Annotated in this window: 50 protein-coding genes; 34 read left to right on the top strand and 16 right to left on the bottom strand. The window is 53.9% G+C overall.

The genetic code is table 11. The features are described from left to right. Positions 1 to 48 precede the first annotated feature (48 nt). Positions 49 to 7,227 (top strand): FG-GAP-like repeat-containing protein, encoded by a 7,179-nt coding sequence (locus ACXJJW_RS08130; protein WP_456475239.1) that lies wholly within the window; start codon positions 49 to 51, stop codon positions 7,225 to 7,227. A gap of 37 nt (positions 7,228 to 7,264) precedes the next feature. Next, a complete protein-coding gene (locus ACXJJW_RS08125) occupies positions 7,265 to 8,470 on the top strand; it encodes a TIGR04053 family radical SAM/SPASM domain-containing protein (protein ID WP_456475238.1) in 1,206 nt (401 codons plus the stop codon). 95 nt (positions 8,471 to 8,565) lie between these two features. On the opposite strand, the gene ACXJJW_RS08120 is transcribed toward ACXJJW_RS08125, so the two are convergent. From ACXJJW_RS08120 to ACXJJW_RS08100, 5 genes are all read right to left on the bottom strand, one after another. Continuing rightward, on the bottom strand, positions 8,566 to 9,384 hold the full coding sequence (locus tag ACXJJW_RS08120; protein ID WP_456475237.1) for a hypothetical protein: 819 nt from the start codon (positions 9,382 to 9,384) through the stop codon (positions 8,566 to 8,568). A 240-nt stretch (positions 9,385 to 9,624) separates the two neighbouring features. Further along, a complete protein-coding gene (locus ACXJJW_RS08115; protein ID WP_456475236.1) occupies positions 9,625 to 9,822 on the bottom strand; it encodes a hypothetical protein in 198 nt (65 codons plus the stop codon). 1 nt (position 9,823) lies between these two features. After that, positions 9,824 to 10,021 (bottom strand): hypothetical protein, encoded by a 198-nt coding sequence (locus tag ACXJJW_RS08110; protein ID WP_456475235.1) that lies wholly within the window; start codon positions 10,019 to 10,021, stop codon positions 9,824 to 9,826. Between the two features lie 3 nt (positions 10,022 to 10,024). Next, entirely contained in the window at positions 10,025 to 11,002 is a 978-nt protein-coding gene (locus ACXJJW_RS08105; protein WP_456475234.1) for a glutamyl-tRNA reductase, read from the bottom strand. After that, complete coding sequence (locus tag ACXJJW_RS08100; protein ID WP_456475233.1) at positions 10,999 to 11,541, bottom strand: hypothetical protein; 543 nt, start codon at positions 11,539 to 11,541, stop codon at positions 10,999 to 11,001. The genes ACXJJW_RS08105 and ACXJJW_RS08100 overlap by 4 nt, the downstream gene beginning before the upstream one ends. A gap of 162 nt (positions 11,542 to 11,703) precedes the next feature. Between ACXJJW_RS08100 and dsrA the strand changes: the two genes are divergently transcribed. Both dsrA and dsrB read left to right on the top strand, forming a co-directional pair. Further along, positions 11,704 to 12,867: a dissimilatory-type sulfite reductase subunit alpha gene (gene dsrA, locus ACXJJW_RS08095; RefSeq protein WP_456475232.1), complete on the top strand. Its 1,164-nt coding sequence runs from the start codon at positions 11,704 to 11,706 to the stop codon at positions 12,865 to 12,867. Between the two features lie 12 nt (positions 12,868 to 12,879). Continuing rightward, on the top strand, positions 12,880 to 13,992 hold the full coding sequence (gene dsrB / locus ACXJJW_RS08090) for a dissimilatory-type sulfite reductase subunit beta (protein ID WP_456475231.1): 1,113 nt from the start codon (positions 12,880 to 12,882) through the stop codon (positions 13,990 to 13,992). Positions 13,993 to 14,060: 68 nt separating this feature from the next. Here dsrB and ACXJJW_RS08085 read toward each other — a convergent pair whose 3' ends face one another. Next, the gene (locus tag ACXJJW_RS08085) at positions 14,061 to 14,267 is read right to left on the bottom strand and encodes a ferredoxin (RefSeq protein WP_456475230.1); all 207 of its coding nucleotides are present in this window, start codon (positions 14,265 to 14,267) and stop codon (positions 14,061 to 14,063) included. Between the two features lie 134 nt (positions 14,268 to 14,401). On the opposite strand from ACXJJW_RS08085, the gene ACXJJW_RS08080 reads away from it, so the two are divergent. The 9 genes from ACXJJW_RS08080 (at position 14,402) to ACXJJW_RS08040 (ending at position 21,347) form a co-directional block, all read left to right on the top strand. Beyond that, entirely contained in the window at positions 14,402 to 14,629 is a 228-nt protein-coding gene (locus tag ACXJJW_RS08080; protein WP_456475241.1) for a 4Fe-4S dicluster domain-containing protein, read from the top strand. Positions 14,630 to 14,736: 107 nt separating this feature from the next. Further along, complete coding sequence (thrC, locus tag ACXJJW_RS08075; protein WP_456475229.1) at positions 14,737 to 15,984, top strand: threonine synthase; 1,248 nt, start codon at positions 14,737 to 14,739, stop codon at positions 15,982 to 15,984. Then, positions 15,978 to 16,247 (top strand): MoaD family protein, encoded by a 270-nt coding sequence (locus ACXJJW_RS08070; RefSeq protein WP_456475228.1) that lies wholly within the window; start codon positions 15,978 to 15,980, stop codon positions 16,245 to 16,247. Before thrC ends, ACXJJW_RS08070 begins: the two co-directional genes overlap by 7 nt. Before the next feature lie 3 nt (positions 16,248 to 16,250). Next, positions 16,251 to 16,721, top strand: a complete 471-nt coding sequence (locus tag ACXJJW_RS08065; RefSeq protein ID WP_456475227.1) for a hypothetical protein — start codon at positions 16,251 to 16,253, stop codon at positions 16,719 to 16,721. Then, entirely contained in the window at positions 16,708 to 17,532 is an 825-nt protein-coding gene (locus ACXJJW_RS08060) for a HesA/MoeB/ThiF family protein (protein WP_456475226.1), read from the top strand. The genes ACXJJW_RS08065 and ACXJJW_RS08060 overlap by 14 nt, the downstream gene beginning before the upstream one ends. Then, positions 17,532 to 17,777 carry a sulfurtransferase TusA family protein gene (locus ACXJJW_RS08055; protein WP_456475225.1) on the top strand — a complete coding sequence of 82 codons (246 nt, stop codon included), beginning with the start codon at positions 17,532 to 17,534 and terminating at the stop codon, positions 17,775 to 17,777. The genes ACXJJW_RS08060 and ACXJJW_RS08055 overlap by 1 nt, the downstream gene beginning before the upstream one ends. 2 nt (positions 17,778 to 17,779) lie before the next feature. Next, entirely contained in the window at positions 17,780 to 18,703 is a 924-nt protein-coding gene (locus ACXJJW_RS08050; RefSeq protein WP_456475224.1) for a DUF169 domain-containing protein, read from the top strand. 184 nt (positions 18,704 to 18,887) lie between these two features. Next, on the top strand, positions 18,888 to 20,915 hold the full coding sequence (locus ACXJJW_RS08045; protein ID WP_456475223.1) for a 4Fe-4S binding protein: 2,028 nt from the start codon (positions 18,888 to 18,890) through the stop codon (positions 20,913 to 20,915). A gap of 9 nt (positions 20,916 to 20,924) precedes the next feature. Then, positions 20,925 to 21,347 carry a hydrogenase iron-sulfur subunit gene (locus tag ACXJJW_RS08040; protein WP_456475222.1) on the top strand — a complete coding sequence of 141 codons (423 nt, stop codon included), beginning with the start codon at positions 20,925 to 20,927 and terminating at the stop codon, positions 21,345 to 21,347. Positions 21,348 to 21,369: 22 nt separating this feature from the next. Here the strand turns inward: ACXJJW_RS08040 and ACXJJW_RS08035 are convergent, their stop codons facing one another. After that, a complete protein-coding gene (locus tag ACXJJW_RS08035; protein WP_456475221.1) occupies positions 21,370 to 21,714 on the bottom strand; it encodes a hypothetical protein in 345 nt (114 codons plus the stop codon). A gap of 157 nt (positions 21,715 to 21,871) precedes the next feature. On the opposite strand from ACXJJW_RS08035, the gene ACXJJW_RS08030 reads away from it, so the two are divergent. The 6 genes from ACXJJW_RS08030 to ACXJJW_RS08005 are packed head-to-tail and all read left to right on the top strand — an operon-like array spanning position 21,872 to position 29,525. After that, complete coding sequence (locus ACXJJW_RS08030; protein ID WP_456475220.1) at positions 21,872 to 22,912, top strand: (Fe-S)-binding protein; 1,041 nt, start codon at positions 21,872 to 21,874, stop codon at positions 22,910 to 22,912. Further along, positions 22,909 to 24,153: a RuBisCO large subunit C-terminal-like domain-containing protein gene (locus ACXJJW_RS08025; protein ID WP_456475219.1), complete on the top strand. Its 1,245-nt coding sequence runs from the start codon at positions 22,909 to 22,911 to the stop codon at positions 24,151 to 24,153. Before ACXJJW_RS08030 ends, ACXJJW_RS08025 begins: the two co-directional genes overlap by 4 nt. A 35-nt stretch (positions 24,154 to 24,188) precedes the next feature. Further along, positions 24,189 to 24,986: an undecaprenyl-diphosphate phosphatase gene (locus ACXJJW_RS08020; RefSeq protein WP_456475218.1), complete on the top strand. Its 798-nt coding sequence runs from the start codon at positions 24,189 to 24,191 to the stop codon at positions 24,984 to 24,986. 54 nt (positions 24,987 to 25,040) lie between these two features. Continuing rightward, positions 25,041 to 26,090: a mechanosensitive ion channel family protein gene (locus tag ACXJJW_RS08015; protein ID WP_456475217.1), complete on the top strand. Its 1,050-nt coding sequence runs from the start codon at positions 25,041 to 25,043 to the stop codon at positions 26,088 to 26,090. Positions 26,091 to 26,120: 30 nt separating this feature from the next. Further along, on the top strand, positions 26,121 to 27,479 hold the full coding sequence (gene cca / locus ACXJJW_RS08010) for a CCA tRNA nucleotidyltransferase (protein WP_456475216.1): 1,359 nt from the start codon (positions 26,121 to 26,123) through the stop codon (positions 27,477 to 27,479). Between the two features lie 3 nt (positions 27,480 to 27,482). After that, complete coding sequence (locus ACXJJW_RS08005) at positions 27,483 to 29,525, top strand: MutS-related protein (protein ID WP_456475215.1); 2,043 nt, start codon at positions 27,483 to 27,485, stop codon at positions 29,523 to 29,525. Here ACXJJW_RS08005 and ACXJJW_RS08000 read toward each other — a convergent pair. After that, on the bottom strand, positions 29,509 to 29,862 hold the full coding sequence (locus ACXJJW_RS08000; protein WP_456475214.1) for a DUF192 domain-containing protein: 354 nt from the start codon (positions 29,860 to 29,862) through the stop codon (positions 29,509 to 29,511). The genes ACXJJW_RS08005 and ACXJJW_RS08000 overlap by 17 nt on opposite strands. Before the next feature lie 63 nt (positions 29,863 to 29,925). Here ACXJJW_RS08000 and ACXJJW_RS07995 point away from each other — a divergent pair, with 63 nt between their 5' ends. Together ACXJJW_RS07995 and ACXJJW_RS07990 are read left to right on the top strand one after the other, a co-directional pair. Beyond that, entirely contained in the window at positions 29,926 to 30,714 is a 789-nt protein-coding gene (locus ACXJJW_RS07995) for a TPD domain-containing protein (RefSeq protein WP_456475213.1), read from the top strand. After that, a complete protein-coding gene (locus tag ACXJJW_RS07990) occupies positions 30,711 to 31,136 on the top strand; it encodes a DUF488 domain-containing protein (RefSeq protein ID WP_456475212.1) in 426 nt (141 codons plus the stop codon). Before ACXJJW_RS07995 ends, ACXJJW_RS07990 begins: the two co-directional genes overlap by 4 nt. A gap of 8 nt (positions 31,137 to 31,144) precedes the next feature. Here the strand turns inward: ACXJJW_RS07990 and ACXJJW_RS07985 are convergent, their stop codons facing one another. From ACXJJW_RS07985 to ACXJJW_RS07965, 5 genes are all read right to left on the bottom strand, one after another. After that, entirely contained in the window at positions 31,145 to 31,909 is a 765-nt protein-coding gene (locus tag ACXJJW_RS07985) for an ABC transporter ATP-binding protein (RefSeq protein WP_456475211.1), read from the bottom strand. Beyond that, positions 31,906 to 32,835, bottom strand: coding sequence for a FecCD family ABC transporter permease (locus tag ACXJJW_RS07980; protein WP_456475210.1), 930 nt, complete (start codon positions 32,833 to 32,835; stop codon positions 31,906 to 31,908). Before ACXJJW_RS07980 ends, ACXJJW_RS07985 begins: the two co-directional genes overlap by 4 nt. 28 nt (positions 32,836 to 32,863) lie before the next feature. Then, on the bottom strand, positions 32,864 to 35,074 hold the full coding sequence (locus tag ACXJJW_RS07975) for a helical backbone metal receptor (RefSeq protein WP_456475240.1): 2,211 nt from the start codon (positions 35,072 to 35,074) through the stop codon (positions 32,864 to 32,866). A 136-nt stretch (positions 35,075 to 35,210) separates the two neighbouring features. Then, positions 35,211 to 35,762, bottom strand: a complete 552-nt coding sequence (locus tag ACXJJW_RS07970; protein ID WP_456475209.1) for an adenosylcobinamide amidohydrolase — start codon at positions 35,760 to 35,762, stop codon at positions 35,211 to 35,213. A gap of 10 nt (positions 35,763 to 35,772) precedes the next feature. After that, positions 35,773 to 36,369 carry a zinc-ribbon domain-containing protein gene (locus ACXJJW_RS07965; RefSeq protein ID WP_456475208.1) on the bottom strand — a complete coding sequence of 199 codons (597 nt, stop codon included), beginning with the start codon at positions 36,367 to 36,369 and terminating at the stop codon, positions 35,773 to 35,775. Positions 36,370 to 36,510: 141 nt separating this feature from the next. On the opposite strand from ACXJJW_RS07965, the gene ACXJJW_RS07960 reads away from it, so the two are divergent. The 3 genes from ACXJJW_RS07960 to ACXJJW_RS07950 all read left to right on the top strand — a co-directional run bounded on the left by ACXJJW_RS07960 (position 36,511) and on the right by ACXJJW_RS07950 (position 39,208). After that, a complete protein-coding gene (locus tag ACXJJW_RS07960) occupies positions 36,511 to 38,547 on the top strand; it encodes a (Fe-S)-binding protein (protein ID WP_456475207.1) in 2,037 nt (678 codons plus the stop codon). Positions 38,548 to 38,615: 68 nt separating this feature from the next. Continuing rightward, on the top strand, positions 38,616 to 38,879 hold the full coding sequence (locus ACXJJW_RS07955) for a hypothetical protein (RefSeq protein WP_456475206.1): 264 nt from the start codon (positions 38,616 to 38,618) through the stop codon (positions 38,877 to 38,879). After that, on the top strand, positions 38,876 to 39,208 hold the full coding sequence (locus ACXJJW_RS07950) for a hypothetical protein (RefSeq protein ID WP_456475205.1): 333 nt from the start codon (positions 38,876 to 38,878) through the stop codon (positions 39,206 to 39,208). Before ACXJJW_RS07955 ends, ACXJJW_RS07950 begins: the two co-directional genes overlap by 4 nt. A gap of 66 nt (positions 39,209 to 39,274) precedes the next feature. Here ACXJJW_RS07950 and ACXJJW_RS07945 read toward each other — a convergent pair whose 3' ends face one another. Continuing rightward, the gene (locus ACXJJW_RS07945) at positions 39,275 to 39,454 is read right to left on the bottom strand and encodes an AbrB/MazE/SpoVT family DNA-binding domain-containing protein (RefSeq protein ID WP_456475204.1); all 180 of its coding nucleotides are present in this window, start codon (positions 39,452 to 39,454) and stop codon (positions 39,275 to 39,277) included. Between the two features lie 188 nt (positions 39,455 to 39,642). Here ACXJJW_RS07945 and ACXJJW_RS07940 point away from each other — a divergent pair, with 188 nt between their 5' ends. The 8 genes from ACXJJW_RS07940 to ACXJJW_RS07905 all read left to right on the top strand — a co-directional run bounded on the left by ACXJJW_RS07940 (position 39,643) and on the right by ACXJJW_RS07905 (position 48,361). Continuing rightward, the gene (locus tag ACXJJW_RS07940) at positions 39,643 to 40,047 is read left to right on the top strand and encodes a response regulator (RefSeq protein ID WP_456475203.1); all 405 of its coding nucleotides are present in this window, start codon (positions 39,643 to 39,645) and stop codon (positions 40,045 to 40,047) included. Positions 40,048 to 40,108: 61 nt separating this feature from the next. After that, entirely contained in the window at positions 40,109 to 40,969 is an 861-nt protein-coding gene (locus ACXJJW_RS07935) for a (Fe-S)-binding protein (RefSeq protein ID WP_456475202.1), read from the top strand. A gap of 95 nt (positions 40,970 to 41,064) precedes the next feature. Next, a complete protein-coding gene (hisI, locus tag ACXJJW_RS07930) occupies positions 41,065 to 41,466 on the top strand; it encodes a phosphoribosyl-AMP cyclohydrolase (RefSeq protein ID WP_456475201.1) in 402 nt (133 codons plus the stop codon). Then, a complete protein-coding gene (locus ACXJJW_RS07925) occupies positions 41,463 to 43,271 on the top strand; it encodes a PINc/VapC family ATPase (protein ID WP_456475200.1) in 1,809 nt (602 codons plus the stop codon). Before hisI ends, ACXJJW_RS07925 begins: the two co-directional genes overlap by 4 nt. A gap of 68 nt (positions 43,272 to 43,339) precedes the next feature. Next, on the top strand, positions 43,340 to 44,719 hold the full coding sequence (locus ACXJJW_RS07920; RefSeq protein WP_456475199.1) for a cobyrinic acid a,c-diamide synthase CobB: 1,380 nt from the start codon (positions 43,340 to 43,342) through the stop codon (positions 44,717 to 44,719). Positions 44,720 to 44,763: 44 nt separating this feature from the next. Continuing rightward, entirely contained in the window at positions 44,764 to 46,836 is a 2,073-nt protein-coding gene (locus ACXJJW_RS07915; protein ID WP_456475198.1) for a V-type ATP synthase subunit I, read from the top strand. A 40-nt stretch (positions 46,837 to 46,876) separates the two neighbouring features. Next, entirely contained in the window at positions 46,877 to 47,209 is a 333-nt protein-coding gene (locus ACXJJW_RS07910; protein ID WP_456475197.1) for an ATP synthase subunit C, read from the top strand. Between the two features lie 36 nt (positions 47,210 to 47,245). Beyond that, positions 47,246 to 48,361, top strand: coding sequence for a V-type ATPase subunit (locus tag ACXJJW_RS07905; protein WP_456475196.1), 1,116 nt, complete (start codon positions 47,246 to 47,248; stop codon positions 48,359 to 48,361). Here ACXJJW_RS07905 and ACXJJW_RS07900 read toward each other — a convergent pair whose 3' ends face one another. Together ACXJJW_RS07900 and ACXJJW_RS07895 are read right to left on the bottom strand one after the other, a co-directional pair. Continuing rightward, on the bottom strand, positions 48,362 to 48,781 hold the full coding sequence (locus ACXJJW_RS07900; RefSeq protein ID WP_456475195.1) for a CBS domain-containing protein: 420 nt from the start codon (positions 48,779 to 48,781) through the stop codon (positions 48,362 to 48,364). Between the two features lie 52 nt (positions 48,782 to 48,833). Then, a complete protein-coding gene (locus ACXJJW_RS07895) occupies positions 48,834 to 49,019 on the bottom strand; it encodes a 4Fe-4S binding protein (RefSeq protein ID WP_456475194.1) in 186 nt (61 codons plus the stop codon). A gap of 163 nt (positions 49,020 to 49,182) precedes the next feature. Between ACXJJW_RS07895 and ACXJJW_RS07890 the strand changes: the two genes are divergently transcribed. Further along, complete coding sequence (locus tag ACXJJW_RS07890) at positions 49,183 to 50,817, top strand: 2-oxoacid:acceptor oxidoreductase subunit alpha (RefSeq protein WP_456475193.1); 1,635 nt, start codon at positions 49,183 to 49,185, stop codon at positions 50,815 to 50,817. Continuing rightward, the gene (locus ACXJJW_RS07885) at positions 50,814 to 51,620 is read left to right on the top strand and encodes a thiamine pyrophosphate-dependent enzyme (RefSeq protein WP_456475192.1); all 807 of its coding nucleotides are present in this window, start codon (positions 50,814 to 50,816) and stop codon (positions 51,618 to 51,620) included. The genes ACXJJW_RS07890 and ACXJJW_RS07885 overlap by 4 nt, the downstream gene beginning before the upstream one ends. The last annotated feature ends 111 nt before the right edge of the window (positions 51,621 to 51,731 follow it).

Here is a 51,731-nt window from a genome sequence, read left to right as displayed (position 1 = left end):
TCCCAGGAGGAGCTCATCAAAGCCTGGGAGCGAGCCTTCGACGGCTGGGTGCTGCGTAATGGCTACTATGTCAACACCATCAAGCTCCTTGAGAACTTAAGGGAGTACTACCCGGATGTGGGCGCAGGCGATTTAGACTCACCGGAGTACATGAAGGCGTTGGTCATCCCCACTGGCGGATTGTACGGTTTAGACAGCGACGAGATATTCAAAGCCAAGCTCGAGAAGTTCGTCGCCGAGGGTGGTGTGCTCATCGTCTTCGCCCAGCAGCGTGGGTATGAATACAGAGCCTTACCCGGGGGCGAGCTGAGTGGCTACGGCTGGGCGGAGGACATAAGCTGCACCTGGGGTACTGTGGAGATAAGCCATCACCACCCTGCCTTTGCGGGACAGAGTTCGCTCAGGGTCGGGGCGAACATCGACGGCTACTTTACCTCCTGGCCCGAGAATGCCAGGATACTCATGACCAAGCGCGACACCAGGTGGCCTGTAATGATAGAGTACCGCTACGGCAGGGGCAGGGTTGTAGCCACAACCATGTACTCCGACTGGGCCTTCGCCAATGGCCAGGCGGCTCGGAGCGAGGTGGCCCTCGTGAGGGACCTCCTCGCCTGGGCGAAGAGCCCTGAGGTACTTCCCGAGTATGCTCCCGGCGACATCGCGAGGATTCCGGTTAATGTGACCAACAGGGGCAACGTCTCCGCTCGCGAGGTGGTGTTCACCCTCGTCAACCCTGAGAAGAGCATCCTCGCCAACGTGAGCATGGACCTCAGTCTTGCTCCTGGCGAGAGCAGGAGCGTGGAGTTCGAGTACCTGCTGCCAGAGGAGACGGGAATCTACTGGGTGGACTACGCGCTGGTCGACGCCTCCGGCAACGTAACGCAGGTAACCTACGAGAGTGCGAGGTTTGCTGTTAGCTCCATCGGCTACCTCTACAGGGACAGGGTCCTCGTTGAACCTCAGGCAGAGAGCTACGTTAGGGGCAGCGTTGCGCGCTTCAACATCACCATCGAAAATTCCCGGGATGTTCCGCGGGAGGTGGAGGTTGCCTACGGCTTTGTGCACAACCTGCCCAGGTTTACCGAAAATCCGCAGAGGATAAACGTTACCCTGCCTGCGAAGGGCAACTACACCATACCCGTAGCCTACGAGGTAACTAATGGTGCCTACTCTGGGTGGTTTGGAGGATACAGGGATGTCCTCAGGGTGCGGGTATATGAGAACTACACCACCGTGGGTGGAAGGGATAGCTGGATCACCGTATATCCTCCCGCCCTCTCAGTTTACGTCGAAACTGACAGGAGCTGGTACGACCGCTTGGAGAACGTTACCATAAGCGTAACCGTCCGTAACTTGAGGAATGCCAGGCTGGACAGCGCTGAGCTGAACGTTACAGTGGTCAACCCCCTGGGCGAGGTGGTGCTGAGGCGGAATCTCAGCCTCTCCTTCAGCAGGGCAGAGGCAAAAAGCGAAGTTTTCAATTACACTATGCCCCAGATGCCTGTTCCCGGCAGGTACATGGTGGAGGTCGAAACTCCGGTGCTGGTGAACGGCTACACCTACTCCACTGCAACACCGCGCACCTCCTTTGAGTTTCCGCTCAGTATGGCGGTTGAAAACATCACAATACCTGTGCTCAAAATAGGCAACAACACCATAGCCTTTGACCTGAACAACATCGGCAGGGTGGCTGTGAGGAACGCCACCTTAAGCGCGGAGCTGCTCGACTCTGGCAATGCACTCGTGTGGTATGGGGAGGAGATTTTCGACATCGTTGTCAACGGCACCAGGGCGGTGAATCTGACCGCATCTATTTCAGAACTCAAATTCGGCGCCTACTGGCTGCGGTACAATCTGAGTTATGGAGGAAACACCTCGGGTGTGATTTTTATCCCCAACCGCAACACCCTCATGCTGAGCCTGGAGAAGCCCGGCTACCGCGTGCGCGAGGCTGTTAATCTGAACGTTGCCACTTTCAACACCGGCAGGTTCCTTCAGGAGCTCAACCTCACGCTGGCCATGCCAGAGCTGAACCTCTCCTACTCGCTGCCTCTCAACTTAACTCCTGGAGAGAGCTATGTGTGGAATCTCAGCGTCCCCCTGCCAGTAGAAGCCGAGCCCGGCTACTACGAAGTTGTTGCCACCGCCGCACTGAGAGGTGGAAGCAGTGTCACAAAGGTTGCTCCCTTCCACATCCCTGAATCGAGGCTCAGCTTTGCGCTTGCGGAAAGCAACCTCTCCGCCGGCGGCAGCGTTGTGCTCAACCTGAGCAACACCGGTGGCGTGGATGCCGGCTATGCACTTGCTGTGAGGCTCTTTGGTCCCTATGGCAAAGTGCTTGCGGAGGCTGGCTATGAGGGCACGCTGAGAGCGGGAAGCACGGTGCTGCACGCCCTTGCGATACCCAGTGGCGCCGTAAATGGAAGCTACGTGCTGCACGCCTTCCTGAAAAACCTGCGCACAAACGAGAGCACCGCTCTGGAAGAGGTCCTGTGGATACGCGGGCTCAACGCAAGCATCGACTCTGTTACGGATAAGCCAGCGTACTTCCTGGATGAGGCACCGCTGATAAACACCAGCGTGGTGAACCTCGACGGAGCCATAGAGAATGCAACCCTCAACCTTAAGATAGTCAGAGCCGGTGTACCCGGCGCAGGGGAGAGTTGGCCCATGTTCCGCCACGACGTGCAGAGAAGCGGGAGCACGCGCGCTATAGGAGAGATGAGGAGCGCCGCGGTGAAGTGGAGCTTCAACGTGGGTGGGCCCATATACTCCTCGCCAGCAATTGCAGATGTAGACGGTGATGGTAAAGCGGAGGTGGTATTCACCACCTGGATGGGCATCTACGTGCTGAACCACAATGGAAGTATTCTCTGGAACACAAGCTTATGCAACTTTATTTCATCCCCGGTCATAGCAGATGTGGATAGGGATAGCAGGATGGAGATTGTAACTCACGGCTGTGCGGGGGTGTATGTCATCGACGCACTCAATGGCACATTAAAATGGTTTTCCGTAGCACTCTTTGGCGCAGCCTCTACCGCGGTTGCAGATTTAGAAGGCGATGGCAAGCTTGAGGTAGTGGCCCAAGGCAATGATGCGCTCTACGTGCTCAGCGGCGAGGACGGGAGCCAGAGATGGAACAACTCCAATATCGGTGGATTTTTATATCAGGCGGCTCCTGCGTTAGCCGATATAGACGGCGATGGTGAACTTGAAATAATTGCCGTCTCCAATTTCAGACAGCCCAGAATCTACGTCCTCAAAAACAATGGCTCGCTACTGTGGAATCATTCCTTTGCCGGTCAGATTCTGATTTCAACGCCTGCTGTTGTTGACATAGATGGAGACGAGATGCTCGAGGTGGTCTTTGGAACCGCCAAAGGAGTTTACGCTTTCAACCACGACGGCACTCCCCTCTGGAATCTCAGGATTAGGACCACATCCTCGCCGGCCGTGGCTGACGTAGATGGTGATGGCGAGGTGGAGGTGGTCATTGGAGGCGTAGAAGCGGGTTTACCTGAGACCGGCTTGGGCAGTGACATAATCCTTTCAATTGACGGAGCCATAGGCATGGTGGAATGGAGCTTCCCCACGCTTGGTGAGGTTATATCCTCGCCTGCGATAGCCGACATCGACGGTGACGGCAGAGCCGAGGTAATTGTGATGGACGCCGGAGGGTCAAAGCGCTCTGCTGAAACCGTCTACGCCATCAACGGCGAGGATGGGAGCGCGCTGTGGTCGCTGCCCATTTTCGGCGTATCCTCGCCAGCTATAGCCGACGTTGACAGTGATGGCATGGTAGAGGTGGTAGTGGGTTCAGAAGACGGTATGCTCTACCTTCTGGATTATGCCGAGGAGATACCTCCTGGTGGAGTGGTGTGGGAGAAGAACCTCACCGTCAGCATAGCGGAAAGTGCAGAGTTTCTGAGTAGGGCGGGGGCGATGAACTTCACGGGCAAATACTATCTGATATCTTCGCTCTACTCCAACACCTCTCAGCTCATCACCAAAAATTTGGACTCCTTCTATGTGGTTGGCAAGAGGCTCTACACCACTCTTGAGACTGACAAGCGGCTCTACAAGCCTGGTGAGGAGGTGAACATCTCGGGCGAAGTGGTCAACCTCGCAGCCATATCCGCTGAAAATATGACCTTAATTATTAAGAGGGATGGAGAACCGATTTACGAGGAGAGCTTTCCTCTGGCTCCGAATGAGACACGCGGCTATTCTATATCCATCATCGCGGGTGAGTCCTTCACCCTCGAAGCGAGCGTTGACGGCACAGCTGTGGCGCAGCTTGTGGAGGTAAAGAAGCCGAATGTTAATGCTGAGCTCTTCGCCCCAGAGAGTGTGAGTGACGAGAGCTTCAATGTAAGCATTCTGCTAGAGAACATCGGAGAGGTGGATGCGGACCTGATCATCAGCATAGAGAACCGCAGCCGTACCCTGCTTCTGCCCGCAGGACATGCTACCCAGGTAACCGAGCAGCTCACGATAAACAGGAGCACAACCATAGACGTGCTCATTTCCGGCGACGTGAGTGCACATCTTCAAAAGGATGTGCTCTACCTGAGCAAAAATGCCAGTGTGAAAGTCGTCGCTGCGAAGGTGTACCAGGAAGGAATGGTAGAGGTCCCCTTCTATGTAGTGAATACTGGCGAGGTTCCTCTCGACCTGCAGGTGAATTTCACTCTCAGCAACGTCAGCACAACGCGCCTTTTACATCTTCCGGTCAACACCAGCGGCAACGCCAGTGTTGCTTTCAACCTCCCCGCGGGTGAGCACCTGCTGCGCTACTCCACGCCCTTTGAGGAGGGCGGCCTCCTGCTCAAGGTTGCGGAGCCGGAGAGCATAAGCCTGAACGTGAGCCACTCCGCAGAGGCTAGGGGCGTGCTGCACCTGAACACCAGCGTCCTGAATTCAGGCGCATATCCCTTCCATGGCGAGCTCAGGATGAGCACGCGCTTCTACTCGCAGTCTTTCGCCCTCAACCTCTCCCCGCTGAAGGAGCGCCTCCTTGCCCTGAGCATACCCGTGAGGCACGTGCCGGCTGGCAACCACTCGCTTAGAGTTGAGGTGCTCAGGGGCGGAAAGGTTGTGGAGAGCTATGATGGCGAATTTGCTGTACCCCCAGCTGTGCGTGAGGTGCTCTCGGTAGCGCTGGACAGGGGCAGCTACTCCGCAGGTGAGAACCTCACGCTCAGCATTGCGGTGCGCAACGCCGGGGGCACGGGTGAGGAGTTCAACCTGACAGCGGAGCTTCCTGGCGTCGCTCAGGCGAGCACCCTGGCGTGGGTTGAGCCCATGGAGGAAAAGAACCTCACCTTAAGCATTCTCCTGCCGGAAGACCTCCCGGCTGGAGAGTACGTCCTCACCTGGCGCCTGCACAACGCAAGCGGAGAGCTGCCCTTCTCCGTGGTGGGCGCAAACATAAGCGTGGGCGTGGTGCTGAACAGGACAGGCTACCTGCCCAACGAGAGCGTACTCGCCACCTTCCGGGTGGAGAACCTCGCCCCCAGAGCACTCACCGGCGCCTGGCTAAGGGCGAGGCTCGGCGAAGCGGAAGAGACTGTCCGCTTCAACCTCAGCGCCGGCGAGCAGCGGAACATCACCATCACTTTCACGGCACCTGAGCGGAGCGATAGGCTCTTCTACGGAATCTACCAGGAGAGCGGCAGGGCTCTCCTCCTGGGGGCGGTGCAGGTGAGAGTTAGGAGCGAGGCTATCTTTCTTCGCCCGGAGAGAGACCTCTACCGCCCGGGAGAGAACGTCACCCTTCTGGCCGAATTCTCACGCCCGGGCAGAGTGGTGCTGCGCTCGCCCTTTATTGTCCTGGAAGAAAACGTCACCGCCGGTGAGAGGAACTACACCTTTAATCTGCCGCTCAACCTGAGCACCGGCAGCTACAGCGTTGAGTACGAGTTCACCTCTGGTAACTTCACAGAACTTGGAAGCGTCGCCTTCGACGTGCTCGGCTACTCCACCAGGATACTGGAAGCTAGACTCAGCGGGGCAACCTTTTCCCCAGGAGAGGAGGGCACGCTGGTGCTTGAGGTTGAGAATAACGGCGCCCTCCCAATAGATGGGAATTTGAGTGGCTACGCCTTCGACGGCGCCTACGCCTTAGCTTCCATCGCCTCAGCTCCGCTTACTCTGACTCCCGGAGAGAGGAAGGAAGTGTCCCTAAACTTTACCGCAGGCGACGTGTCTGGGGTTGGCGTCATGGTCTACGCCATAAACACGCGCACCGCCTGTGATACCTGCGCTCCTCTGACGCTGATGTCGGCAGTGGAGTTCTTCCATATCGCCGGAGGGGCGGTGCTTCAGGTGGGCACCTCGAAGACGGCATACGTTGAGGGTGAGGCTTTGGAGGTTCTCGCGGAGGTGTTCTCAGCACCCGGAGAAACGCTCATCGTGGAGGTATATAACGCCACTGGTGAGAGAGTGTTCTTTTCTAGCAGAGAGCTGAATTACTCGGGACTGGGTATGGAGAGATTCATCTTTACCGGTGCGGCGAAGGGCACTTACAGGGTGGCTGCTGCAATAGGCGGGTCAAGAGTGGAGCAGGTCTTTTATGTCATGCCCGCACCATACGCGCCACCCTCCTTTGTCAGTGTGAAGTACCCCACGCTGGTGGGCGACTATATGCAGTTTGAGTTGCGCTCTATGGTAAGCGGCGACATTGCTGGGGTACACCTGCACTTGGAGAACCTCACTCTATCCATGAACCTCACCGACGGCTACGCCACCGCATGTGTGGGACCCTTTGAGCCTGGAGAGCTCAACCTCTCCCTGCATGCCTTTGGCGCAGGAGGCGAGGCATGGAACAATTTCTCGCTAGCGGTTGCGAGGGGTGAGGTGAAGATTAAGGCTAAAGCTGAGAAGGCGGAAGAGGATGAGAAGCATAGTAAGAACCGGCATATGCACCGCAAGCGTGGAGACATAAAATTTGAGCTGGAGGCGAAGTGGAAGAAGGGCAGGGCTAAGGGCGAGTTTGTGCTTAAGGAGAAGGGAAACAAGCCGATTAAGGGCAAGATAGACACGTTATATAGGGACTGTGACGGCGCCTTCTATATAGCAGGAGATGCCTGGGTGAAGCACAGGAAGAAATCGGAAGTGCCCTTCAACGGCAGCATTCATCAGAATGAGGTCAGGCTATGGATCAGCGGTGTGGAGTATGCCATACCTACAAGGACAAAAATAAAAGAGAAGCCTGCCCGCTGATGAAGCCTTTACCTCGTTACGCTTCTTCTGTAGTTGAATGCCCCTTAAGCCAGTTTCTGTGATGTGGGAGTCCACAATAGCCTGCGGCTTGGCCTGCAAGCACTGCAAGGCGAGTGCGCGCGCAGAGCGAGACCCGCGGGAGCTTTCTACCGAGGAGAGCTATGCCTTTATCGACCAGATTGCCGCCTTCCGCAAACCCTACCCTGTACTGCGCATCACAGGCGGCAATGCTCTGAGGCGGGAGGACATCTTCGACCTGATAGGCTACGCCAAGGACGCGGGCCTAACTGTGACAATAGCACCCAGCACCACACCTTTGCTAAACAGGGAAAATATACAGAAGCTTAAGCGCGCAGGCTGTGACGTTGTGGCAATGAGCATAGACGGCGCCACGCCGGAGCAGCACGACAGCTTTCGCGGAGTGCCGGGCACCTTTGAAAGACTGGTCAGGGCGACGCAGATAATGCGAGAGCTTCGCTTACCCTTCCGATTGCTCACGACGGTGACGCGCTACAATGTGCGCCAGCTTCCTGAGATAATGTTTCTCGCAAAAAAGCTGGGAGCAGTAGGCTGGTACCTGTACATGCTCATCCCCACCGGCAGGGCAAGGGAGGAGCTCGCACTTTCGCCGGCAGAGTATGAGGATGTATTCAACTTCGTCTACGACGTAATGCGCCTGCCGCTTATAACAGTGAATGCCATCGCAGGAAGCGAGCCCTACCGTCGCGTCGCCGTTATGCGCCGCCTTGTGGAAGAGGGCATGCTCGACGAAGGCGCGGTGATGCAGGGGGAGCTGTATTCGTATCTGAGGCAAAAGCTGGAGCAGCTAACCCACGGTGTGGAGGTGCACGAGGTTGAGGCAGGGGGCAGCTATAAGCCCAAGGACAGGAAGCTCTTCGGCAAGGGAATATTTGTGGCGCACAGGGGTGAGGTATATCCCAGCAGCTTCATGCCGGTTACGCTGGGCAATGTCCGCGAGGAGACGCTTCAGGAGATATACTCGGGCTCAGAGGTGCTCAGGGAGCTTAACGATGCGTCGAAGCTCAAGGGACGGTGCGGAGTGTGCGAGTTCAACGATATATGCAGGGGCTCCCGCTCGCGTGCCTATGCTGTAACCGGGGACTACCTGGCGGAGGATCCCTACTGCGCCTATGAACCCGGCAAAGTGGAGCTTCCCGACGTGGACAAAGAGGCGATACTGCAGGAGCTCAGGGTTACTAATTTTTCGAGGCGGATTGGTTAGTTTTTATTGGTGGGCACACACTTTAGCCAAAATACAGATGTTAGTTTTGAGATTATAACTGTTATAACCTATTGAAATTTAAGGTATCCTCCTTTTTAATTTTTCTTTTTATTTTTTAAGGATTCTAGCAACATACCAATTGCAATAAAAACAATTCCAAGTCCTATATTCCTAAGAAGTTCTGCAAACCATCTCACTTTTTTGTTGTAATTCAAAGTAAAAATATGATGTCCCACATTTTCCCATCCCTCTAACATCTTTACCGTAGAAATACGGAGAGTATTATTATAATAATGGTCAACCAGCTCATCGGGTCTAAAACTCTCGAAACATTTAATGTTATCACAAACAAAATCCCTTGTTCCTAAATAAAACTTGAAGAATGCCCCATTTTCGTCTCCAGTAGGAGGCAAAATTTTATTACCTGCAGGAGTAAACATGAATTCCGCATTTGGATATATCGTTCCATTTAAAGATATCTCCATGTAAGTCCAATCGCTTTTTTTATTGCTATCTAAGCTGTGAATGAGATATTTCTTTTTATTATATCCCATGATTTCCTCTATTCTGTAATCTTGGTTCTCTTTAAATTGATAAGCATTGCGTTTTCTAGTGCCATTTATCCAAATAATTTTCTTTATGGATAGTTCTTTTGGCAATCCAATCTCAATTCTTTCCAACTTATATGTGCCGCCTATCTCAAATGACATTTTGCCATTCTTTTTAGTAAAATCATAATATATTTGGAAGTCACTAAACATTACAGTAGAAGGTTCAGCTTCAAAACTAAAATCATATTTATGAAATTCCAATTCTTTAACTTCAAATATAAGACCAACCAAAAGAAGGAAACCCCCAATAAATAATATTGTTTCCCATCTAACAAGAGTTAGAATTTTCTGTTTGTATTTCATTTTGAATTAAAGTTCACCTCCACACTGATAACTCTTTACACCAACGGTTAATCAATGGTCGTATTCTATCTTCGCATTATGTCATCTGTTTATATGATATTTGATAAATCTTATAACGTTTTCTTCCTTATATCCTTTTAGGGATATTACAACATGTAAATTCTAAACATATTAGAAGACCTCTGCAGATTTGGAAAATATCTTATTTCATCACAATGTGCCGAAGTTCCCACTAAAAACTCACCACTCCAAATCCTGCACAAGTATCGACTGGAGCAGGTGGTAGTCGCCAGCGCCGAGCCTTTCTTCAAAAACCAGCATCTCCTCACCCTCCTGCAGGGAGGAGCACTCCACGCTGAGCCTGCGGAAACTTCCCTTTAGCAGCGCCTCTATAGAATGTATTGCATTGTCGCTCACCTCGAGGAGCACATAGCCCATCTCATCGCCTCCAGTCAACGCGGTTCTGCATGTAGATTGCGAGGAGGGCGTAGAGGTTCCTGGGAGTCCTCTCCGACAGCAGCACGCCCTTCTCAGGCCTGCCCTCTATATTTACCTCGCAGCTCTTGCAGGCGTCGCCAAGCACAAGCTTCGCATGCTCCAGTTCCTCATCGCCAAGCTCAAGTGCTATGTAGGGCATTTATCACACCTCAAAGAGCTCGGGAAGCTCAGCCTCAAGCTTTGCCAGCTCCTCTGCCAGTATCGCCTCCACCTCGGGTACATGTGCACGCATGGCAGCGAGGTGCTCCTCCACAGCCTCCGCCACCTCGCCGTTCACAAGGGTGACATAACCCAGCTTCGCCACCTCCGGTGAGACGTTCCTGAAGGGTGAGACGTCAAGAATCACAAGACGCTTCTCCAGCTTAACCGCCGAGAGAAGCTCTGGGGTAATGCGGTAGTGCGACGCCAGAGTGGCACAGAGGAGAATGTCGGCATCGCCCAGTGCAGCGTATCGCCTATCGTACTCCACTGCCACCGCGCCAACCTCACGGGCGCATCGCAGCGCTATGTCATGGTTGCGGTTCAGCACGGCAATGCTTGCGCCCTCCTGCTTCGCCAGCATCGCAACCTTCCTGCCGGTTAAGCCTGCGCCGTAAAGCAAAAGCCTTTTGCCCTCAAGCCCTGTCGCTGCGTTAAGCGCCTCCATAGCTCTGAGGTGGAGGTCGCCTCCGGCTATGCCCGTCTCCTCGCGTGCTCTTTTGCTTGCAAGCATCGCAGCGCCGAAAAGCTTCTCCAGCGCATTGCCAGCGGCATGCGCTGCCTTCGCCTGCACAAGCGCCTCTTCGACCTGCCAGGGGATGTAGGTTTCGCCAAGCACACGGGACTCTATGCAGCACGCAAGGCGAAAGAGGTGCTCCGCCGCTTCCCTGGCTGTGTAAACCCTAAACAGCTCTGAGAGCTCCTCCTCTGCGATGCCACTGTGGTGTGAGAGTGCCTCCAGAATAGCAGGAGTTGAATCTCCGGTGGTGTAAACCTCCACCCTGGTGCCCGTCTGGAAGAGCACCCGCTCGCCAAGGTGGAGAGTTGCCTCATAGAATTCGCTGGGAGAGGAAAATCTCACCCGGGAGAAGTTTTTATAGCTGGTTTTTATGTGATGCAGGGAGAGGCAGGTCAGAGTCATAGCAGGTCGGCGTAATTCATCATAAAATTCGCGAAAATCTCAGCGTCGCTCATCTCCTCGTAGTCAGGGTCCTCCCGCAGCTCTGAGAGGAAGCTCTCATCTATAACGAGCATCCCCATCTTACCGCTCTTTGTGTCGTACACAGTAACTGCAAAGTTGCCAAGCATCGTCATCTCAGCGAGGTGTTCTCCAAGCTCCATAATCATCCCTGGCTCAGGGGGTATTACTATATTGATTATACACTGCGCCCTTGGACCCTCACTCCTGCAGAAAACCTCCGCCTTCTCCTTCGCCTCCATGAGCATCGCAGATACATCCGCACCCTCAAAGCTCGGCAGAACCTCGCAGAGGGTGTAGGTCATGCCCTTGGGATGTCTGCAAACCTCGCAAAGGTCAATTTTTGCAACACTGTCTTTAAATGTGAATATGACATTCTTCTTGCGCTCATAGCGCACCATGCCCTTGCTGATGCGCTCCGCCCGCTTATGCTTATCCTCCTCATCCAGGCAGAACCTCTCCAGAAAATCCTTCTTATCCATAAAAACCACACCCTTAGCAAGTATAGCCTAACGAGGGTAAAATTGTGCGCGGTTGTGGGTGGTTTTGCACACTTTAATAAATTATATATACTAAAAAAAACTTTAATCAATTCACCTGAGGTATGTATGTTTTGCAGTAATTAAGGCAGGAGGTGAAATGAGGTGGCATCGGAAACCCCCCTTCTGGATGAGCTTGAAAAGGGGCCGTGGCCCAGCATAGTTAAAGAGATTAAAAAGACGGGCTACGAGGGTCTTCTCAAGCTCTATGAGTTGAACTACGAAGATAAGGTAACCCACTGGACGCACGGCGGTATGGTGGGTGTTCCCGGCTATGACGCTGGTGTTATTGGCAGGGTCTCTGACAAGCGTGAGATACTTGCAGATGCCCATACAATAAGGTTCATCCAGCCTGCCGGGTGGTTCTACAGCACACAAAAGCTACGTAAACTTGTCGAACTCTGGAACAAGTACGGCTCAGGTTTAATGAACTTCCACGGCGCTACTGGAGACCTGCAGGTGGTGGGAATACCCACAGAAAACATTGAACCCTTCTTCGATGAGGCGGCAAAGGAACACTGGGATATCGGCGGCAGCGCCGGCGACTTCCGCACTGCGAGCAACTGCATCGGCCCTGCGCGCTGTGAGATGGCGTGCATCGACACCAACGACATATACCACACCATGATGAGCGACGAAGAGATACTCAACGACATGCACCGTCCGCGCTTCCCCTACAAGTTCAAGCTGAAAATCTCTGGTTGTCCCACCGACTGCGTTGCAGGCGTGCCCAGAGCAGACTTTGTTGTTATGGGCACCTGGCGCGACGACATAAAAATCGACCAGGAGGAAGTAAAGAACTACGCCAAAGGCGACGAGGTGGACGTGGAGTACATTGTTGCCAACTGCCCCACAAATGCGATGAGCTGGGATGGCAATGAGCTGAAGATAAACAACGACGAGTGTGTGCGCTGCATGTACTGCTTGCAGAAGATGCCCAAGGCACTCTCGCCGGGTGACGACAGGGGCGCCACAATACTCGTCGGTGGACGCGCTCGCGGTCGCTATGGCGCCTTCCTGGCGTGGACACTGATACCCTTTATGAAGGTGGAGCCGCCATACGCTGAGCTGAAGGAGCTGATATACAAGCTCCTGAACTGGTGGGACGAGAACGGCAGAGCAAAGGAGAGAATCGGCGAAACCATATACCGCATTGGTGCCGGCAAATTCCTGAACGAAGTCGGACTTGAGCCACTCCCAACTATGGTGAAGGCGCCCAGGAACAACCCCTTCTGGTTCTACTTCCCGGGCGAGGTGCAGGTTGATTAGGAGGTGGAAAAGATGGCGATTCCCTTTGACGAACTGGACTTTGGTCCACCGGATTATAAGGAGATGCTTCCCCCCGTGGTTAAGCGCAACTACGGTAAGTGGAAGTACCATGAGGAACTTGAGCCGGGTGTTTACAAGCATGTGAGCGAGAGCGGTGAGGAGGCATATACCATCCGTACTGGACAGCCCAAGTTTATCGCCAGCGAGACTGTGCTCAAGCTGTGCGACCTGGCGGATAAGTACGCCAGCGGCTGTCTGCGCTTCACATCTCGCCACAGCATCGAGTTCATTCTGGACAGCAAGGACAACGTGGAGCCCCTGAAGAGGGAGCTTGCAGAGCTTGGACTGCCGGTAGGCGGTACCGGCAGGACAGTGCGCAGCATAGTAGCATGCACCGGCTGGGTGCACTGCCACACGCCGGCGACGGATTCACCCGGTCTGCAGAAGGTGCTCATGGACGAGCTCTACGACTACTTTGTTAGCGAGAAGCTCCCCACGCGCCTCACCATAGCCGTCTCGGGCTGCCTCAACATGTGCGGCGCAGTGCACTGCTCAGACATCGCCATACTTGGAGTTCACCGCCGCCCGCCGACAGTTCTTGACGAAGTCGTCAGCAAGGCCTGCGAGATTCCAAGCATGATCGCCGCGTGCCCAACCTATGCGATAAAGCCCAAGATGATAAAGAAGGAGGACGGCACCACCCTGAGGAGCATAACAATAGACGGCGAGAAGTGCATGTACTGCGGTATATGCTACGGTCTCTGTCCTGGCACACCTCTGGCAGACCCCAAGAACGACGGCGTATCCATCTGGGTAGGCGGTAAAATCTCAAATACAAGAGGTGGCCCGGCATTCTCCCGTCTGGCGGTGCCCTTCATACCCAACAACCCACCCCGCTGGCCGGAGGTGGTGGAGACTGTTAAGAAGATAGTCGAAGCCTGGGCCAGCGACGCAAAGCCGGACGAAAGGATGGGCGAGTGGATAGAGCGCATCGGCTGGACAGAGTTCTTTGAGCGCACTGGAATAGAGTTCACCCACAAGCACATCGACGACTACATCTTTAACATCCGCGACATGAATGCGGGCGCTCGCGTTAAGGGCAAGGAGCTAAAGAAGTTCTCCTGAGGCCCACCCCTCCTCCTTTTATTTTTAAAGCTAATTTTAATAAAAATTAAAAAAGAGGGCGGAAGTATTTACACCTGCTTTCTCTCTGCAGAGCCTATGCCCTCGACGATTATTGCACTTGTGGGGCAGCTGTTTACTACTTCCTCCAGGTCGCAGTCTTCGCCGTCGCCTATTACATAGCTCTTGTCGTCCTGGAGCTGGAAGGTGCTTGGGCACAGTGATTCGCAGGTTCCACAACCCACACATGCATCGAGGTCAATCTCTATATCCACCATTACTTAGCCTCCTTTCAATTTTCCAAGCATAGCTTTAGTTTAACATATTTAAATTTATTGTTATGGTGTGTTTTAACTTGTTAATCCTTCGGGCTTAGGCGCCTCGCACTCTGCGGGGTTACCAAAAAGTTTAAATAAGCAGCGATAACCCTGAAGAATCGGAGGTTAAAAGAATGGTGGACATAACTATAGACGAAGACAAGTGCGTTGGCTGTGGAACCTGCATTGACAGCTGTCCGTCGGCGGTTTATGAGCTGAACGACGACGGCAAGTGCACAGTGATAAACGCCGACGACTGCGTGGAGTGCTGTGCCTGCGTAGAGGCGTGCCCTGAGGGTGCAATCTCGCATGGCTCCTGCTGAGCAGGGGCCTTCCTTTTCTCTATTTTTCCCCAGATATTACCTTTGGTAATAAGTTTTACCGAAAATTATATATATTGTTACATATCTGTATTCTGGAAGGTGATGTCATGACGGTCATTAATCTAAAGTGCAGAAACTGCGGAAAGCGCTATCCCGTAGAGCCGGTAAGCATCTGCGAAGAGTGCTTTGGTCCGCTTGAAGCAGAGTACAACTACGAGGAGATAAAGGAGAAGCTGAGCAGGGCTGAGATTACGAAGCGCCCGCATACGCTGTGGCGCTACCGCGAGCTTCTGCCTGTGGAGAAGGATTCCAACATAATCGACCTCCATGCTGGCTTCACACCGCTCCACCGCGCTGATAATTTAGCGGAAGCTCTCGGTCTAAAGGAGCTGTACATAAAGAATGACTCCGTAAATCCGACCTTCTCATTCAAGGACCGCGTTGTGAGCGTGGCGGTGAGCAAGGCAATAGAGTTCGGCTTCGATACAGTGGGCTGTGCCTCGACTGGCAACCTGGCGAACAGCGTCGCTGCGCATGCTGCAAAGGCGAAGCTGAACTGCTACATCTTTATTCCAGCGAACCTCAACCTCGGGAAGATAATCCAGACCCTCGCCTACGACCCAAACCTTATAAGTGTGGAGGGCAACTACGACGACGTTAACAGGCTGTGCACAGAGATCGCTGGCTACTACAACTGGGGATTTGTGAACATAAATCTGAGGCCCTTCTACTCTGAGGGCTCAAAGACACTGGGCTACGAGGTTGCGGAGCAGCTGGGCTGGCGCGCGCCTGAGAGGGCGATTATCCCTGTGGCGAGCGGCTCTCTGCTCACAAAGATACACAAGGGGCTGAAGGAATTTGAAACCCTGGGGTTAATAGACAGCGCAGACACCAGGATAACCGCAGCCCAGAGCGAGGGATGCTCACCCGTAACCACTGCCTTCCGTACGGGCGAGCCTCTTAAACCCGTTAAGCCCAACACCATAGAGAAGAGCCTTGCCATAGGCAACCCCGCGGACGGCTACTATGCGGTAAAGGTGATTAAGGAGACCCATGGTACAGCCGGTTCAGCGAGTGACCCGGAGATTATTGCTGGTATAAAGCTCCTGGCAAAGACGGAGGGAATATTCACAGAAACTGCAGGCGGCGTTGTGATAGGCACACTTAAAAAGCTTGTAGAGGCTGGCGAAATAGACCGCGACGAGAGCGTCGTGGCATACATAACAGGCAATGGCTTAAAGACCCAGGATGTGCTTGCAGAATACCTGACAAAGCCGCCGGTTATAAAGCCAGACCTGGACGCATTTCGCGAGCTGGTTGAGAAGAAGCTAGAGAAGGAGGTGGTCGCATGGTAACTGTTAGGCTTGCAACCCCATTGAGAAAGTTCAGCGACGGTAAGCCAGAGATAAAGGCTAGTGGTAAAACAATCCGCGAGATTATAGAGAACATAGACAGAGCGAAGCCGGGCTTCAAGGAGCGCATAATTGAGAACGGCGAGATAAAGCAGTTCATAAACATCTTCCACAACAATGAGGATGTGCGCTTCAAGAAGGGCCTTGACACAGAGCTCAGCGAGGACGACGTCATAAGCATCCTGCCCGCAGTATCCGGAGGTTAAGCAGTGATAATATACTCCCCGCACAGGGTGGAGCGCTTCTCCTGCGTTTACCGCGAATGTGGAGCCAAGTGCTGCGTTGAGGGCAGAGTTATCACTTCGCGTGGAGTAGAGCGCATCTCCAGGGCGACTGGCAAAGCCCCTGAGGATTTCGCAGTGCTCAAGCCCGAGAAAGGGCTTTTTCGCCTCAAGGGCAAAGCAGGGAAGTGCATATTCCTGCGCGAGGACCTGAGCTGTGAGCTTCATGAACTTGGGGCGAAGCCCCTCTCCTGCCAGATGTATCCCTTCCTGTTCGACGGCATAATCTATGCAGACGAACTGGTGCTCAAGCTTCGCTGCGCCGAGGACTGCCCCGGCATTGGAAGGGGCGACACCCTCTGTGAGGAGTTTGAACTCCGCATTGAGGAGCTGGGCAATCAGTTCGTGAGAGAGATTAAAGATTACCTGAAGGAGAGTCGAGAAAATGAATCTAAATGAGATAAAGCGCTATTCAAGGCAGCTCATCCTCCCGGACTTCGGCACCAAGGAACAGGGCAGGCTAAAGAAGGCGAAGGTGGCTGTAACCGGGGCCGGCGGCCTGGGCTGCCCAATCGGGACCTACCTGACCCTCGCCGGCGTGGGCGAGATTCACATCTATGACTTTGACCGCATTGAGCTGAGCAACCTGAACAGACAGTTCCTGTACACCCCCGGCGATGTGGGCAAGCCAAAGGCTGAGCTTGCGGCAAAGCGCCTGGGCGAAATAAATCCGGAGATCAAGGTAGAGGGAATAGATGAGAAGATAACCTACGATAACGCCTTTGAGCTTTTCAAGGGCTACGACGCCATTGTCGATGGTACAGACAACTTTGCTGTTCGCTATGCCGTAAACGACTCAGCCGTGGTCAACCGTGTGCCCCTGTTTCACGGCGCCGCGCTGATGTACGAGGGCAGGGCAATGAGTATCCTTCCCGGAGAGACTGCATGCTTCAGATGCGTATTCCCTGAGCCGCCGCCAGCAGGCATGATACCCACCTGCCGTGAGGCAGGTATTCTCGGCTCTGTGGTGGGCATTGTGGGGGCGATTCAGGCGACTGAGGCTGTACGCTACCTTGCAGGGCTGGGAATAGGGCTCAAGAACCGCCTTCTCATAATCAATGTGGATGAGATGCGCTTCGAGAAGGTTAAAGTTGCCAGACGAAGCGACTGCTCAGCCTGTGGTGAGGAATTTATACCAAAGCCCGTGGAAGAGGTATGCACAGTGTTACCCGGAAGCGACGCTTCCGGTGTGACGGAAGGTGAGGACTGATGGAAATCCTGGATTTACGCGGCGAGAAGTGCCCTGATACCTTCGTGTACACAAAGATTAAGGCGGAGGAGATGGGTTATGCAGGCGGTGGAAAGCTTAAGGTTATTGTGGACTACCTGCCTGCGGTTGAGAGCATCCCCAGAAGCCTGGCTCAGGAAGGCAAGGGATATAAGGTTTTAGAGGTTAAGCAGGCGGGAGAAAAGACATACGAGATTTACATAGAGGTTCCCGCCTTTGAGGATTAGCCATGGATAGAATACGCGCCTATTTCGGAAGCAGATACCACCTCGTGGGTGTTAAGCTGTTTAAGGAGATTCCTGAGGGTTACCCCACGCCGGTGAAGCCTGGAAAATTCTGTGAATTCGTCAGACGCGCGGCGCTGGGTGAAACCATACTGATGCGCGCTGAGGATGAGGAGTGCCATCAGTCGCTAATCGCTCTGGGCTTTCAGGAGCCCATGTTTGTGGACCTTCAGCCCCGCATTGAGCCTGCTGAGACCAAGGCGGTGCTCATCGCACCTGTTGAGGAAATTCCCGACCCGGACGTGGTGCTGATGATAGCCAATCCGCGCCAGGTGATGGAGGCAGCGGCGCTCCTCCACGGCATCGAAGCGAAGTTCGCTGGCGAAATTGCAGTGTGCGGCGAGGTTATTGCGGGGCCTCTTAAGAGCGGGAAGGCAAATGTCACCTTCCTGTGCGGTGGCGCGAGGATGTTCGCAGACTACAGGGACAGCGAGGTTATTCTGGGCGCTCCCCCTGAGGTTTTCAAGGAGCTTGAGGCTCGCGTCCAGGTGCTTGAAAAGAGCTGCGGTGCACTCTGCGGCTGTAAGACCAGCGACCTGCCGCCGCGCATTGTTCAGACATTCTCTGAACTCGGCTTTGAGCGGGGCATAGACTACTTCTTCGGCAGGGTTAACTCCCAGAATGTGCGCATATACCTGAACAAGGACATCAATGGCAAGGTGGAGTACATAACAATTCACTTCCCTGTGAAGGGCGAGGTGGAGGCCAGGCCACCCTTCCAGAAGAGGAGGCGCGGCTCCTGGGTGGACCTCTACGCCACGTTCAAGGATGGCGAGGGCTTTGAGATAAGCACCGGCAAGGGCCTAAAAGAGCTTATTGAAGAGCTGGCAGAGAAGGTGGAGTCTCAGAAGAAGGCCGCTGCAAGATAAATGGGAGAGTTGTTAACCCCCACGGCAGGTGCATCCTTCCAGTTGCATCACTTCTTGCAGGTAACCAAAAGCTTTATTAATAATTATAAATAATGACAATTTGTCTTTAAGAGGTTAGTCCTTGTGGTGAGATTACTCGCGACCCGCATCTTGGGCTGTGAGGCCCTGCTAAGGAGGATAGGATATGGCTGAAGGAAAGGAGAAGGCGGAGAAGGGCGCCGCAAAACAGGAGAAGGAAGAGCCGAGGATTGGCGTTTATGTGTGTCACTGCGGTATAAACATTGCAGGCGTTGTTGATGTCAAGAGCGTCGCCGAGTACGCGAGCAAGCTGGAAAATGTTGTGGTTGCCAAGGAGTACAAGTACATGTGCTCCGACCCGGGGCAGCAGCTCATTAAAGATGACATAAAGGAGCACAAGCTAAACCGTATTGTTATTGCCGCATGCTCACCCCGGATGCATGAGCCTACTTTCAGGCGTGCCCTTGAGGAGGCAGGACTCAACCCCTTCCTCTTTGAGCAGGCTAACATACGCGAGCATGACTCCTGGGTGCACATGAAGCAGCCGAAGGAGGCGACTGAAAAGGCAAAGGACCTGACGAGGATGGCAGTCGCCAGAGCGCGCTACCTTGAGCCGCAGCAGAAGCCCAAGGTGAAGGTTAAGAAAGCTGCGCTTGTCGTCGGGGGAGGAGTTGCGGGTATACAGAGCGCCCTCGACATGGCGGACATGGGCTTCAAGGTATACCTGGTGGAGAAGACCCCAAGCATAGGGGGTAAGATGGCTCAGCTGGACAAGACCTTCCCGACTATGGACTGCTCTGCCTGCATTTTAACGCCTAAGATGGTGGACGCCGCGAGGCACGAGAATATTGAGATTCTCACATACGCCGAGGTTGAGGAGGTAGACGGCTTCATAGGCAACTTTAAGGTTAAGGTTAGGAAGCGTGCCAGGCAGGTGCTCGACGACAAGTGCACCGGCTGCGGGCTGTGCGCCGAGGCGTGCCCTGTGGAGGTTCCGAATGAGTTTGACCAGGGGCTGGGTGTGCGCAAAGCCATATACGTACCCTTCCCGCAGGCTGTGCCGCTGGTTTACACCATAGACGACGAAACCTGCTTGGGATGTGGAATGTGCGAGGCGGTGTGCGGACCAGAGGCCATAGACTATGATCAGAAGGATGAGGTGCTTGAACTGGAGGTGGGCACTATAGTCGTGGCCACCGGCTTCGACCAGTTCGATGCCGCCAGAAAGCCCGAGTACGGCTACGGGCGCTATGAGAATGTTATCACTGGCCTCGAATTTGAGCGGCTGGTAAATGCCAGCGGCCCCACAGGGGGTAAGCTTCTTCGCCCAAGCGATGGCAAGGAGCCCCACCGCATAGGCTTCATCCTTTGTGTGGGCTCTCGCGATGCGAAGGTGGGCAACCCCTACTGCTCCCGCGTGTGCTGTATGTACTCCATAAAGAATGCCCGCCTGTACAAGGAGAAGCACCCCGAGGCAGAGGTTTACGTGTTCTACATGGATATCCGCGCCTACGGCAAGGGCTACGAGGAGTTCTACCGACAGGCGCAGGAGGAATACGGAATTAAGTTTATCCGCGGTCGTCCAGGTGAGATAGTCGAAGACCCCAAGACAAAGAACCCCATAGTAAGGGTGGAAGACACACTGCTCGCTCTACCCCTGGAGGTTGAGCTTGACCTTGTGGTGCTCGCTGCGGGCATGGAGCCTGCGCAGGACAGCGATAAGATTCAGCGCCTGCTCAGGCTGAGCAGGAGCACCGACGGATTCTTCGCAGAGGCACATCCCAAGCTCCGTCCGGTGGATACGCTCACCGATGGCATATACCTTGCAGGCACCTGCCAGGGGCCGAAGGATATCCCTGATACCGTGGCGCAGGCCAGCGCAGCCGCTGCAAGAGCCGCGATACCAATGGCGCAGGGCGAGGTGGAAACAGAACCCATTGTCGCCTTTGTGCGCAAAGAGCTCTGCATAGGGTGCAGGATATGCGAGCGCACCTGCGATTTCGGCGTGATTACCATGGTGGACAGAAAGGCCCAGGTTAACGAGGCTATCTGTAAGGGCTGCGGCGCCTGTGCAGCTGCCTGTCCAACTGGAGCAATGCAGATACGCCACTTCACCGATGAGCAGATATATGCGATGATTGAGAGTGCAATGCGCGAAGACGGTGGAAAGGAAGAAGTAAAAGCAGAAGCCTGAGGTGGAAAAATGGCAGAGTTTGAACCAAAAATTATAGCCTTCATGTGCAACTGGTGCTCTTATGCCGGCGGGGATCTGGCGGGAACCTCTCGTTTGCAGTACCCGCCAAATGCGCGGATTATTAGGTTGATGTGCACTGCCCGCCTTGACCCGGCGTATGTGCTCAAGGCTTTTGCGGAGGGTGCAGACGGCGTTCTTGTGGCGGGCTGCCACATAGGCGACTGCCACTATGTCACAGGCAACATGAAGGCAGAGAAGCGTGTTGAGATGCTCATGAAGCTCCTGCCAGAGCTGGGGATTGAGCCCGAACGCTTAATGCTACGCTGGATTTCTGCAGCCGAGGGTGAGCGCTTCGCCAATACCATGAAGGAGTTCATAGCGCGTATTAAGAAGCTCGGCCCGAGTCCGCTGAGTCTCAGCGCCGGGGGCTGATTCCCCCTGTATTTTATTTTTTTTATTTCTTAGTATATCTCTTTTCCATCTGCCATGACATTTTTGGAATCCAGTAAATCCCAAAGATAATAGCAGAATAGAATATACCAAGCGAAAATGATGATGCGTTAGATACGAAAATAACCACACCAGCGGAAAGAATTATATTAAGCAGATCAACTTTATTTATTTTGTCGTATTTAAGTAGTGCTTTTGGTATCCAGCAGATTGCCAAGATTATTGCGGCATAATACAATCCCATAAGGAAATTTGATATAGAAGAGACGAAAATAAATATCGCTCCTGACAGAAGAAGATTTAATAAGCCCTTTTTGTTTATTTCCCTGTTAACCAGCATCCCGCTCATATCCAGTCTCCCGATTCCACCCCATATCGATCTTCGAATGTTACATACTCTCCGCGATAATGTATTTAATACTTTTCAAAAGCAGTGGGCAAATGTGGCCCAGCGTTTGAGTGGGATTTAGAGACGATTTCCGACGGCTGCTTTCTGCCAACTGGTAATGGAGCTTAGGGAATCCCTGAAGCGCTGTATGCGCTGCGGCTTCTGCAGGGCGAGCTGCCCTGTGTTTAAAGAGACAAAGAACGAGGGGAGCGTGGCGAGGGGCAAACTTCAGACGCTGCTCGCCCTGCAGGAGGGTGAGATTCCGGCGAGTGAGAAGGCATTGCTCCGCCTCTTCGAGTGCACCACCTGCGACGCGTGCAGCGCTGCATGCCCCGCTGGTGTGAGCGTGGCCTCGCTGATAGAAGAGGCGCGCCGCCGTTACCTCGGAAAGCTTGAACTCCCTGTGCATGAGTGGAAGGTGGAGATTACACGGGAGATGGGCAACCCCTTCGGCGAGGTTATGCGCGCTAGCAAAGGCGAGGCGAGCACCGCCTACTTCCCAGGCTGCACCACCCAGTTCAGAGCAAAGGAGATAGAAGAGGCTGCGATTAAGCTTCTCGGTTTGATATTTGACGATTTTGCCGTGATTCGCGATTTCTGCTGCGGCGCACCGCTGCTCACCTTCGGCTCTGCCTGGGAAGAGTTTATTGCGCAAAATAGAAGGAGGCTGAGAGAGCGGGGCGTGGAGAGGCTGATAGTAACCTGTCCGGGGTGCCACAACACCTTTGCTGAGCACTACCCGGAGGTGGAGGTGGTGCACCTCTCAAGACTCCTCCGCGAGAACATGGAGAAGCTCACCCTGTCGCCACTTTCCGCGAGCGTCGCCTACCACGACCCCTGCCACCTGGCGAGGGGGGCAGGGATTTACAGGGAGCCCCGCCTGCTGCTCAGGGCTATACCACAGCTTGAACTGCGCGAGCTTGCGCATTCGAAGCTAGAGACGCGCTGCTGCGGCGCTGGAGGCGGCTTTCCCCTCGCCTTCCCCGAGTTGAGTGCTTTGCTGGGGAAGAGACGCCTAGAAGAGGTGAGGGCTGCCAATGCGGATATCCTCGCCACCGCCTGTCCCACCTGCTACATTCACCTGAGAAACCTTGCCAGGGAAGATTTAAAAGTTGAGGAGGTTACTGTGTTACTTGTTGAGCAGGAGGCTGAGTTATGAGGTTTGCGAAAGATATAGATGAGGAGAGTTATGTCACCGCCACCTACTATCTAGAGACGGGTATGGACCTGAAAAAGGCTGCCAAGGCTCTTGCAGCAGAGCAGAGCACAGGCACCTGGCTCAGGGTAGGGTTTGAAAGCGATGAGCTCATCGCAAGGTACAGCGCCAAGGTGCTGGAAGTGGAGAAGCTGGGCGAGGAGGGCGGAGTAAACAAAGGCAGACTCCGCATCGCCTTCCCCCACGGCAACTTTGGGGCAGTGCTCCCCATGCTTCTCACCACCGTGGCGGGCAACCTTTTCGAGATGGGCGAGTTCAGGAACATAAAGCTTCTCGACCTGGAGTTTCCGGATAGCTATCTGCGCGAGTTCCGTGGACCCAAGTTTGGCATCTCGGGTTGTAAAGAGCTTCTCGGGGTAGAATGGAGACCGCTTATAGGCACAATAGTAAAGCCCTGCGTGGGGCTTTCGCCTAAGAAGTTTGCGGAGGCGTGCTACCTGGCTGCGAAGGGCGGTGTGGACTTTATCAAGGACGACGAGCTCATCGCAAATCCGCGCTACTCGCCCATAGAGGAGCGCGTGTCTGTCACGATGGAGGCGATAGATAAAGCCAACGAGGAGAAGGGTGAGAAGACCCTGTATGCGGTGAATATCACCGACGAGGTTGACAGGATACTTGAGAACGCCGACGTAGCTCTGGAGAACGGGGCCAACTGCCTGATGCTCAACTTCATTACCGCGGGCTTCTCGGCCTTGCGGGTACTCTGCGAGGACCCGAGTATAAAAGTGCCAGTCCACTGCCACCGCGACATGTTCGCCGCCTTCACACGCAGCGAGGTTCATGGCATAAGCACAGTGGTTGTGAGCAAGCTTACGCGCCTTGCCGGCGGGGACCAGGTGCACGTGGGCGCAATACTGGGCAAGCTGTACGAGGACATAGACTCCGTGCTGGAGAGCGTGGAGGCACTGAAGCAGGAGATGGGAAAACTCAGGCGCGCTCTGCCCGTGTCCTCCGGTGGGCAGCACCCCGGCAAGATACCTGCAAATGTACATTACCTGGGTGAGGAGGCGCTAATCCTCGCCGGTGGAGGAATCTATGGTCACCCCCTCGGCGCTGAGGCAGGCGCCAGGGCGATGCGCCAGGCTCTGGATGCAACACTTAAGGGCATGCCTCTGGAGGAGTATGCGAAGGAGCACGAGGAGCTCAGGGCTGCCATTGAAAAGTGGGGCGTGGTGAGGTTTTAGCAAAGATTTTAATACCACCACCGCAAGCTCTCTCCATGGATTTTATCCAGGCTCTGCTGCTGGGCCTGCTCCAGGGCGTGGCCGAGTGGCTGCCCATAAGCAGTTCGGGGCAGGCGATGCTGGCGATGGTGAACCTGCTCGGTGTGGAGGCCCTGGCAGCGCTTGATGTTGCCTTCTTCCTCCACCTGGGCAGCCTCCTGGCTGTGCTGCTCTACTTTCGCAGAGATATAAGAGGCATGCTCACAGCCGGCCTTTCCCGGGAGGGCTCGAGGGAAAAGGGCACCCTGAGGTTTCTCATCTACTCCACCCTGACCACGGGCATTGTGGGGGTACCTCTGTATTTCCTCGCGAGGGAGAGCTTCTCCACCCTGGGCGAGGGTGTAAATCTGATAATAGGCCTTGCCCTCCTCGCTACGGCCGCCCTGCTCCACTTTTCACCCGCTTCTGGCACCAGGGGAGTTGAGAGCAGCGTGCTCAGAGATATGCTCATAGCCGGCATAGCCCAGGGGATTGCTGTCGTGCCCGGAATTTCCCGCTCCGGAATTACCGTGGCGGTGCTGCTGATGCTACGCTTCCGCAGCGACGAGGCTTTAAGACTCTCCTTCCTCATGGCAATTCCAGCTATCGCAGGGGTGAACCTGCTCTCAGCCCTCACCGGCGGGTTTGGAGCACTGCCCTTAGAGGTGCTCACTGCAGGCTTTGCCTCTGCCTTCCTCGCGAGCCTGGTCGGCATAAGATTTCTTCTGGGCGCTGCGCGAAGGCTGCGCTTTGAGTACTTCTGTCTGTTTTTCGGTGCCCTTGCGCTGCTCGCAGGGCTCTGGGCGGTTGTCTGAAACCTGACGCAGAGCAACGCTACCTTTATATCCCTCCTCTACCACCTTTTTCTCATGGACTCGTCGCTTTTTGAACTGACATCATCGAGGTACTTCAATGCTGCAGTCCTGCTCATCGCCTTTATAATTGGTGCGAAGGTGGTGGACCTGCTCGTCACCCGTGGGCTTCTGCGAATAACTGCGCGCACGCGCTTCACCTTCGATGACCGCCTCGTGGGGATACTCCACCGCCCCCTCTTCATATCCATAGTGCTCTTCGGCGCTGTGCACACGGTGCGCTACATCCAGCCACCCTCACAGGTGGAGTTCTATCTGGTAAACCTGCTCAAATCGGCGGCTGTGCTGATATGGGTGGTGGCCCTCTATCGCTCAATCTCAATAATCTTCGTAGGCCTTGCGGTGCGCATTGTGGACGTCACAGGCCTGGGAAAAGAGCTTGTACCACTGCTCGAGAACATCGCCAAGGCGATGCTCATTGCGGGTGCTGTGATGGTTATGCTTTCAGTCTGGGACAAGGACATAACGCCCATCCTCGCCTCCGCAGGTATCGCCGGCTTCGCCGTCGCCTTTGCCGCAAAGGATACAATAGCTAACTTCTTCGGCGGTGTGAGCATATTCATGGACAAGCCCTTCAAGATAAGCGACTACATAATCCTCGACTCCGGTGAGAGGGGGGAGGTTGTGGAGATAGGGCTCAGGAGCACCAAGATCAAGACCCGCGATGATGTGCTGATAAGCATCCCTAACTCCATAATTGCCAGCTCCAAGATAATAAATGAGAGTGCTCCCCTGCCCCGCTTCAGGGTGCGGGTGCCCATAAGTGTGGGCTACGGAAGCAATGTTGACAGGGTTGAGGAGCTTCTCAGGGAGATAGCACTGGAGAATGAGTACGTCGTAAAGGAGCGCTCACCGCGGGTGCGATTCAGAAGGTTCGGCGACTCGGGCTTGGAGTTTGAGCTGCTTTGCTGGGTTATAGAGCCGCGCTACAAGGGCAGGGCGATACACTACCTTAACAGGGAGATCCATCGCCGCTTCGAGGAGGAGGGAATAGAGATACCCTACCCGAAGATGGACATCCACATCTACAGGCAGGGGGAGGAATAACCTTTTATTTTCCAGGGCATATCTTAATTCATGGAGAATGTACTGAAGAGGATAGTGCCCACCCCTGAGGAGGAGGCAAGGCTGAGGGAGGTGGAGAAGGAGTTAATTGCACGCATAGACGCCGAGGCTTCGCTGTACGACCGCCGCCTCTATGCTCGCCTCCTGGGCTCTGCCTCACGGGGCACGTGGCTGCGCTACCAGAAGGACCTGGATGTGTTTCTCTTCTTCCCTGAGGAGTATTCAAAGGAGGACATGGAGCGCATAGTCACAAGTATAGCCTCACGCCTTCTCAAGAGGGTGGAGAAGAGATATGCGGAGCACCCCTATGTGCGCGGAGAATACAGGGGCTACGAGGTGGAGCTTGTACCCTGCTATGCGATAGATGAGCCGCAGTACCTGAAGAGCGCTGTTGACAGAACACCCTTCCACAATGACTATGTTATGAAGCGTATCTCTGGCCTTGAGAATGAGGTGCGGCTGCTGAAGCAGTTTCTCAAGGGTATAGGCTGCTACGGCGCTGAGGCGAAGGTTGAGGGTTTCTCGGGTTACCTCTGCGAGCTTCTGGTGATAAAGTTTGGAAGCTTTAGGCGTGTGCTTGAGGCAGCGAAGCACTGGCGGCCGGGGGTGGTGCTGTGGTTGCGCGGTGATGTTGACGAGAAGGCGCTGCGAAGGAAGTTCTCCTCCCCCTTAATATTCCTGGACCCGGTGGATGCGAGCAGAAACGCAGCGGCGGCGCTATCCCGGCAGAAGTTCAGCGAGTTTGTGTATGCCGCGAAGGAGTACCTCGCTGAACCCCGCGAGGAGTTCTTCTTCCCCCACGAGAGGGAGGTGAGCAGGCGAGGGCTGCTCGCACTGCTTGAAAAGAGGGGTACTGAGCTTCTTGCCCTGCGTTTCCCTACCCCTGAGGTGGTGGACGACATCCTCCATCCACAGCTGAAGAAGGCTCTCCGTCTGTTTGAATCTCTGCTCCGTAACGAGGGCTTCGGGGTTATCGGCAGCACCTTCCACGTGGCTGAGAAAACTCTGCTGCTATTTGAGCTCGCGAGCCTGAGGATACCCGCAGTTAAACTCCACCTCGGACCAAAGGTGAACACCCAGCATGAGCCGCGCTTTCTGAGGAAGTATGCAGAGAGTGGGGATAAGCTCTCTGAGCCCTTCATCCGGGGCGGGAGGTGGGCTGTATACCTGAAGCGAAAACATGTACGCGCAGGAGAGCTGCTGGGGGATTTCATGAAGGCGGGTAGACTCAAAGAGAGGGGAATTCCCAGCCATGTCGCAAGGAGCCTTAAAGAGGGATACTCGGTGCTCGAGGGCGAGGCGTGCCTGGTCGAAGAGGCGCTGCCAAGCATAGCGGAATACCTCGACCCCCTATTCCCCTGGAAGAGGTGAGGGATGTTCTCCAGCCTGAGAGAGATAAGAGGTGTGGGAGAGAAGGCAAGGGCTGAGATTATCTCAGCCTATGGCAGCGAAGCTAGAGCGCTGAAGGAGCTTTCCTCACTCAGGTTCTACAGGCTTTTCTCCTCTAATGTAATGCCCGCGAAGCAGGCGGATATCGCCAGGGAAATATTTTCGAGGGTTGCAGGTGTTGAGTACGCAGAAATGCTTGCCACGCCGGAGGCAAGGCAGCTGTATGCCCAGGTGCTTGAAGCTCTGCGCAGAGAGGCATGCACAGGCTACGCTAAGGCGAAGCTCTCCCTTTTCTATCCTGTTGCCAGTGAGAAGAGCCTGGCGGTGCTGCGCCGCGACGTCGCCGCCGGAGAGAGGCTAGCGAGGGCTCTGGGCATGGAGAGGCTCAGAGCACTGCGACAACTGCTCAGCGGACTGAGCTACCTCAAACCTCCGCGCAGCGTTAGAATAGCGTCGCAGGTTGTGGCTGTGGAGGATGATGCGCTATATCAGGAGCTGGCCTCCAGGTATAGAGGCATGGTTGAGGTGCTTCTGGTAGAGAGCCCTGAAGACCTGGAGGCGATGCGCGGGTACGAGCTGGTGCGCTATGTTGACTCCGGCAATGGGCATGCCTCCATGCTCATGGGTGCGGCAAATGTGGAGATGTTCCCGGGGTTCTCTGAGCCCGAGGTTCTGCCTGAGGTTACCCTCTCCTTCTTCCAGGAGAATCTCGACACAATTGAGACCTGCGCAAAGGTGCTTGGGGCTGTGGGGGAGGAGAGGCTTCGTGGATTCGGGAAGGAGCACCTGAGCGGCGGGGAGCTTGAGCGAATAGCAGAGCAGGTGAAGGGGCTGAAGGAGGAGAATCCCTACGCCTATGCCTCGGCGAAGTTTGCGCTTGAGGCTGAAGCGTGTGTAGAGGAAGCCAACCGCGAGGTTGAGCGCCGCGTGGAGAGGCAGGGCTTGGCTATACGGGGCGCCGAGATGCTCAACATGCTCACCAGGTTAAGCTCATCGCCGGAGCAGTATCTCCCGGAGGAGCTCCGCGAGGTTATAGCTGAGGTGGCTGAGGAGTACGAGGCAGAGCTTGCAGAGAGGCTGCACCTGAGCAGTGAGGCGCTGAGGTTCGCGGGCTTGTTATCCTCCCAGGTATCCTATCCCCTTGTGCTGAGCCGGGAGAGGCGCGCCGAGCTGGAGTCCTGGCTCAGCAACGAAGCCTCGCGCCGGAGTTTCGCTGCGAAGAGGGAGCTCGCATCCAGGCTGGCGAGCAGTATTCCAAAGGTCAAGCGGAGTGTGGAGCTTGCGCTTGAGCTGGACTATCTCCTCGCCCTGGGAAGCTTCTGTCTGCGCTACTCCGCGGCTCAGGCAAAGGTGGGCAAGGATATGAGGCTGCACTTTGTGAATGCACGCCACCTGCTTCTTAGCGCCTCCTCTCAACCGCAGCCGGTGAGCTATGAGCTTGGCTATGGGGGGCGGATAGCCGTAATCACCGGTGCCAACTCGGGAGGCAAAACCACCCTTCTGGAAACCATCGCCCAGGTGCAGATAATGGCCCAGTCTGGCTTGCCGGTGCTTGCAGAGCAGGCGGAGGTACCCATTGTGCAGAGACTGTACTTCTTTGCAAAGCGCCGCGGGGAGAGCGGCGCCGGCGCCTTTGAATCGTTGCTCCGCTCCTTCGCCGGCATAGTCACGAGGGGAGGAGAGCGCAGGCTGGTTCTGGCCGATGAGATAGAGGCGGTTACTGAGCCCGGGGCGGCGGCGAAGATAATCGGCGCACTTCTGGAATGGTTCTCCCGCGATGATGCCACGCTCGTTGCAGTGGTGACCCACCTGGGGGAGGAGCTTCTCAGCCTCGGCATAGAGGGGATGCGCATCGACGGGATTGAGGCCAAGGGTTTGGACGAGAATCTCAATCTTATCGTTGACCGCAACCCGGTGCTGGGCAGACTTGCGCGCTCCACGCCTGAGCTCATACTCGAAAGGCTGAGCAGGAAGAGCGGAGAGGATTTCTACACCTTCCTGCTGCGGAGATTCAGGGACAGGGGGTAAACCTCAGCCTCTCCCCTGCCTTGAGGTCAACGCTTCCAGCCCTCACCTCAAGCACATAGCTGCAAGCATTGCGCGGCCTGTACCAGCTCCACGGTTTGAGGGTGGCAATCTCAACCACGCGCATATCCTCGTCAATAAAGTAGAGGTCAATGGGAAAGCGCATAAAGAAGGAGTGGATTACTTCACGCTCTGCATAACCGGGGAGCCTTATAAGCAGCCCCTCCCCCTTTGGCAATCCGCTCCTGAACATGAGCCCTATTGCACGGGATAAAAAGGTATCCGCAAGTCTGGCTCTGCACACAAGCTCACCATCTGAGGTGTGAATCTCATAACGCATGGACTTCTATCTCACCGCCCGGTTTTTGTACTTTTCCAGCGTTAACTTCGGTGCTATATAGCAATGCCGCTTAAAAGTGAGGACTACGAACGAATCTATTCTCTGGTTAGCGCTCCAGAGGATGTGCATATATACTCCAGAAAGCTACGCCTGCCCACCGGTGTCCTGGAAGCGGTGCTCAACCTAAAGATGGTAAGGGGCGTGAAGGAGAACTACCATCTGCTCGCCAGGCAAAGTGAGGAGCTTCTTGAGGAGTGGAAGCGAGGCAGAAGCATCCTGAAAATCGCTGAAGAGAGAGACTTTCCACCAGTGCTCACTGCCCGCTTTTTGCTCTCTGCCATGGGCTTTTCCAGGGCGAGGATAAAGAGGCTCGCCCTCAGCGGAGAAAGCTCTGGCGATGAGAGGCTGGACAGTGAGCTCGCTGAGGCTCGCGCTAGAGATTTTGTGTTCTCGAGGCGAGCCCACGAAAGGCAGCGCAGACGAGCAATGCTGGGAGAGGAGATAATTAAATCCTGGCTCAGCGAGCATGGCGTTGACTTTCTCAGCGAGGACCACATGCCCAAGGTGGAAGGGGCCAAGACCCCCGATTTTCTGGTACGGGGTCTCAGAATGCTGGGCATGCGCGTAGCCTGGGTGGAGAGCAAGGCGATTTTCGCCGATGGGGAGGAGCACAGTAGATACATGAAGAAGCAGCTCTCTCACTACATCAAAAACTTTGGTCCCGGTGTAGTTGTATACTGGTACGGCTACGTGGATACCATACTCCGCGAAAGTAAGAATCTCCTTATTCTGGACTACACATCCTTCAACCACCCCAGGCTTGAGGAGCTCCTGGACGGGTGCCTTGGATGAAGGTGTATACCATAGGATATTCCAGCATGAGCATCTCTGACTTCATAGCCACCCTCAGACGTTTTAATATTGAGGAGCTTATAGATGTGCGCAGCTTCCCCACGTCGAAGAAGGAGGATTTCAGGCAGGAGAAGCTCAGGGAGCACCTCCGCAGCGCTGGCATCGCCTACCACCACCTAAAGGCTCTGGGCGGCTACCGCAAACCGAGCTACCTTGCCTACACCGCAACAGAAGAGTTCAGACGCGGACTGGATGAGCTCATCAAGCGCGCAAGGCGCAGGAGGGTGGTGATAATGTGCCTCGAGGAGAATCCGCGCTACTGCCACCGCAGGTTCATTGCCAGGGAGCTTGAAAAGAGGGGTGTCGAGGTGAGACACATCATAAGAGGAGGCATCAGTGGTTTTAATAATTCGCAGAATTAGTGGCGCTGCTAAGGCAGGAGAAACACCTGTGGTCTCCCTGTAACAGGATGCTCATCCACAATAACCTCTATGCCATAAACCTCCCTAATTGTGGCGCTGTTCAGGACTTCCCTTGGGCTACCATCTCCCGCGATTCTTCCCTTATTGAGTAGCACTATCCTGTCACAGTAGAGGGAAGCCAGGTTGATGTTGTGCATACTTGCCACCACGGTGACGCCTTCATCGGCAAGCTTTCTCAGCAGCCTCATAATCTCTACACTGTGGTGCAGGTCGAGGTTTGATGTGGGCTCGTCGAGAAGCATCATCTTCGCCTCCTGTGCCAGGGCCATTGCAATCAGCACTCGCTGTCTCTCACCGGAGCTCATGTTCTTAAACATCCGGTCCCTTAAATGCGCAGAATTTGTCTTTTTTAAGGATCCGAGTGCAATTTCGTAATCCTCCTCTCCGTCGAATTTGAAAGGTCCGAGATATGGATACCTGCCCATCAGAACTATCTCCATAACACTGAACTCCAGGTCCATCTGGAAATCCTGGGGCACCATGGAGATCAACCGCGCTACCTCCCTTCTTGGCAGTTTTCTGATATTCCTTTCAAAAACCTCTACCCTTCCCTCAAAGCCTATCAGCGATGCCATGGCCCTCAGGAGGGTGGTCTTTCCCGCACCGTTTGGCCCCAGTATGCCCACAAAGCTGCCCCTGCCAAACTCGGCGCAGACACCCTTTAAGACCTTAAGCGCCTCATAGTATACCTCCAAATTCTCAACCCTTATCATAATTTAACACCCCCTTTCTCCCTGAGCAGCAGATAAAGAAAGAAAGGCACACCAAAAAAGGTTGTTATTATGTTTATGGGGATCTCTGCCGACGGTATCAGTGTTCTGGCGGAGATGTCTGCAACAGAGAGTAATATTGCGCCGAGGATGGCCGAAACAGGGAGGAGGTATCTGAAATTCTGGCCCACCAGAAGCCTTGCCATGTGGGGTGTTATCAGACCCACAAAACCTATTATTCCGCACAGTGCAACAGAGATGCTTGTCAGCAGCGTGGAGAGTACCAGAAGAATCTTCTTCACCCTTTCAGCGTTCACTCCGAGAATCTTTGCATTCTCCTCACCCAGCGTCAGAATATTTAACTCCTTCGTAAACAGGTAAATAAGGGCAGATATTATGAAAATAAGGAGCGATATCTTCACCTTATACCATGTGGCATTGGAGATTGTCCCCATGAGGGTGAACATTATTACCGCCGCATCCCTGGCATTCATATACAGTATGAGAGCTGTCAGCGAGGAGAGCAGCAGTGATACCGATATACCTGAGAGCAGAAGTGTGGTTGTTGGCAGCCCCCCTTTTGTGCTTGCTATGGAGTAGACCACCCCCAATGTCATTATCGCCATGCCAAAGGAGAAGAGCAGATAGTAGCTCTTAAAGTAGACCAGAGCGATGCTCATCCCAAGCGCCGCGCCGGAGGCGACGCCGAGCACATAGGGCTCTGCCATGGGATTTCTGAATATGCCCTGAAACACCGCACCTGCGGTGGCAAGGGCGAAGCCCACAGTAAGGGCGAGTACAGCCCTTGGGAGGCGAAGCTCCCTGACTATTATCTCATACTTCTCGTCAGAGTTCCCGAGCAGGGCTTCTACCACCTCTTTTAAGGACAGTTTTACAGGGCCAAGGGCTATCTCAAGACAGAAAACCACAGCAGCTACAGCAAATAAAAAAAGAAATTTATATCTCATCCTCTATCCTCTTCTTTATCGATTCGTCCACATCGATAAAGAGTATCTTGGGTTTGTTTGTCTTCAGAAAGTCAAGCACAGGGTCGAGTTTATTCGGATTTACATACACCACAGGCACTCTGTACATATAGGACAGAACAGCCGCCTCGGTGCTTGAGTTGTAGTTGGTGATTATAACCTCCTTCGGGTTTATCCGCTTTGCAATCTCTATGCTGGTCTCAACCCTTGTGGCACCTCCTATCCTCTCGGTGGTTGCATATTCTGAAAGTTTCTCTTCAACCTCCCTGCTCACAGCCTCTTCCCTGCCGACAATTATTATCTTCCTTGGTTTTATCTTCTTTATCGCATCGAGGGTTGCCTCTGGAAGTTCCCCAGACTCTGTGAGCAGTACCGGTATATTCCTGCTCTTCGCCAGGCTTATTGCCGCATATGCGTCGACCTCAAGGTCTCCTCTTGCGACCACAACCTCCCTGGCAAAGAAGTACCTCGATACCGCAACCCTTGCAGAATACTCATAGACATCTTTGATCTGCAGCCTATTTGCCCTCTTTTCCACACTGTCCAGCTTTGGGAGTTTGTTTGAGAAGAGGAGAGATACCACAGCCGGCCTGCTGTCAACCTCATACAGCGGCCTCTGCCTGAGCATTCTTGCAACCTCTTCTTTTACCCTTCCGTACTCCTGTACCTCCTGCCTGAAGATTGTGCTCTTTGGGGGTTCGTAGTATGTTTCCCCGCCACCGCCTCCAGAGGGAGCCGGCGGAGGTGACCTGACGGGCCTGAGGTTGTCCTTGACAATTTCATAGAAGAACTCCAGACCAGAGATGATTCTCGGTCCGGGTCTTTCAACGATGTTTGAGTCCGGAACAACATACATCTTATTATTCTTAACCGCCCCCAGCTTCGACAGCACAGTATCATTCCTTATCTGACTGCACACCGTAGCCCCATAGCCGCCCATGCCGGAGCATATTATAACGTCGGGGTCTTTAGAAATTAGGACCTCCTTGCTCATTATGTACCAGCCGCTACCGGCGTCTGCCACATTTTTACCGCCAGCCAGCTTCATGAGGTCATGGGCAAAGGTTCCCTCACCCGGAGTCCAGAGGTCAGGGTACCATACCACATAAAACAGAGAGGGTTTTCTGCTACTCGCAAGTGAAGAAGAAAATTTCTCCACCTTGTCTATTCTGCTGCTCATGTTCTCAGTCAAATTCTCAGCAATGGCGAGATTGTTACCCACTCTTCCAATGAGGAGGATGTTATCCATAATCTCGTCAATTGTTCTTGACTTGGTGGCGAGAACTGTGATATTCACACTCCTCAGCTGCTCTATTGAGGATATGGGGTTGATTTTGGCAGCTATCACCAGGTCCGCCGTAAGATTTACAATCTTCTCTGTACTTATGCCCGAGTAGGGCCCCCCAACCCTCTCTAGGCTCATGTTGAGCATCTCTGGCGGGTAGTCGGAGTAGTCATCCACACCGACGAGTGCATTGCTCATATTCACGGCGAAGAGTATCTCTGTAATGCTCGGTGCCAGTGAGACTATCCTCTCTGGCGGTGTGTAAAACCTCAGGGTGGTGTTGAGGGCATCGGTAACCTCAAGGTATACTGTCACATTCCAGTTAATACTTGCGCTGCTGTTTTTTCCAACTGCGGTGTAGCTTATGTTGTATTGACCGTATCTTTCCGGAGAGAAAAGGAAGATACTGCTGCCGTTGGATTCCACATTACCATTTACAGCCCAGGATTCTGCAGTGATAGTGCCGCTCCTGTTGACATTAAAGAGAACACTCTTACCCAACTCAACTTCAAAGGCCGTGGAGTTCGAGTTTGTCAAATTGTTGGAGAAGGATATTAGACGCAGGGGTAGATAAACCTCTATGAACCAGGATAGATTCTCTGACAGATTCCCGGAAATGGGGTAGGCTTTTACTTCATACTTCCCCTCTGTACCGAAATCGTAGGTGAAATTGCTGCTTGTGACATTTCCATCCACTTTAGCCGGGGAGCTGTTCACAAACCATGTAACATTGGAACTCTGATTCAGAGAGAGGCTGAAATTGACGGAGGTATTCACGGGAAGTGAGAGATTTGTGGAGTTATCACCACTGTAGCTGTTATTCCACCCGGATATAAAACCATGTGCCGAGTTTACAGTTAGCAGCAAGACAAACAGGAGCATTATCCGCCGTATCATCACTACCACCGATTTGAAGTAAAGTAGAAGGTTATATAAGTTTGACGAAACGGTTAAGATATATTGCCCTTATGGGAAATAGATGGTAACATATTGTGCAACTATGGGCTGAGTCATAAAGGCAGACTTTTTAGAGTTACTTCATCAGGCTATTCTTAACAGCCTCCCCAACAGCTTTCCAGACCCTGCTTCCAAGCTCACTCGCCGGGCCTGAGTACTCGTAATACCTCCCCCTGCCCGTCTTTGCCACTATAACCGCATCTGTACTTGTGCCTGTAAAGTTCAGACCGCTCTCAAGCAGGGCTACCGACTTCGCCTCGGTTGCGGTTATAACCCCATTGACCATAGCCCCGGCGGGCATATCTCCTTCAAGCACCAAAATTATATTTATGGTTCCTATCTTTCTGTTGTGATTCTCAACCCCGGCGGTTGCAAAAACCACAACATCCCCCTCCTCCACAACCGAAAGCTTGTCCATAGAAACAGAGGTCAAAAGCCCGAAATAGCTGCTCATACCAAATCGCTCTGCAACGGATTTGAGATACGCCACAGGTTCTCCAAGCTCATCTTCCTCCACCCTGTGGTTGAACAGATACCTGACCCTCCCAGAGCCGCCCAGCAAACCCGAGCTCAAAGCATAGAATCTTCCTTCAATTATAAGCGTATCTTCAACTACCTTCCAGTTCATTGCAAAATCCCTACTTCTCCACCACAATCCTCAGCACACCATTGTTCAGCGAGGTCTCAACCACAGTGGAGTTCTCTTCCAGGGGCACCTGTGCGAAGTAGACCACTCCCCCCGCTCTGCCAGCGATTTCCAGACTGCCCAGCTTCTTTGCCACCTCAATGTCGTCTATGCTTGCGATGCCCGGCATCTCCACCTCAATAACCTCTCTGCCAGCGCGCTTGCGCCTCTCCACCCGGGCCTCTTTAAACTCTGCCGCGTAGCTCTCGCCAGAGCTGAACATCTCCTTCACAAATTCCGGAAGAGGAATCTCGCTGAGTATCTTCTTTAAATCCTCTGGCTTACCTGTGCGGATAATCGGGGCTTTATCCCCCTGCATCTCCACAGAGAAAAAAACACCGCCCTGGCCACGCTCCATCTGCTTGGCAAGGTCCTCCAGCGCCTTTGCATTGGCGTCTATAATCTCGCCCATCATCCGCTTCAGCTCAGAGGCAAAGCTGCTCGCATCTACCAGCGCAAAGAAGGGCGCCATATCAGCGCCGCAGGAGGGACAGAATCTTGATTTGTCGTTGAGCATGCTACCGCAGAAAGCACAGTACTTTATTCTCAAAATATCACCTACTTTAAAAAGCGCCGATGACGTGAAAAAAGTTGAAATCTCCCGGCCTCTGGAGCTTTGAAGAATCTGTCATAATTAATAATAGCAAATTTTATAAAGGTTATTTCACACTTAGCTTAAGGTGGTGGCGCTATGATAACGCTGGCAGGACTACCCCTCTTCGTGGTGCTTTTCATTGTGGGCACGGCGATATTGCTCATAGGCGTGGCCTGGAATATCGCCCTGTGGCTGAAGGGCAGACATTCCCTCTCCGGGAGTATAAAATGGGCTGTGCAGAACATCTTCAGCCGGAATATTGTTACGCTGATAGACCGTCTGGTGATGGAGGTCTTCCTGCAGCGCAGGCTCTTCCGGCAGGACAGGCTGCGCTGGCTCATGAAGGTACTTATCATCTTCGGCTATGTGGGCATAATCCTGGTGAACCACATAAAGGGCTCCACACGGGTGGAGCAGCTTCACAACTACCCGGAGATCCTGGTGTTCTTCTTTGCTCCCTTCGTGGACTACTACTACCTCGCGACGGTCTCGCCTGAGAACTTCGCACCGATAGACGCCACCTATGCGCTACTCAATGAGATTTTTGGCGGAATGGTGATTCTCGGAGAGTTTATAGCCATATACCGCCGCTTCCTTGTTAAGGCATTTCCAATAAAGACGACTCTGGTGGACAAGCTTGCTGTGATCAACCTCGGCGGATGGTTTATCTTCCGCTTTCTGGGCGAGGCGGCGGCACTTCAGGCTTATAATGTGCCCGACGAAATAGCACGCTACTGGTTCATAGCATACGGGTTGGGCAAGGTTATGCCCTTCCTCGGCGAGTTCAACGACCTGCTATGGATATTCTCTGCGCTTCTCCTGACATCCCTCTTTGCCAGCATCCCCTACAACAAGAAGCTGTGGCACATCTTCACCTCGCCTTTCGTCATGCTTATCAACGCCTTCCCCTACGACTACCGCGGCATCGCTGGCAAGTCCGCTGAGGTGGACTTCACCTCCAGGCAGCTCATTCAGCTCGACGCCTGTGTCAAGTGCCAGCTCTGCACCCTCAACTGCCAGGTTTATGAGGCTACCAGAGACAACCCTGAGCTGGAGACCTACCTGAGCTACGCCGCGATCAACTCCCATGTGAAGAAGGAGATTAAGGCAAAGTACTTTGCAGACAGGCTGCTGGTGAGGAAAGAAGAACCCATGCCTGAAAGCGAGGTTTACCACTGCCTCTTATGCGCTCGCTGTGCTGAAGTCTGCCCGGTGTTCATAAACACCCGCGAGCTGGGGATAGCTGTGAGGGCCAATCTGCACCGCCGCGGCCTGGCGCCAAAGAAGTTCCACATGGTTCGCGATGCCGTGGTAAAGGAGAAGAATGTGGCCAACTTCCCAAACAGCGACAGAGCGATGTGGATAGACTTCTTCATACCTCAACCGCCTGAGGACTACTATCAGAAGGATAAGGCCGAGGTGGTGTACTTCGTGGGCTGCGTGGGGAGCTTCTCGCCCCAGGTGCAGGATATCCCCGCTGCCTTCGTGCAGGTGATGGAAAAAGCCAAGGTGGACTTCACCATACTGGGCGAGGCTGAGCAGTGCTGCGGATACCCCCTGATGATCCTGGGCATGGGAGAAGAGGTGGAGGAGCACATAAAGCACAACATCGAGATGATAAAGGCGAAGGGAGCCAAAACAGTCGTCTTCTCCTGCCCCAGCTGCTACCACACCTTTGCGCACGAGTACCCCGAAATCGAAGGCGTAGAGCTTCTGCACCACTCCCAGTTTATCGCCAGGCTGATCAAGGAGGGCAGGATAAAGCTGAAGAAGCCCCTGGAGCTGAGTGTCGCCTACCACGACCCTTGCGACCTGGGCAGAAATTCCAGAATTTTTGAGGAGCCCAGAGAGGTTGTAAATGCACTGCCGGGGGTGAAGTTCAGGGAATTTCCAAGCAACCGGGAGTTTGCATTGTGCTGCGGAGGAGGCGGCGACGTGGAGATTGCCAACCCCAAGATTACTGAGAAGGTGTCCATGCAGATAATCAACGAGGCCGAGGAGGTGAGCATTGACACCATAGCCACGGCCTGCCAGCAGTGCAAGCGCGTTATTAAGGCGGCTGCAAATATGCACGAGGGCAAGCGCTTCCAGGTTAAGGATATCGCGGAGCTTGTGCTTGAGGCGATGGAGTGAGGGAGGCGATGCGTATTCACTTTTCTTTTCTCTGGTTATATAAACTTATATAACTGAGGTGACATTTAATGGGTGAGGTCCTCCATTATCCCAGGCTTGACACCATATTGATGATAGAGAACTTCATCAGGGAGCACAGCGGGGAATACACCAAAAAGGAGCTGTGGGAGCGTCTTCCAAAGAAGGTGATGTACCAGACATTCTGCGTGGTCTTTGACTACCTCAAGGACTCCAACAAGATAGCCGTTGATAAAAATGGAAAGATTGCATGGATCTGGAACCCGGAGCTCGTCAAAAAGTACCTGCTCTCCCCAGAGCTGGCTTTTGAATGAAGGCAAAGCTCTTTTTTGCAGATGCAAAGGTGAAGAAGGCTTTTGAGAAGCTCCTTAATAGCTCAAAGAGTGAAGATAAAAGGATTCATACTTGGCTGGTAAGAGCTTTTATAGAACTTCAGGAGGATGCATTCTGTGGAATTCAGATACCCAAAAGGCTGATTCCAAAGGAGTACCTGAAGGAGTACGGAATAAACAACCTCTGGAAGTACAACCTCCCGGAGGGATGGAGATTGCTTTACTCCATTGCCGCAGATGAGAAGAACGTTGTGTGTATAATAATTGAATGGTTCGACCACAAAAACTATGAGAGAAGGTTTGGATACTGAACAAACTAAATTTCCACAAAGATTTTAAATCTACGCTGGGTATGTGAGCGGTTCGTACTTCAAGAATCATGGATAAAGCTGCTCCTCTTTCTTCCTGAAGATTTTGATTTCGATCTTTCCGTCTACGACGTCGAAGTCTATCTCGTCACCCACCATTATTTTGATTCCAAGCTTTTTCTCAACCTTTTCCAGGAAGTTCTTCGGTAGGGTAACTTGGTAGTTTTTCCTCACCTTAGCTCTCACCATCTACATCACTAACTTTAAAAAAACGTAAATTATATATAGGAGTATCTTACAATTGTTAAACTAACAATTGTTATATATGCGAGATTGCTTTTGGGTTAATGGGGTGGTCCTGATTTGGTTGATAACGTCCTAGACTGGTGAAAACCTCCATAGAAAACAGATATCTGAGCTATTTAAGGTGTTACCCTATGGCAGCCAGGATACTGATAATAGATGACGAACCAGAAATAATAACATTGACCAGAATGATGCTCCAGAAGGCCGGTTATGAGGGGATTGGAGCTGAGAACGGTAAAGAGGGGCTGGAGATACTGGGAAAAGATAGGGTTGACCTGGTGCTCTTAGATGTTGTGATGCCCGGGATGAACGGCTGGGAGGTGTGCAGAAAGATAAAAGCAGACGAAGAGCTGAGGCAAATACCTGTGGTCATGTTCACCGTTTATGATAATAAGGAGGATGTTATGCGCAGTCATGAGTGCGGGGCAGACGCCTACCTGAGCAAGCCATTCGACAGAGAGGAGCTTCTGGATGTTGTTAGAAGGTTGCTGAGAGATCGACGGAGTGACCGCTGTTGGTCATTTAAAAGAACTTGAGCAAGCTGGAGCAAATTTGTAGAATACCCTTTGCCCTTGTGAAGCTACACCTTTACTCAGGATGACACACAAGTTCAACGTTGCATATCCAAAGAGCCTCGACCTCATCCGTGAGGCTATCGCGAAGAATAAGAATGTGGCCAACTTTCCAAACAGTGAGCGCGCCATATGGGCAGAGTTCATGCCCTCGCCGCCCAAAGGGCTGTTCAGAAAGAAGGCCAGCGTAATCTACTTTGTGGGCTGCATGTCCAGCTTCTCACCTCAAATCCAGGACATTCCAGCGGCCTTCGTGCAGGTGATGGAAAAAGCTAAGGTGGACTTTGCAATCCTTGGCGAGAAGGAGTGGTGCTGCGGCTACCCGCTTATTGTTGCAGGCATGCAAAGTGAGGCCGAGCAGCTTATAGAGCACAACATAAGGGCGATTGAGAAAACTGGTGCAGAAAAGGTGGTCTTCTCCTGCCCCAGCTGCTATCGTACCTTCCGGGAGCACTACTCGCTTGGTGCAGAGCTTTACCACCACACAGAGTTTATTCAGGAGCTTATAGATGAGGGAAAGCTCAGGCTCAGGGGCTACGACGCAAAGCTCACCTATCACGACCCCTGCGACCTGGGAAGGCACTCTCAGATTTATGAGGCACCTCGCAGGGTGCTGCGCGCCCTTAACACAGAGCTTCTGGAGATGGCCCGCACAAGGGAGATTGCACTGTGCTGCGGGGGAGGCGGAGATCTGGAGCTGGTGGAGCCGGAGCTTACGACGAACATATCCTGCAGCGTGGCGAATGAAGCTCGCGAGACTGGCGCAGGCGTTCTGGTCACCGCATGCCAGCAGTGCAAGCGCGTGCTGAAGAAGGGCGTTGCCGAGGCCGGAGCAAAGCTTGAGGTAAAGGACATCGCCGAGGTAGTGCTTGAGGGGATGGAGTAGGGTTTGTCTTGCCATTATGATGAGGATTAGAGACCTACACACCCTATAAAAACAGTAATAAAGGGTGAAGGCGATAGAATTAAAGTGGAATAGATATGGAAAAGTTGCTCGATAAGGTTAACTTCAGGGTAAAGCTCGCTGGAGAGGAGCTTGCCATCGCCGTGGTTCAGGATTACCTCACCCAGGAAGTGCTCATGGTGGCGTTTATGAACCGTGAGGCCCTGGAAAAGACCCTGACTACGAAAAAGATGACCTACTACAGCACCTCTCGCAGGAGGCTGTGGGTCAAGGGCGAGACCTCTGGTAACTTCCAGGTTGTGAAGGAGGTGCGCCTTGACTGCGACGGCGATGTACTGCTTTTCAAGGTGGAGCAGCGCGGCGCAGCATGCCACGAGGGCTTTGCCACATGCTTCCACCGTGTGCTTCGCGAGGGCGAGTGGTTAATTCAGGGAGAGCGCATATTTGACCCCGAGAAGGTTTATGGAGGTAGAGAATGATTCTTGTACCAGATACTTCGGTAATAATAGATGGGAGGATAACTCAGCTTATAAAAAATAAGGATTATGTTGGGGCGCGCGTGGTTGTGCCAGAGGCGGTCGTGGCAGAGCTGGAGCACCAGGCAAACCAGGGCAAGGAGAGCGGATTCAATGGCCTGGAAGAGCTGGCCCAGCTTCGGGAAAAGGCAGAAACAGGGGTTATTACACTGGAGTTCTATGGCACGCGCCCCAGGGAGCATGAGCTTCGTTTCATCGACGACATAATAAGAAACGTGGCCAAGGAAACGGGCGGTGTGCTTGTTACCAGCGACCGTGTTCAGGCGATGGTGGCCCGTGTCAAGGGGATAGATGTGAAGTACCTCCGCCCCAGGCGGGTGAAGCGCAAGCTTGGCATACTCAAATACTTCGACGACACCACGATGTCTGTGCATCTGCGGGATCGCGTGGTGCCAATGGCCAAGAAGGGCAGACCGGGGGAGATAACACTCATGCCCATAGGTGAGAAGCCCCTCACAGAGCGAGAGCTGGCAAGGCTCGCGAGGGAAATCCTTGAGTATGCGAAGGTGGACCCCGACTCGTTCATAGAGATAGAGCGTCGCGGGGCGAGTGTTGTACAACTACGAGAAATTCGCATTGCCATCGCCAGGCCGCCCTTCAGCGACGGCTTTGAGATTACCGCAGTAAGGGCGATTGCTCAGGTCTCCCTCGAAGATTATAAGCTCAGCGAAAGGCTGATGAAGCGCCTCAGTGAGCGTGCGGAGGGGATACTCGTCGCAGGGCCTCCGGGCGCCGGGAAGAGCACCTTCTCCCAGGCTCTGGCTGAGTTCTACAGCTCCCTGGGGAGAATAGTCAAAACAATGGAGTCGCCCCGCGATTTGCAGGTGAGCGATGAGATTACCCAGTACGCCCCCCTCGAGGGGGACATGGAGAAGACCGCCGATATACTGCTGCTGGTGCGCCCTGACTACACTATCTACGATGAGGTGCGCAAGACACGGGATTTCAGGATATTCGCAGATATGCGCCTTGCAGGAGTGGGAATGGTGGGTGTGGTGCACGCCACCAAGGCTATAGACGCCCTCCAGCGCTTGATAGGCAGAGTGGAGCTCGGCATGATTCCCCAGATTGTTGACACAGTGGTATTCATCAAGGACGGCAGGGTGGAGAAGGTGTACAAGGTGGTGTTCTCAGTAAAGGTACCTGCGGGTATGCAGGAGGCTGACCTTGCAAGGCCTGTGATTGAGGTGAAGGACTTCGAAAGCGATACCACAGAGTATGAGATTTACACCTTCGGTGAGGAGACCATAGTAATGCCGGTGGACGCACTGCGCGAGGCCAAGCCCGTGGAGAGGCTCGCCTCGGAGCGCGTTGTGCAGGAGATTCGAAGGCGTTTGCCCAGTAGCGCAGCCGTGGATGTGGAGGTGAGCGATGGGAGGGCCACTGTGTATGTGGATGAGCGCTTCCTGCCGGCGCTTATAGGCAAGCGGGGCAAGCGTATTGCCTCGCTGGAGAAGAAGCTGGGGCTGAGCATAGACGTTAGAACCTTTGCGGAGAGACGGCAGGCGCCTGCGCGTGGGGAGAAGCGCATTCCCGTGGACATCGCAGAGACAAAGCACTACATCCACCTCATCCTCGGCAAGGCCTACGCTGGCAGGATGGTGAAGTTCTATGCCGACAACGATTACCTGTTCACCGCCACCATAGGCAGGAAGGGTGAAATCAAGCTGGGGAAGGACAGTGAAATTGGCGACGCGCTGCTCAGCTATGTGGAGGAGGGCAGGGAGATTTTTGCGGTGGAGGTGTAAATTAAACTTTTAATCGCTTCAGTTTTGCTTTGCTACGTTAGTCGAGGTTACTGCGAAGAGGCAGCGCCATGGATATTCCCCGGATTCTCATCTCCGGCACATCAAGCAGAGCAGGTAAAACGGTAATAAGCATAGGCCTGATGCGCGCCCTGCGCAACCGCGGCTACCGCGTGGCGCCCTTCAAGGTGGGACCCGACTTCATCGACCCCAGCTACCACCTCTTCGCCACCGGGAGAGTGAGCAGAAACCTCGACGGCTACATGATGAGCGACGAAGCTATACTGGAGACCTTCGTTAGGAACTCCAAAGGCGCAGACATAGCTGTAATCGAGGGTACGATGGGGCTTTACGACAGCCACAACGCCGTCGACGCCAGGGGGAGCACCGCCGAGGTGAGCAAGGTTATTAAGGCACCTGTCATCCTCGTGGCGAATGTGGAGCGAATCTCCCGCACTGCCGCCGCCTTTGTTCTCGGATACAGGCTCTTTGATCAGGACGTAAACCTCGCCGGCGCTGTGCTTAACCGGGTGGGCAACCCCAGGCATGCATACAAGGCAAGGACCGCTGTGGAGGTGCTTGCAAAGATGCGCGTCTTCGGCACTGTACCCCGCAACAGTGGCATAGAGATACCAGAGCGTCACCTGGGGCTTATTCCGGCATACGAGAAGGAGAAGCTTGAGCAGCTCTTCGACACTCTTGCGAGCCTGGTGGAAGAGCACATAGATGTGGATGGCATCGTGGAGGTCGCAAGAAATGCGCCCGCCCTGGATGAGGTCCCCCCAAATAACCTCTTCGCGAAGCCCAGAGAACCAAAACTTGTGCTGGGCGTGGCCCGCGATATAGCCTTTACCTTCTACTATCAGGATAACCTGGACGCCTTCGCAGCCCAGGGGGCCAAGCTTGTGCCCATCGATACGCTCCACGACCCTGCCCTGCCCCGGGATATAGATGCTCTGTACATAGGCGGGGGATTCCCGGAGATAATGGCAGAGCAGCTTGAGCGCAACAGCTCCCTCAGGCAGAGCATCTACGACTTCTGCTCCAGCGGCAGGCCCTGCTATGCTGAATGTGGCGGACTCATGTATCTGGGGCAAAGTATAAATACCCGAAGTAATCATGAATACGAGATGGTGGGCTATCTGCCCATCTCGACCAGAATGAAAGCTAAGTTTCAGGCACTGGGTTATGTGAAGAATCTGGCGATTCGCAACAACCCCATAAGCCGCCGTGGTGACCTCCTGGTGGGACACGAGTTCCACTACTCAAAGCTGGAGGCTCACAAAAAGCTCACCTTCGCTTACAGCGTTGAGAGAGGAAAGGGCGTCGATGGCGCCCACGACGGAATAGTAAAAGACAACACCCTTGCAAATTACATGCATGTGCATGTGATTTCCTACCCGCGGATGGTCAACAATTTTTTAGCGGTGGCAGAAAAATTTAAAAGCTGAGCAGTACATTTACCCACCTGTTCACAAAGGAGAGGAGTGGCGAGATGCTCAAGCCCCTGCCAATGAAGAAGGTAGAAGCTGTGCTCCTGGAGGAGCACAAGAATCATGTGCTTAAAGAGCTTAAGGACAAGGGTATTATTCACTTTATAAACTCCGCCTCCGATGGTGTTGAAGTTGCTGAGAAGCTGAAGCTTCGCGGTGCTGGGGGTTCCTGGATTCGAATCGAAGCCTCTGAACAGATATCCAAGATAGACAATCTGCTTGAGATTCTGAAGCAGGGTTTGGATGAGGAGATTGAAGCCCCACCCCTGGGCGAACTCGAGGAGGTGGCGCGCAGGCTGCCCGCCAGCCAGGAAGAGGTCAAAAAAACCTTTGAGGAGATTGCAGAGAGGATATTCTTCCTCGAAGACAGGGTGCTGGCTCTGAACAACAGGCTTGCGGAGGTGCGGAAGGAAAAGGAGGAGCTTCAGAGCTACAGGGGCGTACTGGAGAAACTCGAGGTCTTTGGCCTCGGTCCCAAGAACCTGCGGGGGCTCAGATACACATCCATATTCTTTGGTGTTGTACCCAAGGAGGAAATCGCAGCGATTGAGGAGGGTGTGGGTAAAATAACAGACACCTACATCCTCAACAGCAGGGAGATATCCAAAAAGCAGGCTCTTATTGTTTTGATTGTCCTGAAAAAGTATGAAGCTGATGTTTCCAGGATGCTCAGAATCCACCGCTTTGAGGAGGTGGGGATACCCCTGAGGCTAATTCCCTTCACCCTCGAGGAGGCAAAGAGGAAGGTTGAGGAGAACGCAGCAACGCTTGAGAAGGATGAAAGGGAGATAATAAATCAGCTTCGCGAGATAGCCAACAGAGAGATGGCCAACCTCCTGAGGTATAAGAGATTCCTGACAATCGCCAAGACGGTAGACGAAGCCAATCTGAACTTCCTGAGGACCAGAAACACCTACTACTTCGCCGGCTGGGTGCCCGCTGCCAGTGTGAATGAGGTTGTGGAGATAATAGAGAGGAGCACAGCCGGAGCGTGTGTGGTTGAGGTGAGCGAGCCGGAGGATGAGGAAACTCCTCCCACACTTATTGTCAACCCAAAGGTCACCAAGCCGCTTGAGGCACTGACCACCACCTATGGCACGCCCCACTACCGAGAGATAGACCCGACGAGTATAATAGCCATAACCTTCCCCTTCATCTTCGGGTTCATGTTCGGCGACATAGGTCAGGGGCTTATACTAACCCTCATCGGCGTTTTCATGGGCTTTAAGATGAAGAGGCTTAGTGAGAATGGAAGGAAGCTGGGAAGGACGCTCATACTGTGCGGAATAATGGCGACCCTTGTGGGCTTTATGTACGGCAGCATGTTCGGCTTAGAGGCTGAGGCCACGCACGGCGAAAGTATTTCACCCATGGAGAAGTATCTGGGCTTCACCATAGAGCCGGTGAAGGTGCCCGTGCTGGACAGGTTCTTCACAGGTGCACTTCTCGGCGGCTCCCCTGAGGAGAACCGCATAATGCGGGCTGTGTACTTCTCCATATACCTCGGTATAGGCCTGCTCATCTTCGGCTTAATTATAAACATAGTGAACCATGCAATGAGGGGTGAGCTCAAGCACGGGCTGTTAAGTCCCTTCGGCGTGCCCGGGATATGGGCACTGCTTGGCGGAAGCTACGTGGTGTTCAAGGATGCGATGGAGCCGGTTCCCATTGCCCTGGGTATCGGAATACCAATACTGCTAATCTTCATCGAGGGGTGGCTGATAAAGAAGGAGGGACTACTGATAGCCTTTATAGAGACCTTTGAGAACTCAATGAAGTACCTCACGAATACTCTCTCCTTCCTGAGAATTACGATTATAGGAGTGGTGCACGCAGCGCTGTCGCTGATGATGGTCAATGCCATGAACGGCCTCAGCGCCTCCGCCGTGCCGGCCAAGGGTCTGCTCATCGCCCTTGTGTTTGTCTTCGGCAACATTATAATTCTGGTAATGGAAGGATTCATCTCCTTTGTGCACACCCTCAGGTTGCACTTCTATGAGATATTCTCAAAGTTCTATCAGGGCAACGGTGTGCTCTTCTCACCGCTAAAGGTAATCTATCAGGAGAAACAGTAAAATAGGAGAAGATAGCAAAAAATTACGGAGAGGTGAAAGCATGAGGAAGATAACAGCTCTTGGAATTGTATTGGGCATAGCGATGGTGGCTTCGCTGGGTATAGCCTTTGCTGCAGAGGAAGGCGCCGCTGCCGGTGGAGAGGCGGCAGCAGTCGGAAACCAGAAGGGTATGTATGCGATTGCTGCAGCCCTTGCAGTTGGCCTGGCAGCCGCAGGTGCCGGCTTCGCTATCGGCCACACCGGTGCGGCGGCGCTGGGTGCTATCTCTGAGAAGCCTGAGATGATGACCTGGGGTCTCATCATAGTCGCCCTGGCGGAAGGAATTGCGCTCTATGGATTGATTATATCCTTCATGCTCCTGACAAGGATCTAAAACATAAATACCTCTTAATTTTTAGGGAGCTGGAGCATGTCGGCAGGTGACTATGCCTACACCAATGCAAAGATAGGTGCCTTAAGGTCGCGAATGCTCACGCAGGGAGAGTTTCGCTCTCTGATAGAGGTTGCGACAGTAGAGGATATGATATCCCTGCTCAAGGGCACCTATGTGGGTAAGGAAATCTCCAAGCTCCAGGATGTGAGCATCCCTAACATAGAGGGGATGCTCTACAGCTCCCTTGCCCAGGAGTATGACAGGATAGTTAAGGGCCTCAGGCGTGAGCCAAGGGCGGCGATGGACAGGCTCTACAAGAAGTTTGGCAGTGAGGTGGTAAAGGCCGTCATACGCCTTAAGGCGGCCGGCGTGCCGCCGGAGGTTATACGGAGATACCCTCTCTTCACCACCCGCGACATGCCTGCAGATAGAATCCAGAAGATGATAGAAGCGCAGGACATCCGCGAACTCGTGGAGACGCTGAGGGGCACTGACTACTACAAGCCCCTTGTTAAGGCGCTGCCAAACTACACCGAGGACGGCTCGCCAGCGGTGCTCACGAATGCCCTCGAAAGCGCCCTCTACAAGAACCTCTGGGCAAGTGTTTCTGCGCTTTCCACCCGGGACAGGGGCATCGCAAGAGAGCTTGTGGGCAAGGAGATAGACATTAAGAATATACTCACAGCGTATCGGCTAAGGGGAAGCGACATTTCGAGTGCAGAGGCTCACTTTATACCAGTGATGTACAGGGTGAGGAGGGAGGTGCTCACCGCCCTGCTCGGCCTTCGCCATCTGGGGCAGATTGCCACAGAAATTCCCCACTTTGGCTACACCAACATAATAGCCTCAATCATCAAAGACTACGAGAACATCAGCAGGGAGCTGCCCTTCAGCATGGTCTACTCACCGGCAAGCGCAGAGGCGGCTAGGGAGTATGAGGGCGTGGCCTCTGTACTTCCATTGGAGATAGCCCTTCGCAGACACATGACAAAGCTCTATCAGCGCGCCTTCCGCGGTGACAGGTTCCACATAGGCGTGCCCATGGCACACCTCTTCCTGAGGGAAAATGAGATAAGAAATATTGTCACCGCCCTGAAGCTGAAAGAAGCAGGTGTGGAGTCTGAAAAGATAGAGAGGATGATGATATTTTAGCTATCTGAAATGCCTGCTCCCCCTGCTGTACTCCTTCTTTGCTCTGAGCGACTTGAACATGCAGTACTTTGCAACGTCGCGGGAGGTTATCATTCCTATTATATCCCCATTTTCCATAACAGGGAGGCGGCGTATGTGGTAGATGTTGAAAAGCTCGCTCGCCTTGCTTACCGGTGCTGAGGCGTCGATGGTCACGCGAAGCTCTGTCATTATATCGATCGCCTTTATTTCCTTGAAGCTTATCCCTTTAGATACGACCTTTGTTATTATATCCCTCTCAGTCACAATGCCCCAGTCAACCTCATTCAGCTTAACCAGAACTGAGCCTATGTTTTTTTCCTTCATTATGCGAGCGATTTCAAGAACACTCGTCGAGGGGCCCACAATTGTCACGCCGTGCATTATGTCCTTAACTTTCATCAACTCACCTTGTTGTTAGACCTGACAAAACCAATATAATTAATTTTTGGCACTAGCAGGATTCATGGTTTATGGAGTTGGTGGGGCAGACCTCCACGCAGGAGCAGCAGTTGACACAGTCTTCCATCCTTACCGGCTCTGATTTGCCGTCCTGAAGCTCATAGACATCCGCAGGGCAGATGTCCACGCATTCACCGCAGCCTACGCAGGTATCTTTATTTACCTCTATCACTGCCATTCCAGACCTCCTTTTGATGCTGGGGTTATCTCTCCAGAAGGCTATAAAAAGTTTTTGTTCTTTAATGATTTTTCATGATGATTATATCCCACAGGAGGGAGCAGGGCGCTGATTTAGCACAAGCTTTTTCTATCACCAAGCAGCATACACCATGGGGGATAGAATGGATTTCACATTTCGTATCGCAGGTATGGCGGGGGATGGTGTAAAGGGCGCCGGTCTGGTTGCCGCCAAGGTCTTCTCAAGACTCGGCTATCACGTCTTTATCCATGTGGAGTACCAGTCGCTGATACGTGGCGGTCACAACGCGACGGTGGTGAGGGTGAGCACAGAGAAGGTGCGGTGCCACGAAGCGAGGGGCGACCTTCTGATAGCACTTCAGGATTATGTTATCCCGCAGCACAGGCGCCACGTTAAGCAGGTGCTCTTCGACTCCTCTAAATTCAGCTACACCGAGGGCTACGCGCTACCGATGGGCGAGTTTGCGGCGCAGGCAGAGGCGCCGTCGGTGTTCAGAAATGCAGCCGCACTCGGAGCGCTGTGCTACCTCTACGGCATAGACGTGCAGGTTCTCAACCAGATATACCGCGACGCCTACGGCGAGAAGGCTGAGAAGGACATAATTCTCGCGGAGATGGGCCACAGCTACGCCTCCAAGCGCATGGAACGCATTCGTGAGGTTGAGAAGGTAGGCGATGCCAAGCCTCTGCTGGACGGCAATCAGGGTGCTGGCCTGGGAGCGGCTAAAGCCGGGCTGAGAAACTACTATGCCTACCCCATGACGCCCTCCTCCTCGGTGCTCCACTTTCTTGCATCGCTGAAGAGGAAGCTGGGTATAACAGTGCTCCAGCCCGAGAATGAGATTGCCGCCGCGGTAATGGCAATAGGCTCTGCCTTTGCCGGAGCCAGGACCATGGTGGGCACCTCAGGCGGTGGCTTTGCACTCATGCAGGAAGCAATAAGCCTCGCCGGCATGGCGGAGGTGCCGGTGCTCTTCCTCGAATCGCAGCGCGGTGGGCCGAGCACTGGCTTGCCCACCTGGCATGCACAGGGAGACCTGAGGTTTGTGCTTCACGCTGGCCATGGAGAGTTTCCCCGCATCGTCGCCTCGCCGGGTGATGTGGAGGACGCCTTCTACCTCGCCGGCGAGCTGCTCAACCTGGCCTGGCGCTACCAGACGCCTGCGGTGCTGCTCATGGACAGGTATCTCTCGGAGAGCGCAGCTACGGCGGAGATAGACCCCGAGGGTATTCAGGAGGAGCCACCCCTACTTTATCACGGCGACGCCGCGAACTATAAGAGGTACCTCATAACCGACTCGGGCGTTAGCCCCCTCGCCTTTCCCCCTCGGGTGGTGCTTAAAGCTACGGGCAATGAGCACGATGAGCTGGGCTTCACCACCGACGACGCCGAGGCAAGCGAGGCGATGTACGAGAAGAGGATGAGAAAGGCCAGCGCAATAGAGGAGGAGGTGAAGCGGAGGCAGGGGGTTAGAATCTTCGGCAAGGGTAGAGATGTTGTCTTCACATGGGGCTCAACCACAGGCGCTGCCGTTGAGGCGGCCCAGAAGCTGGACTTGAAGGTGGTGCAGGTACGCTACCTCTCCCCCTTCCCCACCTGGGAGATAGAGAAGCTCAGCTTTGAGAGAGCCGCCTGTGTGGAGTGCAACTACACCGGTCAGCTTGCGTCGCTGCTCAAAGAACACGCCTGCATAGAGGCGGAGCTTGTCTCAAGGTACGATGGCAGGCCCTTCACGGCGAGTGAACTCGTGCAAAGGCTGAAGGAGGTGTTCCCATGAAGCTCGACACGCGCGCAAAGATAGTCTGGTGCCCGGGATGCGGAAATTTCGGCGTTATCAAAGCCTTCAAGGATGCCGCCGCTGAGCTTGCGGAGGAGATGGATTTGAAAAGGATGGTGCTCGTCTCAGGCGTGGGCTGCCACGGCAAGATTGCTGATTATCTCGCGCTGAGCAGTTTCCACACCATCCACGGCAGGGTTCCGGCGATGCTTGCGGGCATAAAGCTGGCAAACCCCGAGCTAACCGTTGTCGGCTTCGCGGGCGATGGCGACGCCTACAACGAGGGTCTGGCGCACCTTATCCACGCGGCGAAGAAGAACATAGACGCCACACTTATAGTCCACGACAATGCGATCTATGGCTTAACCACAGGGCAGGCGAGCGCAACCACTGCGAAGGGCTTCAGGGGAAGGAGCACCCCCGAGGGAAACCCGGAGGAGCCGATAAATCCCATAGCGCTGCTCCTCGCCTCGAGAGCGAGCTTCGTCGCCCGCGGCTACGCCGGCGACGCTGAGCACCTTAAAGAAATAATTAAGGAGGCGATACTCCACAGGGGCTTTGCCTTTGTCGACGTGCTCCAGCCCTGCGTCACCTTCAACAACACCTGGAAGCTCTACAGGGAGAAGGTTTACCCGCTGGAGGATACGCCGTCCAGCATTGACGAGGCAATGAGGCTGGCGCTTGCGGAGGATGGGATACCTACCGGGATATTCTACCGCGAGCAGCGGAGTACCTATGAAGAGTTAATGCGCACCCCGCAGCGCAGTACCGACGTTAAGGCGATACTGGCAAAGCTGAAGTAGCTATATTGGCGGGGCAATCGCAACCAGGACGCGCATGCGCGTCTTCGCCTTAACGCCGTGGGGCTCGCTCACCTTGCTTATGAGCAGGCTCCCCGGCTTTGCCTCGACCTC

The sequence above is a fragment of the Candidatus Pyrohabitans sp. genome (assembly GCF_054014795.1).
This window is presented reverse-complemented; position numbering and strand designations above follow the sequence as displayed.

Excerpts from the sequence above, each read along its gene's own strand:
- ACXJJW_RS08125 (WP_456475238.1), top strand. The coding sequence starts at position 7,265 with ATGCCCCTTAAGCCAGTTTCTGTGATGTGGGAGTCCACAATAGCCTGC.
- ACXJJW_RS08120 (WP_456475237.1), bottom strand. The coding sequence starts at position 9,384 with ATGAAATACAAACAGAAAATTCTAACTCTTGTTAGATGGGAAACAATA.
- ACXJJW_RS08115 (WP_456475236.1), bottom strand. The coding sequence starts at position 9,822 with ATGGGCTATGTGCTCCTCGAGGTGAGCGACAATGCAATACATTCTATA.
- ACXJJW_RS08110 (WP_456475235.1), bottom strand. The coding sequence starts at position 10,021 with ATGCCCTACATAGCACTTGAGCTTGGCGATGAGGAACTGGAGCATGCG.
- ACXJJW_RS08105 (WP_456475234.1), bottom strand. The coding sequence starts at position 11,002 with ATGACTCTGACCTGCCTCTCCCTGCATCACATAAAAACCAGCTATAAA.
- ACXJJW_RS08100 (WP_456475233.1), bottom strand. The coding sequence starts at position 11,541 with ATGGATAAGAAGGATTTTCTGGAGAGGTTCTGCCTGGATGAGGAGGAT.
- dsrB (WP_456475231.1), top strand. The coding sequence starts at position 12,880 with ATGGCGATTCCCTTTGACGAACTGGACTTTGGTCCACCGGATTATAAG.
- ACXJJW_RS08085 (WP_456475230.1), bottom strand. The coding sequence starts at position 14,267 with ATGGTGGATATAGAGATTGACCTCGATGCATGTGTGGGTTGTGGAACC.
- thrC (WP_456475229.1), top strand. The coding sequence starts at position 14,737 with ATGACGGTCATTAATCTAAAGTGCAGAAACTGCGGAAAGCGCTATCCC.
- ACXJJW_RS08070 (WP_456475228.1), top strand. The coding sequence starts at position 15,978 with ATGGTAACTGTTAGGCTTGCAACCCCATTGAGAAAGTTCAGCGACGGT.
- ACXJJW_RS08060 (WP_456475226.1), top strand. The coding sequence starts at position 16,708 with ATGAATCTAAATGAGATAAAGCGCTATTCAAGGCAGCTCATCCTCCCG.
- ACXJJW_RS08055 (WP_456475225.1), top strand. The coding sequence starts at position 17,532 with ATGGAAATCCTGGATTTACGCGGCGAGAAGTGCCCTGATACCTTCGTG.
- ACXJJW_RS08050 (WP_456475224.1), top strand. The coding sequence starts at position 17,780 with ATGGATAGAATACGCGCCTATTTCGGAAGCAGATACCACCTCGTGGGT.
- ACXJJW_RS08045 (WP_456475223.1), top strand. The coding sequence starts at position 18,888 with ATGGCTGAAGGAAAGGAGAAGGCGGAGAAGGGCGCCGCAAAACAGGAG.
- ACXJJW_RS08040 (WP_456475222.1), top strand. The coding sequence starts at position 20,925 with ATGGCAGAGTTTGAACCAAAAATTATAGCCTTCATGTGCAACTGGTGC.
- ACXJJW_RS08035 (WP_456475221.1), bottom strand. The coding sequence starts at position 21,714 with ATGAGCGGGATGCTGGTTAACAGGGAAATAAACAAAAAGGGCTTATTA.
- ACXJJW_RS08030 (WP_456475220.1), top strand. The coding sequence starts at position 21,872 with ATGGAGCTTAGGGAATCCCTGAAGCGCTGTATGCGCTGCGGCTTCTGC.
- ACXJJW_RS08025 (WP_456475219.1), top strand. The coding sequence starts at position 22,909 with ATGAGGTTTGCGAAAGATATAGATGAGGAGAGTTATGTCACCGCCACC.
- ACXJJW_RS08020 (WP_456475218.1), top strand. The coding sequence starts at position 24,189 with ATGGATTTTATCCAGGCTCTGCTGCTGGGCCTGCTCCAGGGCGTGGCC.
- ACXJJW_RS08015 (WP_456475217.1), top strand. The coding sequence starts at position 25,041 with ATGGACTCGTCGCTTTTTGAACTGACATCATCGAGGTACTTCAATGCT.
- cca (WP_456475216.1), top strand. The coding sequence starts at position 26,121 with ATGGAGAATGTACTGAAGAGGATAGTGCCCACCCCTGAGGAGGAGGCA.
- ACXJJW_RS08005 (WP_456475215.1), top strand. The coding sequence starts at position 27,483 with ATGTTCTCCAGCCTGAGAGAGATAAGAGGTGTGGGAGAGAAGGCAAGG.
- ACXJJW_RS08000 (WP_456475214.1), bottom strand. The coding sequence starts at position 29,862 with ATGCGTTATGAGATTCACACCTCAGATGGTGAGCTTGTGTGCAGAGCC.
- ACXJJW_RS07995 (WP_456475213.1), top strand. The coding sequence starts at position 29,926 with ATGCCGCTTAAAAGTGAGGACTACGAACGAATCTATTCTCTGGTTAGC.
- ACXJJW_RS07990 (WP_456475212.1), top strand. The coding sequence starts at position 30,711 with ATGAAGGTGTATACCATAGGATATTCCAGCATGAGCATCTCTGACTTC.
- ACXJJW_RS07985 (WP_456475211.1), bottom strand. The coding sequence starts at position 31,909 with ATGATAAGGGTTGAGAATTTGGAGGTATACTATGAGGCGCTTAAGGTC.
- ACXJJW_RS07975 (WP_456475240.1), bottom strand. The coding sequence starts at position 35,074 with ATGATACGGCGGATAATGCTCCTGTTTGTCTTGCTGCTAACTGTAAAC.
- ACXJJW_RS07970 (WP_456475209.1), bottom strand. The coding sequence starts at position 35,762 with ATGAACTGGAAGGTAGTTGAAGATACGCTTATAATTGAAGGAAGATTC.
- ACXJJW_RS07960 (WP_456475207.1), top strand. The coding sequence starts at position 36,511 with ATGATAACGCTGGCAGGACTACCCCTCTTCGTGGTGCTTTTCATTGTG.
- ACXJJW_RS07955 (WP_456475206.1), top strand. The coding sequence starts at position 38,616 with ATGGGTGAGGTCCTCCATTATCCCAGGCTTGACACCATATTGATGATA.
- ACXJJW_RS07950 (WP_456475205.1), top strand. The coding sequence starts at position 38,876 with ATGAAGGCAAAGCTCTTTTTTGCAGATGCAAAGGTGAAGAAGGCTTTT.
- ACXJJW_RS07945 (WP_456475204.1), bottom strand. The coding sequence starts at position 39,454 with ATGGTGAGAGCTAAGGTGAGGAAAAACTACCAAGTTACCCTACCGAAG.
- ACXJJW_RS07940 (WP_456475203.1), top strand. The coding sequence starts at position 39,643 with ATGGCAGCCAGGATACTGATAATAGATGACGAACCAGAAATAATAACA.
- ACXJJW_RS07935 (WP_456475202.1), top strand. The coding sequence starts at position 40,109 with ATGACACACAAGTTCAACGTTGCATATCCAAAGAGCCTCGACCTCATC.
- hisI (WP_456475201.1), top strand. The coding sequence starts at position 41,065 with ATGGAAAAGTTGCTCGATAAGGTTAACTTCAGGGTAAAGCTCGCTGGA.
- ACXJJW_RS07925 (WP_456475200.1), top strand. The coding sequence starts at position 41,463 with ATGATTCTTGTACCAGATACTTCGGTAATAATAGATGGGAGGATAACT.
- ACXJJW_RS07920 (WP_456475199.1), top strand. The coding sequence starts at position 43,340 with ATGGATATTCCCCGGATTCTCATCTCCGGCACATCAAGCAGAGCAGGT.
- ACXJJW_RS07915 (WP_456475198.1), top strand. The coding sequence starts at position 44,764 with ATGCTCAAGCCCCTGCCAATGAAGAAGGTAGAAGCTGTGCTCCTGGAG.
- ACXJJW_RS07910 (WP_456475197.1), top strand. The coding sequence starts at position 46,877 with ATGAGGAAGATAACAGCTCTTGGAATTGTATTGGGCATAGCGATGGTG.
- ACXJJW_RS07905 (WP_456475196.1), top strand. The coding sequence starts at position 47,246 with ATGTCGGCAGGTGACTATGCCTACACCAATGCAAAGATAGGTGCCTTA.
- ACXJJW_RS07900 (WP_456475195.1), bottom strand. The coding sequence starts at position 48,781 with ATGAAAGTTAAGGACATAATGCACGGCGTGACAATTGTGGGCCCCTCG.
- ACXJJW_RS07895 (WP_456475194.1), bottom strand. The coding sequence starts at position 49,019 with ATGGCAGTGATAGAGGTAAATAAAGATACCTGCGTAGGCTGCGGTGAA.
- ACXJJW_RS07890 (WP_456475193.1), top strand. The coding sequence starts at position 49,183 with ATGGATTTCACATTTCGTATCGCAGGTATGGCGGGGGATGGTGTAAAG.
- ACXJJW_RS07885 (WP_456475192.1), top strand. The coding sequence starts at position 50,814 with ATGAAGCTCGACACGCGCGCAAAGATAGTCTGGTGCCCGGGATGCGGA.